The sequence below is a fragment of the Maledivibacter halophilus genome (assembly GCF_900167445.1).
GTDB lineage: Bacteria > Bacillota > Clostridia > Peptostreptococcales > Caminicellaceae > Maledivibacter > Maledivibacter halophilus.
Window position 1 is genome coordinate 403,698 of sequence record NZ_FUZT01000003.1, and the last position, 48,881, is coordinate 452,578.

Consider the following 48,881-nt stretch of genomic DNA (forward strand, 5'->3'; position numbering starts at 1 on the left):
TGTCAAATAGCTAAAACAATTATTGGGGACTGTATTGAAGCTTCATTGACTTATCAATGTAATCCTAGTAAAAGAGGCTTTGATGGCATGGAATTTTTAGGTTACCATAAAAGTAGGCGTTTTGATATATTGAAATATTTAATAGAAGATGATTTCAAATGAAGAAATAATTATGCAATTTGCTCAAATAAATTTTTCTTTGTATTTATATAAAAAATTAATCTTATATGGAAGTTTTTCTATTTTACTTTTTAAAAGCTTATAGTATTTGTCTTTAAATAAATCATATTCATCATAATAGTATCTAGTTGCTATTTCCCAAATGTCCTGGGGAAATTGAATAAAGGAAAATATTATCTTATATTCTATTTCCCAAAGCTTTCTAACACTATTATACTCCTCTAAAATTATTAGAGCCTTTTGAAAGTCCCAGTTTAGTTTATCTAAAGCACTTACAATTAGACATGCTATGTCATAACATCTTAATCCAAATCTACAATTATCAAATTTTATTATATTAAATTCTCTATTTTCATCTAAAATTATATTTTTATAATTATACTCCCCATGACAAAGAGCCCTTACGGCTGCTTCTTTTCGACAAAGGTCAAAATATCCATTTTTCTGTAGCATTTTTACTGACTCAATTCCCATATCATAAAGCAAATCTATATTATTTAACAGTAAATTATCTATATTACTTTTAACATCCCTCATTTTTATAAGGCTTTTTATATATAAAAAATCCTCACATCTATCCAGATAAACTTTTTGAAGTTTTCCTATATCTGATTCAAGTTCACCGGATGCAAAAGAAATAATTCCCCTTGTAAGCTCATGGAATTTGGCTAAACATGCTGCTGCCTGCTTTAGTTCATCGACATCATTGTAATTACATTTTTCCCCTTTTACCCATCTTGTCATAACATAATAATTTTTATGATACTGTATATATGGTCTTTTATTAAACACCATATATCTGTCTAGATTTTTAAAGCCCTTACGAACAAGATTTTCCTTGACATCATGAATAAAAAGAACTTGAGTTATGCTATAGTTAATTTTTTTTAAGTAGAAAATACCTTTATCAGTATGTACAACCTGGTTTTTATTTATTGGAATACTTCTGATTAATCTGCAATCAAACTTGTTAACAATTTCATTTATCTTATCCCTCATATTTACACATCCTTATATATAAACTAAAATCTTTACTTAAATCCATATAAAGTAAGTCTTTATTTATGCATGCCTCTATAAATGTACGCCAATAAAACTTAAGAAAGGAAGGAGCCTCTGAGGTTTTCTTTTGAGCGATTTTTATAAACCTGTTTATCCTTTTTACTATTCGATTTAAAACAGGTTTATTACATGAGCCAAAAGGATTCTCAGTGGCTCCGACCGCAAATTAAACTTTTAAAGGCGTACATTTATATAGATGTATGACTGAGAAACTATATATTTAAATCTCTATATATAATTTTATATTATACTTAAATGAGGAAATTGCATAATTCTGACTTGGCTGGATTGCATATGCGAATATTATCCTTAAGTTAATTATTTAGAATTAAATATATTTCGGTGGTATGTCTTTGGAGATTTTAAAATTATATGTAGTAGATAGTTTTTACAGAAGGTAATTATGCAATTTGCTCAAATAAGTATGTTTTTTTTTTATATATATGGGTAATAATGTTCTTAGGAGGTGTATTAAATGAAAAAAGTTGTTGTTTTTACTAGTAGCACTTGACCACATTGTCATACTGCGAAAGAGTATCTTTCAGAGAAGAACGTAGAATTTGAAGAAAGAAATGTTCAAACTGATCCACAAGCAAGAAAAGAACTTGTTAAAAGAAGAATCATGGGTGTTCCTGCTATATTTATTGACGATGAAGTAATTGTTGGTTTTGATAAAAATAAGATTGATGAATTACTTTTGTAAATCTTTAAAAGGACCATTAAACTGGTCCTTTTTTGTGTTAAATATAAAGATAAAAAATTTATTTTGCTTGTCATAATATAGCCCTATTATTCTTCATCTTCTTCATCATCGTATCTATCAATGACAAATTCAAAAAATCCTCCCTCGTCCTCTTCCTCAACTTTACTTTCTGTGCCTTGAGAATCAAGATCACTTTCATCTAGAGCAGACATAATTTGCATCATTCTAATCATACTATCAATTTTTTCAGCATTGGGAAAGTTTTTTCCACCTATATTTCCTAACATTGGACCTACTAATTGTATCATGTCCTTAATGCCCATGTTTCCTCCATTTTTTCTTTTTTCATTCATGGTCTTATTTACTTCATCAAATTTATCTAACATAGTTATGGTATTTTTAAAGTTTTGCATATTTTTCTTAGTTGGTTCATCCATAAATTGTTCAAGAGCACCCAGCATATGTAAAGCTTTTTGCCTTTGGTTCTTGAATTTTACAGGTTTTTGAGAACCATCAGATGAACTTCTAGCCATATCACTTCCAAACTCCTTTACAGTAGAAATTTTGTGCATTGCAGATAAAAAATTAGAGAGTTTATTCAACATAAGCGAATTATCAGAATTCATATAAGGACTAACTGAATCTACCATATTCATGGCATTATCTATATCCTGCGTTGACAATTGCATATTAAATAGCATGTCTGTTAATTCATTTACTCTTTTCTTTATATTATCCATTATGGGAAAATCTGTACCATTTTGGTTAATCATAAATATAAACATTATAGGCAGCAATAATTCCTTATCTAGTCCAAATATTTTACTACTACTTTCTTCTTTTATTTTTTTATCTTCATTTTCACTGAAATTAGTTAAATCTTCCATATTATCGCCCCCTACATTATGGGTAATCATATTTTTATATTATGCGTGAACGTTTCTTTTTGTTACGCATATTATGTTTAATATAAACATTGACACTGTTTCCCTGTAGTAAATTTTATTCAATTGGAGGTTTTAATATGAGAAAAGACATGAATGAAAGAAAATTTAAGAAAATGAAGGAATCCGTTGAAGAGTTAAAGGAAGCGTATAAGGGCAGAAGCGGAGATGAACTAATTAATGAGGTTAAAAAAATTAGAGCTAATATGAGCGATGAAGAGTTTAGAAGGCAAATAGCTTCTTTGAATAAAATAAGGGACTTTTTAAGTGAATCCCAACAGAGAAAGCTAGATAAGCTTATAGAAATGTTAGAAAATAAGTAAAAAATCTATATCAAAAGGAGGTTAATTCATGAATAATTTATTTGGCGGCCGTGGCCTATTTGAAGGTGGTAATTTAATTCTCTTCTTATTATTAATTATTCTCGTAGGTGACTGCTTATGCAATTATGATTGTGATCCAAAATGCTAATTTAGTCTGTTGTGCTAGTAAATCAAATTATTTATTCTAATATTCACATTTCTTTTTACTTTGGAATAATATATTATTGAACCAACCATAAAGGTAGATAGCCGCAGGAAAAAATAATTTTTAATTTCATTTATCTTTATAAGGGTTTAATAAGCCAGAAGGGAGGTTGAATATATGTCTTGTGGTGGTGGATATCATGGTGGTGGTAATTTAATTCTCTTCCTATTATTAATAATTCTTGTAGGTGATTGCCTCTGCTTCGATGGATGCAATATTTGTTAATACTGCTTTATCCTTTAACAATTGAAATAATATTAGCTGGGGTTTTGCCTCAGCTTTTATTTTTATATCTAGGAACATTTTCCTTATGTTCTGAATAATATGTTATTGAGCTAGGCAAGCTCAATAAGTAATTAAGGAGGTCAATTTTATGGCTAATGGCTATGGACGCGGCGGTATTTTTGGTGGTGGTAATCTAATTCTTTTCTTGCTATTAATCATTCTTGTAGGTGACTGTCTCTGCTTCGATGGATGCAATATTTGCTAATAGCAATTTAATTTATTTAAAATAAAGGCTGAAATTTTCCTAAGCCTTTATTTTTTTATATAATCACACTTTGTATATTTCCTGAATAATATGCTATATATAGACAATTCAAAATCATATTGTTGTCTATATAATAATAATTATCTATGCAGCAATATGAATACTTCTAAAATCCTTTAAAATATATAAAGCAAGCTGATATAACTTAGTTTTTTGGTAAGGAGGGAAATATATATGTCTGGTGGTTATGGTTCTTTTGATAATGGTAACTTAGTTCTTTTTCTACTGTTACTAATCCTTGTAGGTGACTGTCTCTGCTTTAATAAATACTAAATTTCAAATAACAAGATTTTTTCACTATATATAATTGACTTTAAAAAGTATTATAAATTAAGGAGGTAAAATTAATGGGTGACAGACGTGGTTTATTTGATGGAGGAAATTTAATTCTTTTCCTATTATTAATAATTCTTGTAGGTGATTGTCTCTGCCTTGATGGTTTTGGTAGATGTTAATTTAAAATTAATTAGCTGAAGATTTATCTTCAGCTAATTAATCTATATGCATAAAAAACTTTTTTGTGCTATGTGTATTATTTTTTGTCTATATATTATCACTTTTTTTGATTCTATGAATATACTGTTAATGAGCTAGGGAAGCTTAATATTCGAAAAAAAGGAGGGAAATATATGGGTTGTGGTGGTGGATACAATAGTGGTGGTAATTTAATTCTCTTCTTATTACTAATTATCCTAGTAGGCGATTGTCTATGCTTTAATTACTAATTTTGGTAATTTGAGGATTTTAAAAGCTGAGGTCTTGCCTCAGCTTTTTTGGCTTTATACAAAATATTATGTAAAGAACATTTTATAAATAGCCAGAATATTATATTATTAACCATAATGAAATAAATTTAACCTGTTGTACTAATAAATTCTATCTATAATAAGGTATTGTAATCTATTAGGAGGTGTTATGGATGTCAAGAAGATATCATTCCAACTATCCCTGCCACGACAATAGTTTTATCTTTATTTTAATTATTATATTAGTAATCCTCTTTGGATTCGGAAACTGCGGCTATGGATGTCGATAATATATAAAATTACATTGATCTTTAGTTTTAAACATCACATTTTAGCCACATCAAGAGTAATATAATAGTATAATAACTCTTTCATTTTTAATTGGGGGTGCAGGGAATGGCTTTTGTAATCAAGGAAAGTAGATTAATCTTGTTTTTACTGCTCCTTATATTAGTTGGAGATCTCATTTGGGTAGATGATAGATATATTTATCCCAATAAACCCTATCATTAAATCAATCTACTTCATACAATAAGCTGAGCTTACCCTCAGCTTATTTATCCTTTACATCAAATTTATACAGCTTGTCCTTTACAGAAGTTACAATCATTTTACAATTCTATTACATTACAATTTTTGGATTGATTCCATGCTATAATAATATTAAGTAAAAAACGGTGAAATATCTTGGTGGTGATGGCATGGAAGTGTTAATGGTTATAATAATGATAGTAATTTATTTTTTACTTGATGCTTCTGATTATGAAAAAGAATCAGCTTCTAGTGACTTTGTTAAACAAAAGATGAGATAAGCTAAAAAGTATCCCTCCTCTTAATATAATATAAATTTGTAAAAAGACCTTTATTTAATATGCTTATGGTTTATTATAGTAGAGGTCTTTTTCATTTTTGTATTTATATAGTATTTTAACAAAAAACTCTCCCTAAATTTTCTTAGGAAGAGCTTTTTGTGTTGGAAATTTATAATTTTATTCTTATTTGTTTATATTCATAAATTTTCTTATTTGTTTATATTCATAAATTATTATACTATACCAAAGGATGCTGCAATAATAGTCACTATCGTAGCACAAAGGGGGATTACAACAGTACACATTCCAAGATCTGCATAGGACTGTTTGTGAGTAAGTCCTGTAATACCTAATAATGTTATAACTGCTCCATTATGAGGGAGTGTATCTAATCCACCACAAGCCATTGCAGCTATTCTATGAAATGCCTCGGGGCTTATGCCAAGGGCAGCAGCTTTTTGCATATATATATCCCCTAATGCTCCTAAAGCTATACTCATACCGCCTGAAGCAGAACCAGTTATACCTGCAAGTATACTTGTTGATGCTGCAAGGGAAATAAGTGGTGTGCCGGGAATAGCTAATATAGCTGCTTTAACCAGCGCAAAAGCTCCTAAAGATTTGATAACGTTTCCATAACCAACCTCTGATGCAGTATTGATTATAGCTAATAATGAACCATAGGCTCCTTGATTTACTGTATCCTTCATATCATTAATATTTTTACGGAATAATATTAATGCTAATATTATAGATGCCACAAGGGAAATTATTATACTCCATATACCTTTAACCTTATCTAATGTGGTTCCAAATTGTTCTAGATACCCTCCATCCATATTTGCAAAATATAGTTTTCCTAGCAAATAATTTAAAACTAGCACTAAAATTATTGGAGCTAATGCAGCAATAAAGCTGGGAAGCTTATCCATATCAAATTCTTTAATATCTTCTTTGTGTTCACCATATCCTTCTCCAGCTGCCATGGCCTTTTTAGAACGCTTTGTAAGCCAGAACATTCCTCCCCCAAACATAACAGCTGCACCTATAAGTCCAAGGAATGGAGCTGCCCATGCAGTGGTTTCAAAGAATGGCATAGGAATAGCATTTTGAATTTGAGGAGTACCTGGTAATGCTGTCATTGTAAAGGTAAAAGAACCAAGGGCAATTGCTGCCGGTATAAATCTTTTTGGAATATTTCCTTCTCTAAACAAAGCTGCTGCCACTGGGTAAACAGCAAATGCAACAACGAATAATGAAACTCCTCCATAGGTTAATATACCACAAGATAATACAACTGCTAAAATCGCTTTATCTTTTCCAAGTTTATTAGCTATGAAATGGGCTATTGATTTGGCTGCCCCTGAAGCATCCATTACTTTACCGAATATTGCACCTAATAGGAAGAGTGGGAAATAGGATTTTGCATATCCTGCAAAGTTTACCATGAATATTTCAGTATAGCTTGCCAATATAGGTAAATCTCCTGAGAACAGTACCGCCACCATTGCCAATATTGGTGCTAAAATAAGAACTGTGATGCCTCTGTAGGCTAAGTACATAAGTAAAGCTAATGAAATAATAATACCAATAACACCTAACATAATTTAACTCCCTTCATTACTATATTTTTTATAATTGCTAAGGGTCAGATGCGAAAATGTCACCTGCCCTTATAGAACACAAAATTTATTACTGAGCTTAATATTTATTATTTTTATATAGTAAGCCCCATTAATTCTTCTTTAAATATTCTTTCATCCATTTTCTTCAAATCATTAGGAACTATTGGTTTAAAGTCCATCAAATCCAAAATATCCCTTTGAAGATCTACACCTGGTGCAATTTCTTTTAAAATCAGTCCTTCTTCTGAAAGCTGGAAAACTGCTCTTTCTGTTATATATAAAACAGGGGTTTTATTTTCTATTGCATAATCACCACTAAATGTAATCTGCTCAACTTCATTTACAAATTTTTTAACTTTACCTTCCTTTTCTATAATAAGTTTTCCATCTTCTGTCTTAACCCTTAAGCCACCTGCTGTAAAGGTTCCACAATATACTACTTTTTTAGCATTTTGAGTAATATTGATGAATCCACCACAGCCTGCTATTTTAGGTCCAAACTTGGAAACATTGATATTTCCTTTACTATCACATTGAGCCAGTCCCAAAAAGGCTAAATCAAGTCCACCACCGTCATAAAAGTCAAATTGATATGGTTGATCAAGTATAGCTTCTGGATTAGTTGAAGCTCCAAAATCCAAACCTCCACCTGGAACTCCACCAATTGGCCCAGCCTCAACTGTAAGAACCATTTGATCTCCTTTTCCTTCTTCATTGGCAACCATTGCAATCACCTCAGGAACTCCTATACCAAGATTAACTATTGCTTTAGGTATTAGCTCCATAGCAGCCCTTCTGGCTATAATTTTTCTTTCATTTAGTGACAACGGTTTCATTGAATCTACAGGAATGAATGTTTTGCCACAGTAAGAGGAATCATACTTGGTTCCGTAGGTTTGCATATGATTTTCTTCATTTTCAATAACAACAACTGTATCTACGTATATACCTGGTATTTTTATAAGCTTTGGATCTAAAGAACCACTTTTTACCACCTTTTTAACCTGTACTATTACTTTTCCTCCTGAATTCTTACATGCTGCTGCTATTGAAAGGGCTTCAAGGGAAACAGCTTCTTCTTCCATGGAAATATTTCCATTTTCATCGGCATAGGTTCCTCTTAAAAGAGCCACATCAACTGGAAAAGCTTTGTAAAATAAGTACTCTTGCCCTTCAAGTTCAATAAGCTTAACAATATCTTCCTTTGTTACTTCATTTATTTTTCCACCTTGTAGTCTTGGATCTATAAATGTTTTTAATCCTACATGGGTAATAGTTCCTGGCTTACCAGCAGCAACATCTCTAAACATATGAGAAATTACACCTTGGGGAAGATTATAGGCCTGAATTTTATTTTCCAAGGCTAGTTTTTGTAATTTAGGAGCAAGCCCCCAATGTCCTCCAATAACCTTTTTTACCAATTTTTCATGACCTAAATGATTTAAGCCTTTATCCTTACCATCACCTTGCCCAGCTGCATAAACTAAAGTAAGGTTTTTAGGACTACCTGTTTCAAGAAATCGTTTCTCTAAAGCTATCTCTACTTCTTCAGGTACTCCTATACCAACAAATCCTCCAGTAGCCACTGTTGCATTATCTGGAATCAATTTTACCGCTTCTTCTGCATCCAATAGTCTAACTCCCATTTTCTTTTGACCTCCTCTATCATATTGTTAATAATTTATCTATATTCTTATATGTATTATGTTTAATAGCAAGTGTCATGCCAATGTTTATATTTATAGTTATTTAATTAACAAGGAGGCTATATGACTCTATTCCAAGGTTTTAGATGAGAAGATTTCTTTATCCATGTATAATAGGCAAAAAAATAATCAAGAAAGATGTATATGAAATATACATCTTCTTGATATATCAATAAATGCTTATTAGCCTATACAAAGGTATATATCATAGAGCGTAAACTATGTTTACATGTATTACTTTTATACAATTATTATTGCTTTTATGTGATGAATATTATAATTTTTTAGTACAAATTGTATCTTTCTATCTTTTTATACAATCCTACCCTACTTATTCCTAAGAGTTTTGCAGCTTTATTTTTATTTCCCCTGGTTTTTTGCAAACATTCACTAATAATTTCCCTTTCAACTTCCTCCACAATTGCCTTTAAATCTCTATCCCCCCCAGAATAAGTTTTGCTTTTTTGCTTGATTAACCTATTGGGAAGATGCTTTGCCTTTATTGTTAAATCTGAATCTAATAAATTAATAGCTCTTTCTAATACATTTTCAAGCTCTCTTATATTTCCCGGCCAATGGTAATTCCTTAAATAATTAATAGCCTCCTGAGATATTTCTTCAACATATATTCCCAGCCTATTGGCAATCTTCTTCTTCAGTTCATTGGCAAGAGTATCTATATCTTCCTTTCTTTCCCTAAGGGGCGGCAACTTAATGACCATAACGTTTAACCTATAGAAAAGATCTTCTCTAAATTCCTTTTTTTCAACTAATTTCTCCAAATCCTTATTTGTTGATGATATTATTCTAACGTCAATATTCTTTAGTAGATTTCCTCCAAGTCTTTCCACTTCTTTCTCCTGTATAACCCTTAATAATTTTGCCTGCATGGTCATAGACATATCCCCTATTTCATCAAGCAAAATAGTGCCTCCATTAGCCAGCTCAAACTTACCTTTTTTACCGCTCTTTTTAGCTCCAGTAAAAGCTCCTTCTTCATATCCAAATAATTCAGATTCCAATAATTCACTGGGTATTGCTGCACAATTTATTTTAACAAAGGGTCCTAAATTTCTTGAGCTTGCATTATGAAGAGCGTGGGCAAAGAGTTCCTTCCCCGTACCACTTTCTCCCAAAATCAGAACATTTGAATTTGTTTTTGCAGCTTTTTTAGCCATGGTTTTAACTTCAATCATTTTGGGACTTTTACCAACTAAATCATCGAAGGAGTATTTTGCAATTCTTTTATCATCTAATTCATTTTTATAATATGCTATTTCCTTTTCTAGCTTATTTATTTTTTTACTCAATAGTCTTAAGTCGCTAACATTTTTGAACATAACTTTACCAATTGCCCCAATTACTCTACCTTCCTTTTTAAGGGGTATACGGGTGGCAATCATTCTTCTTCCCTGTATTTTCTGTATTTCTGCCACTTCCATTATCCCTGTTTTTATTACAGTATGCATTCTGGTATTCTCTATAACTTCAGTTACGTGCTTTCCTTCAGGATTTGGGTCTTCTACAAATTCTTTGTATGCTTTACTCATCATTGTTATTATCCCATTTTCATCTACAACTACAATCCATTCATTAAAGGTATCCAATATTGTATTTAAAATATCAATATATACTTCATCTTCATCGAGTTTTCTGCTTATTTTATTGTAATCCGTTACATCCTGAAATAAAGCTATAGCACCTTGTATTTCTTCCTTATAAAATATTGGCAATCTGTTGACTCTAAATTGCCTTCCATTACTGGAAAATCTATAGTTTATCTCTTCACTTTTATTTTCTATAACCCTGATGAGCTTAGTATTTGGAATAACCTCCCTTATCTTTCTTCCCATAACCTTTTCAGACTTTATGCCAAGTAACTCCTCTGCAATACCATTAAGCATATTAATATCTCCATACTTATCTATACCTATTAAAGCCTCATTAATATTTTCTATTATTTTCCTGAAATATTCCTTGACAAATTCCAAATCTACACCTCCTCATTATATTAAATATATTTTATCCCTTAATATAGGGATTTAATTAAACTGAATATGTTAGTTCCTATCAAGGGGGTTTAAAAGATAATATTAGCATATACAATTTTGTCAAATTAAACAAATTGAAATTATGCAATTTCATCACCTCTTTAGATTTTATCATAGTATAGTAAAATTTTTTAGATTTTTAAGATTTCCTAGAAATAGAAAAAGATAATCTTCAAATGAAGATTATCTTTTTCTTTGTGGATATGTAGTGAAACAAATTGAAAGGCTAATTTATAAATCAAAAAAATTGTAAAAACATCGATATTTTTATGATATATGAATTAAATTTTGAAATTGTTTCACTATAGCTAATAAGTTATTGTACATTAGGGAGTCAATTTTAGGATATAGGGATTTAGTAAATGATGGAGGTTAAAAAAAGAGTAATTTCCTCATTTTTATAAATGACATGGCAGATTTCTATTGATACTAATATCCCTATATCCATAATTACCATTTGCTTTTAAATTGAAGCCTGATATCCAAGGGAAAGCTTGAATATCAAGCTTCAATTACCAATCCCCCGAAATATTCCAAGGGATTGGTAAATTTTATATTACTTAGATTCTTTAGCAGCAGCAAGTTCTTCAACTAGTAAAGGAATTACTTTGTTTAGATCTCCTACTATTCCTACATCTGCAACTTCAAATATAGGTGCCCCTGCATCTTTATTTATCGCCACTATGAATCCTGATTCTTCCATACCTGCTAAATGCTGTATAGCTCCTGATATACCGCAAGCCACATAAAGGTCTGGTCTTACAGTTTTTCCTGTCTGCCCTACTTGGTGGTCTCTGTCAATCCAGCCCGCATCTACAACTGCACGGGAAGCTGATACCTGACCTTCAAGACTATCAGCCAACTGCTTAAGAATTTCAAATCTTTCAGGGTCTCCGATACCTCTACCCCCTGAAACTAATACATTGGCTTCTTCAATATTAATTTTTTGTTTTACTTCTTTTACTACTTCTAATATTTCAACATTTCTATCTTCTTTAGAGAATTTAACTTTAACTTCTTCTACAACGCCTTCTCTATTTTCATCTTTTTCAAACAACGGCATAACTCCCGGTCTAACGGTAGACATCTGTGGTCTGTGGTCACCACAAACGATAGTAGCCATAATATTACCACCGAAGGCTGGTCTTGTCATTAACAAATTTTTGCTTTCTTCATCTATATCTAATCCAGTACAATCTGCAGTAAGTCCTGTATGGATTCTAGCTGAAACTCTAGGAGCTAAATCCCTTCCTATAGTTGTAGCACCGATTAAAAATATTTCTGGTTTTTCAGAGTTGATTACTTGGGCTAAAGCCTTTGCATATGGCTCTGTCATATAAATATCTAATGCTGGATCATCAACATATAAAACCTTGTCTGCTCCATAATGGATTAAAGTATTTGTTTTATCCTTTATGTTATTACCTAAAATTACTGCTGTAACTGTTTCACCTAATTTTTCTGCAATTTCTCTACCTTTTCCAATAAGCTCTAAAGAAACTCTTTGAATTTCTCCTTCTCTTTGCTCAGCGAATACAAAAACACCCTTATATTCTGCAATATTCAAGATACTCCCTCCTCATACTGTTTTAGTTCTAGTAGCTAGGTTATAGTTAACCGTTTGGGTCATTTTTATTGGCAATTGATTTTTAATTTTAAATTGAGTAAATTATATAATAAATTTCTCTTTTAATTTATCTACAATAATTTTTGCTGCATCCCTTGGCTCTAATTCATATACTTGACCAGCAGATTTAGCTCCCTTTGTAAATGATTTCTTAACCTTAGTAGGTGAACCCTTTAATCCTATATTCCCCATGTCTATTTCTATATCATTTAAACTCCAATTTATTATTTCTTTTTCTCTATAGGCATCATATATTCCGGCAACTGACATATACCTTGGTTCATTCATTTCACTAAGGGTAGTAATTAAGCAAGGCATTTTTGCCTTTATCCTTTGATATCCATCTTCAAAAACTCTCTTTAATATAAGGCTGTCTCCGTCCACTTTAAGATCTTCAACATAGCTTATTTGTGGAAGTCCTAAGTGTTCAGCTATTTGTGGTCCCACCTGAGCAGTATCTCCATCTATTGCCTGCCTTCCTGCTATAATCAAATCATATTCCAGATTTTTTACGGCTGCTGCCAATGTACTTGATGTAGCCCAAGTATCGGCACCGGCAAAAGCTCTATCACTTAATAAAATTGCCTTATCTGCTCCCATTGCCAAAGCTTCTCTAAGGGCTTTTTCAGCTTGAGGGGGTCCCATTGTAAGAACAGTTACCTCAGCTCCCATTTCATCCTTTAGTCTTAAAGCTGCTTCTAAACCGCTTTTATCATCGGGATTTATAATACTTGGTACTCCCTCCCTTATAAGTGTTCCTGTTTTAGGGTCCAATTTAACCTCTGTAGTATCTGGCACTTGTTTTATACAAACAACTATTTTCATTTTCAAAGCCTCCTTATCTCAACATATTTCCTGCTATAACCATTTTTTGAACCTCTGAAGTTCCTTCATAAATTTCCGTTATTTTAGCATCTCTCATCATTCTTTCAACAGGATATTCTCTTGTATAGCCATATCCACCATGTAATTGCACTGCTTTAGTTGTAACCTCCATAGCTGTTTCAGCAGCAAAAAGCTTAGCCATAGCAGCATCAGTACTAAAGCGTTCTCCATTTTCCTTAGCCATTGCAGCTCTATAAACCAAAAGTCTTGCCGCATCTACTTTTGTTTGCATATCTGCAAGCTGGAATTGAGTATTTTGGAATTTAGCAATTGATCTTCCAAATTGTTTTCTTTCCTTAACATATTTTACCGTTTCGTCAATGGCTCCCTGTGCTATACCTAAGGCCTGTGCTCCTATTCCAATACGCCCACCATCTAGGGTTTTCATAGCAATTCCAAAGCCCTTGCCTTCTTTTCCAATCAGGTTTTCCTTTGGTACTCTAACGTTTTCAAATATAAGTTCACAAGTTGCAGAACCCTTTATACCCATTTTTGATTCTTTTTTTCCAACACTGAAGCCTTCATAATCCTTCTCAACTATGAAAGCTGATATTCCTTTAACACCTTTACTTTTGTCGGTCATAGCCATAATTATATAAATATCAGCATAGCCTGCATTTGTTATAAATATTTTTGAACCATTTAATATATAATGGTCTCCATCCAATACCGCCTTTGTCTGTTGTCCTGCTGCATCGGTTCCAGCATTAGGCTCTGTTAATCCAAAGGCCCCTAATTTTTCTCCCTTTACCAATGGAATAAGGTATTTTTGTTTTTGCTGTTCTGTTCCAAATTCATATATTGGTGATGCTCCTAATGATGTATGGGCTGAAACTATAACCCCTGTTGTTGCACAGGCTTTAGATAACTCTTCTACAGCCATTGCATAAGCTAGGTTATCTCCACCTTGACCCCCATATTCCTTTGGAAATGGTATCCCTAAAAAACCGTATCGTGCTAATTTTTTTACAGTTTCTACAGGAAACATCTCTTGTTCATCAACTTCTTCTGCAAGGGGTTTGACTTCATTTTCTGCAAATTCTCTGTACATTTGACGTAGCATTTCATGCTCTTTTGAAATTCGAAAATCCATACTATTTCCTCCTCTAACCATCATATTTAAAAATAAAGTGAAGTAATAAATTATATACTGGAATTATATACTTTGTTTGTTTATTAATTAACGTTTTCACTTTAATCATAACTCTATTTCAAATTTTTTTCAACTTAAAACAGAGTTATAATTCATTTTATTTAGGCGGCATTACTGTTGCAACACCTTTAAGAACCACATCTCCATTTTGATTAGTACAAATTGTATTAAGCTTTAATCTATTTTTTTCTTCAATTCTCTCTATAACTTCTACTTCTGCCTTTATAGTGTCTCCAAATCTTACTGGAGCAGTAAATTTTAGTTCTTGACCAAGATATATAGTTCCCGGTCCAGGTAGCTGTACCCCTAAAACTGCTGATACCAAGCCTGCTGTCAACATACCATGAGCTATTCTGCCCTTGAACATTGTATTCTTAGATACTTCCTGATTAATATGGGCAGGATTTATATCTCCTGTTATTCCTGCATAAAGGTAAACATCTGTCTCCGTTATGGTCTTTTGAAAAAAAGCTTTATCCCCAATTTGAATTTCTTTTATGGTTTTACCCTTCATCGAATTTGCCTCCCTTTTTTTATAATCCTGGAGTCAAGAAATTTAATTATTTCCAGACTCCAAAATCAGAATGTATATCTATAATAGCTTATTTAAGTCCACCGCCTATAATCGGTCGCCAGCTTTAAACTATTTTAAACTATAAAAATTATCTTTCTACTACTATGGCAGTTCCCTGACCTCCACCAATACATAAAGTTGCTAATCCCTTTTTGGAATCTCTTTTAATCATTTCATGAAGTAAAGTAACTAGTATTCTTGCTCCAGAAGCTCCAATAGGATGGCCTAATGCAATAGCTCCACCATTTACATTTACTTTTTCCATGTCAAACTTTAGATCCTTTGCCACTGCTAGAGATTGAGATGCAAAGGCTTCATTAGCTTCAATCAAATCCATATCTTCTATAGTTAACCCAGCTTTTTCTAATGCTTTTTTAGAAGATGGTACTGGTCCATATCCCATAATAGCAGGGTCCAGTGCAGCCGATCCATATGATTTTACAGTGGCTATGATATCCAATCCCAATTCCTCAGCCTTTTCTCTAGACATTACTATAAGCATAGCAGCTCCATCATTTATACCTGATGCATTACCTGCTGTTACTGTACCATCCTTTTTAAATGCCGGTCTTAATTTTGAAAGCTTTTCAATTGAACTTCCAAATTTAGGATGTTCATCTGTATCTACTATTATAGGATCTCCTTTTCTTTGTGGAACTTCTACTGGAACTATTTCATCCTTAAATCTTCCTTCTTTAATAGCTTTTTCAGCTTTTTGCTGACTGGCAAGTGCAAATTCATCTTGTTCTTTTCTGGAAATTTCCCATCTCTGTGCAATATTTTCTGCTGTAACCCCCATATGATAATTGTTAAAGGCTTCCCATAATCCATCCTTTATCATGGAGTCAACTAATTTACCATCGCCCATTCTCTGTCCCCATCTTGCTTTATCAAGAAGGTATGGAGCTTGTGACATGTTTTCTGTACCACCTGCCAGGATTATGTCTGCATCTCCCAGCATGATAAATTGTGCCGCCATACTTACTGTTCTAAGTCCTGAACCACACACTTTGTTTATTGTTATTGCAGGTACTGTCTCTGGTATGCCTGCTTTGATAACAACCTGTCTTGCAACATTTTGTCCGAGTCCAGCCTGTAATACATTACCTATAAGCACTTCATCAATCATTTCTGCCTTGATTCCAGCTTTTTTAATGGCTTCTTTTGCAGCTGCAACACCTAAATCTACTGCTGATACAGATTTAAAATTTCCTCCAAATGTTCCTATTGCTGTTCTAACTGCACTTACAATTACCGCTTCTCTCACTCTTATTCCTCCCTGTTAATTCTATAATTTTTCAGCTTTTTATTTTGAATAATCATAAAAACCTTTTCCAGTCTTTCTGCCTAAAAGTCCTCCCCTTACCATCTTTCTTAGTAATGGATGAGGTCTGTATTTTGAATCTCCAAATTCTTCGTATAACACTTCCATAATCGCTAAATTAACATCATTTCCTATTAAATCAGCTAAAGCTAAAGGTCCTATAGGATGATTTGCACCAAGCTTCATAGCTGCATCAATATCCTCTGCACTTGCAACTCCATCTGCTAAAATTCCAACTGCTTCATTAATCATAGGAATAAGTATTCTATTTACTACAAAACCTGGAGCTTCTTCTACTTCTACAGGAGTCTTCTTTAGTTTATTTGTAACCTCTATAATTGTATCCTTTGTCTCCTTTGAAGTAACTATTCCCTTTATAACCTCTACAAGCTTCATTACTGGAACAGGGTTAAAGAAATGCATTCCTATAACTTTGTCTGGTCTTTTAGTCGCACTTGCAATTTCTGTTATTGAAAGTGAAGAAGTATTTGTTGCAAGTATTGCCCCTTCCTTACAAACTTCATCTAACTCAGCAAATATTTTTTTCTTGATTTCCATGTTTTCCACTGCTGCTTCCACTACTAAATCTGCATCCTTTGCCAAATTAATATCTGTAGTAGCTGTAATTCTGCCTAGTATCTCATTTTTCTTTTCCTCTGTTATTCTTTCCTTTTTTACACTTCTATCCAAATTTTTTGTTATTATTCCTACGCCTCTTTCAACAAATTTTTCTTCTATATCTCTCATTACTACTTCATAACCTGACTGAGCAAAAACTTGAACAATTCCACTACCCATTGTTCCTGCGCCTAGAACAAATATTTTCATTCTTAGTCCTCCCTTTTTCTTTATTTTTATTATTTGTTTTTAAATTCTGCTTTTCTTTTTTCCAGAAAAGCTGACATACCTTCCTTTTGGTCTTCTGTTGCAAAGCATAATCCAAATAAATCTTTTTCTATCTCGTTTCCAGTATCCAAATCACAATTAATTCCTCTATTTATAGCTACTTTAGAGTATTTAACTGCAATTTGTCCATTGGATGCAATTTTCTTAGCCATTTCTAAAGCTTCACTTATTAATTCCTCTTGGGCAACAACCTTATTTACCAAACCTATTTCCTTAGCTTCCTGTGCCTTTATTATATCTGCTGTAAAAATTAATTCCTTTGCCTTTGCCGTTCCAACTAATCTTGCAAGCCTTTGGGTTCCAGCAAATCCTGGGGTAATTCCCAATCCAACCTCTGGCTGCCCAAATTTAGCTTTTTCTCCTGCGATTCTTATATCACAGCTCATAGAAAGCTCACAGCCACCACCTAATGCAAATCCGTTTACTGCTGCTATAACTGGTTTTTCCATAAGTTCAATTTTTCTAAATATACTTGATCCCAATTCTCCAAACTTTCTTCCTTCTACTGCTGTCTTATCTCTCATCTCAGATATATCTGCTCCTGCTATAAAAGCTTTTCCTTCACCTGTTATAATGAGAACATAAATCTCTTCATCCTTCTCAATATCATCTATTGCTCTATCTAGTTCCTTTAAAACATCAGTATTTAATGCATTTAAAACCTTAGGTCTATTGAAGCTTAGAATAGCTATATTATCTTGCTTTTTTAACAACAGATTATCGTAACTCATATTTTCAGCTCCCTTTGCTTAAATATTTTTCCAACCTATACACAAGATATTCGCAAGTCCTGTGCCAAGTTATAAAATTTAAATGTTTTTCCTAATTTTTTTTTAATTTTTAATCTTTTATAGGTAATATTATTTAAATAAAATATTACTGAAACATTTGATATACAAGAGTTTATCAAGCTTATCCATCCTTCGCTTAGTTTGTCAATTTTTTGACAAATCAATGGATAGTACTAATTTGTTTTCCTGAAATTTGAGGGGGTTTTCTCTTTTCCCCATGGAATAATAATAAATTCTGTATACTTATTTAACACCTCCCAGCTGATTGATGATTTAAATAATTATTTTAAATATCCATCACCCCCAGCTTTCCTAATGATATGCTCCATAATTTCTTTTTATTAAATAATTTTATGTAAATAAATAGCCCATATGAAATTATGCACATAAAATTTACATGTGTACTTTATTTACACTTTTGCCAAAATTAGTGTTGTAGACAGCTTGTTTGATGCAATATAGAATTTCTTTGATGTAATATAGAATTTAAATTTGATATACTACGGGGATTTATATATTATAAAAGGAAATGTTACATTACTAAGGCTCTTTGAAGATTTAAGATTTGTTATTTCAGGTAATGCCATTTAAATAACCTTCTTTCAAATTTGTTTACCTAAATATTTACTTCTACACTTATATTTTACATCAATAATATATAGATTCAAGTAAAACTATTAAATAAAAAACTTACCTAATTAACATTATTAATTTAAAAATACAATATGTAGATGATTCGTCTGACCCCTTCTACTACATTTTGTATTTTAAAAATTTTTATATGTATTATGGAATTTCCTCAATTTTATATACAACTATAAAAATATTCATAATAAAGTACTTGACGTAAATTGGATTTAGTGATAATGTTAAAATATAAATTAAATAAATATTTTCTTCAGGGCAGGGTGCAATTCCCGACCGGCGGTACAGCCCGCGAACCATGAAAATGGTTGATCTGGTGAAACTCCAGAGCCGACAGTATAGTCTGGATGGAAGAAGAAAGATTTTTTGTGTGTGTTTTGTAATTAAGCCCTGAAGTTTTACTTCAGGGCTTCAATATTTTTTGAATTCAAAAGCATAAATACTATTTAAAATTATAGGAGGTCATCATAATGTTTAAAGTAAAAAAAATGACTACAATGGCTATGCTCATAGCACTATCTGTTATATTAATCTATACTATTCGTTTTCCAATTATTCCATCGGCACCATTTTTAGAATATGAACCTGCCGATATACCCATAATTATAGGTGCTTTAATTTACGGAACAGTAAACGGTTTAATCTTAACCGTAGTTGCTTCCTTTATTCAAGCCCTTACTGTTAGTTCAGCTAGCGGTTGGATAGGTTTTGTAATGCATGTTCTTTCAACTGGAACCTTGGTTTTGGTAAGCAGCACCATCTACCATAGAATTAGAAGCTTCAAGGGATTGGTTATTGGGTTGATTCTTTCATGTTTTGCTATGACATTAGTTATGGTTCCAACAAATCTCTTTTTTACAGTCAAATTTTTAGGAGTACCATATGAGGCCGTTAAAAGTATGCTAATACCAGCAATAATCCCCTTTAATCTACTAAAATCTATTATTAACTCTGTTGCCATAGGATTTGTATACAAAGGAATAAGAGTTGTAATAAAGGAAAAATCCCATAATATGACAATAAAACATAATGTTTAATCTAATGAACATACTTAAGGCTATGAAAAAAGTTTTATTTTAATTCCTAAAACTATTTTCATAGCCTATTCCTATTAGAATAATTTATATTTTTTAATCGCCTAACTATAAATTAGAACTAGACCTATCTTAATTTAATCTGTTGTGCTAGTAAATCAAGATTTTTTATCTACTAGAAAATAAAAAACTGTGAAAGTTTCTTATCATTATAGTCCTTCACAGCTTTTATATTATTTATATAATTTCTATTCTTCTATTGTTTCATCATCTTCTACTACTTCATCATCTTCTACTACTTCATCAATTTCAGTATCTTCTTCATCTAGTTCAATAGTTTCAGTTTCTTCATCCCAATTAACTTTAAGTCCAAGGTTTTCAGCTATTAATCTAAGAGGTACATATGTCCTTGAATTTATTATTTCAGATTTAGTATCAATATCTATTTTTTCCCCATTTACATATACTTCATTGTTATCTATTGTAAGGACTATCTCAACATCATCCTTAAGAACTGTTACTTCTCTTGTTTCTTCATTCCATTCTACTTCTGCTCCAAAACCTTCTACAATTGCTCTAACAGGTACTAAAGTTCTCCCTCCTTTTATCACCGGTGGAGTATCAAACTTCATATTAGCCTTTTTAGATAATACACTATCAACATCTAAAACCTTTATATCTTCTCCATCTTCTAACATTTCTTCCTTGGCTTGTTCAATTTCTTCCAATTCATCCTCTGTATACTTATTTCTAATAACTTCTTTTCTTTTAATCGTTATAGACTTCATGTCCTGCTTTAACTCTTCCATTTGTCCTTTAATTTCCTGAAGCTGTTGATTTAGCTCCTTAGCTAATTCATTATCTTCACCATTTTTAGCTTCTTCATATTTTTTTTCTAATTCATCTTTTTGAATTTCCAACTCATCTTTTTGAGTTTCAATCGCATCCTTATCCTTCTCTAACTTATCCTTAAGTTCCTTCCAATCCTTACCTTTTTCAATTTCTTCATTAACTTTTTCACTACTTTCATCACTAATTTCTTCATTAGTTTCTAGCTCTTCATTTTCTTCAGTTTCTGTAACTGTTTTTTCTTGTTTTGTCTTTATCTTATTAAGATTTTCCTTTCCTTTTACTTTATCCCCTGCTAAGGCAAATGTAACACTGGATAATATGAGTGTACAAGAAAGCGTTATTGCTAAAAGCTTTTTTGACATGTTTAGTCCTCCTTTGTTTTTTATGTATTTAATTCATTATAGATTACGTATAAATTTAAAGTTTTTAGTACTTAAGAAATAGAAATTAGGACTAAAAGCCCATTTTTGATTTTTCTTTTATATTTCTCTTTTAAAGCAGGAAATTTATAGGACTTTGTATAACTTATAATTGAGGAAATTACATAATTCTAACTTGGCTAAGTTGCATAATATATATGGTATGCCTTTGGAGATTTTCAAACTATATGTAATAGATAGTTTTTACAGAAGGTAATTATGCAATTTGCTCAATTAGATATATTCAACAATTTTAAATACAATGTTGTTTATCTATAGTTTATACTAAAAAGTTGGTGAATATTATGACAAAATATAAAACAAAAACAGTTCCAATCGATGAAATTGAACCGGGTATGATTATAGCTCAAGATATTTTTACCGATATGGGACAAATGTTAATATCTACCGATACCAAACTGGATGAAAAACATCTTCGCAAACTAAAACTTTACCAAATTAAAGACGCTGTTATTAAAGAAGTTGTAGAAGAAGATTCAAGTCATAAAAATAATCTTAATATCGAAACCTCTAGGAAAGATAGAAAAAAATTTCAATTATTCACCTCATCCTATTTGGAACATAACAACTCTCTAAAAGATCAAATGATGGATATTAGTGAAGGCAAAGAAATTGATATTTCGGAATTATTTTCGATTAGCAGTGATTTATTAGATTGTGTAAAACATAGAAGCAATTTATTTAACTTTTTAAGTAGCCTTCAAAGCTTTGATGATTATACTTATTCTCACTGCATAAATGTTTCATTGATATCCTATACAATTGGACAATGGCTGGGATTTAGTAAGAAAGAACTTATGAATATATCCGTTGCTGGACTGCTTCATGATATTGGTAAAACTAAAATTGATAGAAATATTTTAAATAAGCCTGGCCCCCTTACAAATGCGGAATATGAAATAGTAAAAAAGCATAGCACATATGGATTTAAAATCATTGAAAAGCAAGATATCTCATATAATATCAAAATGGCTGTTCTCATGCACCATGAAAGATATGATGGTTCCGGTTATCCCTTAAGGGCTAAGAATAATGAAATAAATAACTATGCAAAAATTGTGGCTATTGCCGATGTCTATGATGCTCTTACTTCTAAGCGCCCCTATAGAGACAAATTTTCTCCTTTTTATGTAATCGATAAGTTTGAAAAGGAATATTTGGGTAAGATGGACACAAGATTTTTAATGAAATTTCTTCAAAACATTGCTTATTGCTATCTAGATAATTGGTGTTTACTTTCTACCGGTGAAGAAGCAAAGATTATATTTATCAATAAGCAGATGCCATCTAGGCCAATTGTTCAAATAGATAATACTATATTGGATTTGAGTCAGGAAATAGATATATATATTGAAAGTGTATTGTAGACAAGAAAACTGGTAAAAGATGATTAACAATCTTATATTTTATAAAATCTTGTTAATCATCTTTTTATGTTCATTAGCTTTAATTATTCTTCAAATGTTTTAACTACGTCCTTAAGCTTTTCTCTTATTGGTATGTTTTGGGGACATTCTTCTTCACATCTTCCGCATTCAACACATTTAGAAGCCTTAGCTTCGTCCTTAATAAATTTATTATAATTTTCCTTTTCCCCTTCGATATTATCAAACATGAATCCATCATTATAGTATTCAAAGGCTCCTGGTATGTTTACTCCAGCAGGACATGGCAGACAATATCTACAGAAGGTACAATTTACTTTTATTTTATCTTTATACATATTTCCCACCTTGGCAATCAAACTCTTTTCCTTCTCTGTTAAGGAATTACTTTTTCCTTCATCGGCATATTTTATGTTTTCCTTAACTTGATCCAATGTAGACATGCCGCTTAGGACTGTACTTATTTCCGGATAATCCCAAAGATATCTTAATGCCCACTGGACAGGAGTTCTTTTAATGTCATTGCTATTCCAAGCATTCATAATTTCATCAGGAACTTTAGATACAAGCTTTCCACCCCTTAATGGCTCCATTATTACAATGCCTAATCCTTTCTGTGCAGCATATTTTAAGCCTTCCTTACCGGCTTGATAATCTTCATCAACATAATTATATTGTATTTGGCAGAAGGTCCAATTATAAGCATCCACAATTTCTTTAAATAATTCAACATTGTCATGGAAGGAAAAGCCCACATATTTTACTCTGCCATCCTTGACAATTGTATCTAAAAATTCAAATAGTCCATTTTCGGTTAGGTTTTTCCAATAGCTTTCTTTTAGGGTATGAACTAAGTAAAAGTCTATATGATCTGTTTGCAGTTTTTCTAATTGCTCATCAAGATATTTATCCATATCTTCTCTTGTTTTAATAAGCCAGCTTGGAAGCTTTGTGGCTAGATATACCTTTTCTCTATATCCATCCTGTAGAGCTTTTCCAACTAATCCTTCACTCATCTGACCATGATATGGATATGCTGTATCAATATAATTTACTCCATTGTCTATGGCATATCTTAGCATTTCAATTGCCTTTTCTTCATCAATATTCTTGATATCTTCACCAATAATAGGAAGCCTCATGCATCCAAAGCCAAGGGCTGAAACCTTTTCCTCTGTTTGACCAAATTTTCTATATAACATTCTTACTCCCCTTTCTCTCTCTATATATAGATGTACGCTTGTAAAATTTAATTTATGGTCGTAGCCACTGAGAATTCTTTTGGCTCATGTAATAAACCTGTTTTAAATTGAATAACCAAAGGGATAAACAGGTTTATAAAAATCGCTCAAAAGAAAACCTCAGAGGCTACTTCCTTTCTTAAGTTTTATTGGCGTATATCTATAATAGTAAAACAAATTAAAGTTTTAAAACCTCTGGATAACTACCATATATAATAATCTTAAATACTATAATTCTATTTCAAAGATATAAAATCCTTCTATAGTTTATAAATGAAATAAAAGGGGTTTAAAATGCAAAGTCCTGAATTTTTATGTTCATAAGATGATCAATTCTTTCTAACAATTATTACTTCCATATCAACCTCGATATGGTATAAGCCAATTATTTAGCTCTTTTGTTTGTTTATAAATACTTTGATAAATATGAAAAAGTTTTTTATATCTATTAACATTTTTATATTTTGGTATAAACTCTTTGTCAACTTGTAAAAACGAATCTGAACAATCTTTTAACGTATCAAACCAACCGCAACCATAAGCAGCTAACATCGCAGCTCCAATTCCTGGCCCTTGCTGGCTAGAGAGCTTTATAATTTTAGCATTAAAAATATCAGCTTGTATCTGCATCCAATCATCATTTTTCGATCCACCACCAATTGAAATAATTGTATCAATTGTTTTACCATTTTTTCGAAAAATATCTATCGATTCATTTAAGGAAAAGGTTATCCCTTCTATTATTGCCCTAACAAAATCTTTTTTTTGATGAGTACTATTTATACCTATGAAGCTGCCCCTTATATTTGCATCCACATGGGGGGTTCTTTCTCCCATTAAATATGGTGTGAATAATAATCCATTAGAGCCTATAGGAACTGATTTAATTTCTTTAAGTAGCTTTTCAAAGGATTGATCCTCTGCAAAGACATTTTTGAACCAGCTTAAGCTATAGCCTGCTGAAAGTGTAACTCCCATTGTATAAAAGGCATCTTCTACTCCATGATTAAAGTAATGGACTTTTCCTTCGAAATCTTTGTCTGCATTTTCTTCATATGACAAGACTACTCCTGAAGTTCCAATACTAACCATTGTTCTTCCACTTTCTATAACGCCTGAACCAATGGCACCACATGCATTATCTGCTCCACCTGCAAATATACGGGTTGAATTTGATAAACCAGTAATTTCAGCTAAATCAGATGATATTTTTCCTACTTCTTTGTGAGATTCTATTATTGGAGGGCAAAAATCATAATCAAGCTTAAGAAGGTCACAAATTTCCTTACTCCATTTTTTCTTTTTAACATCAAATAATAAAGTGCCAGCTGCATCAGAATAATCCATATGTAATTTACCTGTAAGTTTGTAACGCAGGTAATCCTTTGGTAATAAGAATTTTTTTGCTTTACTAAATATATCTGGTTCATTCTTTCTTACCCAAAGAATTTTAGGTAAAGTAAAACCCTCTAATGCAATATTTTTAGTAATATCCAACAAGCGTTCCTTTCCAACAGTCTTATAAATCTCTTGGCACTCTTTTGTAGTACGTGTATCATTCCAAAGAATGGCATTTCTTAAAACTTCATTATTCTCATCCAATAACACCAATCCATGCATTTGTCCTGAAAAACTTATTCCCTCAATTTGAGATGAATCTCCTTTGAAATTCTTTATTAGATCAGTTAGTCCCTCAATCGTTTTATTAAACCATTCTAGAGGATTTTGCTCACTATATCCAGTTCTTTTTTGTATTAGAGAATAGGGTCTAGATACTTCCTGTACTACACTACCATACTCATTTACTAACAGTATTTTAACAGCACTGGTTCCTAAATCAATTCCTATTACGTATTTCATTGCAAAATCACTCCTTTAAATATTTTTGATAAACCTATTTATATTCTTTTTTCCCTGGGTAATACCAAACTCTAATTCATAACTTATTTCCTTATAAAATTTTAATGAATGATAATAAACTACATCAGGATAATTCTTAGTAGGTGATAGATATTCATCATATTTCTCTTGTCTATTTCATTCAATTTACCCATATAAGCAAAATGTCTCAAGTACTTGAGACATTTTGCTTTAATTAAATTAATATTCTGGTAATCTCTTTATATTTTTATCTGTAAAAATATCAGAAGAATCGTCACTATTAGAAGAAAACTCTGAAATTACTGCGCCTTTATCTCCAGCTTGAAACCAATGAAGGGTATTTGGTTTAATCGTGAATTGCTGGCCTGCTTCAAGTACTATTTCTTTAAATACCGTAAAATTTTTTCCGTATTCCTTAGGAAGAATAGCTATTGGGTTAGAGGTTCTTTCCCCTTCTACATATAAATATACTTCTCCCCATCTGCATCTAAATGTTTCCATCTTTCCTTCAGAATTATCTTCTCTTTTAGGGTGTTTATGCTCTGGGCAAGTCTGTTTTGGAAATAAAACCATCTCTTTTGCACAATATCTACTGGTATTTATATATGTAACCAGCTGCAATCCCATTTTTTCTATATCATTTAATCCAAAATCTGCAACCTCAATATTATTTATTTCATCATTTGTTAAAACTATATTAGCTTTTTGAAAATATTCATAGGTTTTCTTTCTAATATCATCAACTAGTTTCTTATTCAAATTAATTAAGCCTCCTATCAAAAATAAGGTTTCTTATAATCTATTAGCCGATCCAAACCTTTTAATTGTACTTCTTGCCTCTTCTTTTAATGCTTCTGTGGCAGAACCCAATATATCCATAGTCATTAAATTATCAGGGTTTTCTTTCATATATCTCTTCATTTCATCAATAAAGGCTTTTCTTAATGCTGTACTTACATTAATTTTACTTACTCCTAATGATATTGCTTTTTTAACATCATTTTCTGGAACTCCACTGCCACCATGCATTACTATTGGAATATTAACCAATTTTGATATATTATCTAATAATTCAAAATCAAGTTTTGGCTCCCCTACATATAATCCATGGGCTGTTCCAAAGGCTGGTGCAATGCAGTCAATGCCAGTTCTTTCAACAAAATCCTTTACTAATTCAGGATCTGTTACTTGAACATTATCAACTTTTTCTCCAAATTCAGTTGTTTGACCTATTGTCCCTAATTCTCCTTCTACAGTAACTCCAACAGCATGAGCCATATCAACTACTTTTTTTGTATTAGTTACATTATCTTCAAATGGAAGAGTAGATCCATCATACATTACTGATGTAAATCCACCTCTTATACATTCAGCTGCAGCTTCAAATGATGGTCCATGGTCTAGGTGAATAGCTACTTTTATATCTTTATTTCTTCCGAAGTTCTCTATTATATCCACAATATTTTTAGCATCAACATATTCAACTTCTTCATAAGCAGCTTGAATAATCAATGGTGATTTTAATTCAGCTGCCACTTCAATAAAGCCTTTGTAAAACTCTAGATGTGAACCATTTAATGCTGGTACTGCATATCCATTCTTGTAAGCATCTTCTAATATATCTTTCATAGGTACTAATTTCATTTTATTTTCCTCCTAGAATTGTTAAGTGAGCAAATTGCATAATTACCTTGAGTAAAAACTATATATATATCTTTATAATCTGCAAAGATATACCACATATATTATGCAATTTTGCCAAGTTAGAATTATGCAATTTCCTCAATTATTTTATAGTATATAAATTTAATATTTATTATTAGAAAGTACCTCTTCTCTAATATTCATATCTTTGTATGCGTTACCCATAATGCTTTTGTAAACTAACAAAAATATGGTATCTATAACCGAAAAGGCAGGAACTCTCGTATAACTAAATTCCTTAAAAAATAATTCTTCATTTGTTACTGTAAATAGTTTGTAATCAGACAAATTTACTAAAGGAGATTTTTTGCTGCTAGTTAAACAGATAGTGGTTGCTCCCCTCTCTTTAGCTATCTCAAATATCTTCAATATAGATTTTGATGTTCCTGAATTTGATATTCCAAAAGCTATATCATTTTCTGTTAGAGAATAAGCAGATGAAATTTGCATTTCAGATATAATATCTACATGGCTTCTTATTCCAATCAAGTTGAATTTATACGCTGCATCCATTGCCACAGGCAGTGAATTCCCTGCTGCATAAAAATAAATGTAGTTACTATTTATTATCTTATCAATGCACATAGTCATCATATTCACATCTAAACTCTCAGACGTCAGCTTTAGTTCTTCTACTTTATAGCTCATAATACTTTTTATAGAAGATTTTATATCCTTTAAATCTACAGTTGCCGGAATAATGTTATTAGGATTTACGAATTTTTTGGCTAAAGTCATTTTAAAATGCTGGTATCCATTAAAGCCCAATTTTTTGCAAAATCTAACTATAGTTGCATCACTAACATCACTTTTTTCTGACAATTCTGTAATGGTCATATTTATTGCCTCTTCTGGAAATTGCAAAACATAGTCTGCAACTTTCTTTTCAGCATCAAACAAAGACTCATAAGCTATTTGTATAGAGTTTAAAACATTATTAATCCCTTTATCCATTTACACTCTCCTTTACTTTTAAAATTTTTTTGCTAATTTAGCAAATTAGAGTTATGCAATTTTCTCAATTAATATCTCTATAAATTAAATTTAACAGTATCCATATCAATATCTGCTTCGTTATCATCATCTATGATTGCTTCATCTATATCAACTGGTTTTTTCAATACTAATAGTACAATGGCTGTGGCAAAGGACCCTATTAATAGACTTAACATAAAGTATCCTGCTTTTACTGCAGGCATAGTAGGCAATACAAATAATCCTCCTGCTGGTATACCTGCGTTTGCCCCAAATAGCATACAAAATCCTCCTCCTATTGCACCACCAACACCTGTAGCAATAACACATTTGATAACATCATTCATAACAATAGGTAAAGATCCTTCTGTTATTTGAGCAAGGCCCATTGGAAAAGCTGATTTCAATGTTTCAATTTCTTGTTTAGTATATATTCTTTTCTTAATCAATTTAGAAATAAAGTAAGCTATTGTCATACCTATGGGAGTAACCATAGAAGCCAAAATGAGAACAGTAATTGGCTCTTTAATTCCTTCATAAAACAAACCTAATGCAAAGGCAAATACTACTTTATTAATAGCACCACCATAATCAATTGATGCAAAAACCCCAATAATCATACCATAAATGAATTTTGATTGACTATCTAGACCTTTTAAATAATTGGTTAATATTTCTGTAAGACCTCTTACTGGTATACCAATAACATAAAACATTATTAATCCTGATACAGCAGAAGCACTTAATGGTATAATAAGTGTTGGTAATAATCCTTCGGCCCAGTAGGGAACTTTTATACTCCTAATTAAGAAAACCGTAATATATCCTGCTATATATCCTCCAAGAAACCCCCCAAGGAATCCTGCTCCAACAGCATTTGCAACTAAACCAACAATCATTCCTGGAGCAATCCCTGGCTTATCTGCAATGGAATAAGATATACCAGTAGATACAACCATTGGCAACAACGTTAATCCCATTATACCCATAGTAGAAAAAGCATCAAATATAGTAAAACTTTTGCTAAAATCCGTAATATTCTGACCAGACCCAAAATTACCAATTACAAGTAAAAATCCTGAGCCCACAACAATTGGAATTAAAAAAGATATAGCTGTCATTGCATGTTTTTTTAAATCACTAATTTTCATCAATAACTCCTCCTATTGTTAGTTAATGAAATTGCATAATTACCTCTTGTAAAAATTACCTAATATATCCAAATTTAAATTTTCTAGAAATCTGCCATATATATTATGCAATTGTCCCAAATTTAAATTGTTCAATTATCTCAATTATTTCGTAACTACACTTTCTATTTTTTTTATAAGTTTTTTAGGAGATTTAATTACAGTATCAGTTGAAACTTCAACTGTTTTCTTTCCTTTAAATCTTTCCATATCATTTATTTTTATATCAGCTGCAATAATCACAACATCAGCTTCTTTGATATCCTTTTCCTGAAGCTTATCTTTTACCCCAATAATTCCTTGAGTTTCGATATGTACTTCATGTCCTAAACTTTCGGCAGCACTTACCAACTTTTCTTTTGCGATATAAGTATGAGCAATGCCAGCGGCACAAGCAGCAACACCTACAATTTTCATTATTATAACCCTCCAATTTAGATAAATACTTTTTTTATATCTTCAACTGATTTAGCCTCTAATAATTTTTCTACTGCTTCCTCCTTTCCTAGCTTAGAAGCTACTTCAGCTAATAACATCAAATGTTTTTCAGCATTTTCATTGTCATTACCTACAGCAAATAGAAAAACAATTTTAACTCCCTTATCATCTAATGTTTCCCATTCAATTTCTTGCTTTAACTTTCCAATTGCCACACCTATTTCTTTAACTGAATCACTCCTTCCATGAGGAATTGCTATATAATTTCCTATACCTGTGCTTCCAAGAGATTCTCGATGATAGATATCTTTTTTAAAAGATTCTATATCATCAATATAGCCAGCAATCTTTAATTTTCCTGATAATTCATCAATAGCTTCATCCTTATTCTTTGATAACATGTCAATACAAATAAGCCTGTCGTCTAATATTTTACTTAAATCCATAAAAAGCACCTCAAATCTTATATTTTTAATATTGCTAGAATAAATACTGAAATAAATCTCACGAAAAATATTTTTTCGTATTTATGTGTTAACGCAAAAATATTTTTTACATAATCATTATAACATTTCATATTTATATGTCAATCTAATTTTTATCTTTTGCTTCTTAAGGGAAGAAAACCTCAGAGGCTACTTCCTTTCTTAAGTTTTATTGGCGTATATCTGTAATTTAGGTATAATAAAAATAATAGTAAAAGTATTTTATGAAAATACTGACTGGCGGTTCTGGATTACTAATTATTTCTTTAGGTTTTTCTTTGAAGTTAAAAAACTTAAGAACACAGTATTGGAGGTAACAAAATGAGTGATAAAAAGATATTAATAGTTGAAGATGAAAGCAGAATGAGAAGGCTAATTTCTGATTATTTGAAAAAGGAAGGCTATAGCATTATTGAAGCCGACAATGGTAAAAAGGCCATTGATATTTTCAGCTCTGAAAAAATCGATTTGATTATATTAGATATTATGATGCCAAAGTATGACGGCTGGACGGTTTGTAGAGAAATACGGAAAATATCCAATATACCTATAATAATGCTTACAGCTAGAAGCGAGGAATCCGATGAGTTATTTGGATTTGAGCTTGGAGCCGATGAATATATTACTAAGCCCTTTAGTCCTAAAATTTTAGTGGCAAGGGTAAAAGCTCTTTTAAAAAGATCTTATATGGAGGAAGAAAAGATATCCTATGACGGCTTGGAAATAGATGTTAATGGACATAGGGTTTTTATTGAAGGCAGAGAAATTGAAATGACTCCAAAGGAATATGAATTGCTAATTTTTATGACTCAAAACAAGGGAGCAGCCCTTAGTAGGGAGCAAATACTCAACAGCGTATGGGGCTATGACTACTTTGGAGACTTAAGAACTGTAGATACCCATATAAAGAGGCTTCGAATGAAGCTGGAAAATAAGAGCAATTATATTCAAACCGTAAGAGGTGTTGGATACAGATTTGAGGTGGATAAATGAAAAATTCTATAGGTAAAAAACTGTTTATTGGAATTGCTTTCTTTGCTTTAATAATAGTTTCTCTTTCATGGCTTTTAAACACTAAGTATTTGGAGGATTACTATTTAGACAAGAAAAAAGACAGCCTCTTTGAATATGCCCAGGATATTCAAAGAGATTATAAGGGTAATATCGATTCTATTGATGAAAGAATTGCAAATATTGAAAATTCCATAGGGGGAAGCATAACAATAATAGATGAAAATGGCAGTGAAATATATTCTTCAGTATTTACCCAAGGAAGAGGTGGAAGAGGTCGTTGGAGCGTAGGTGGTATTAGTCTTTTGACCAATGAAGGAATCAGAAGGGTCTTAAATGGAGAAACGACCTTGGAAAGCTATATCCATCCTAGATTTAATACAATGTCCTTCCTATTGGCTTCTCCTTTAACAAATGGTCATATATTAATTATGGAAGCCCCAGTTTCATCTATTAAAGAAAGTGTAGAAATAGCCAAGAGCTTTCATATCTATATTGGAATAATTTCTCTTTTAATCGGAACTATACTTGCCTTTATTTTTTCTAAAATATTTACAAAACCTATAGTTGAGCTTAATAACGTGGCTAAAAGCATGTCTAAGCTGGACTTTAGCAAAAAATATATTGTTAAAAATAATGATGAAATAGATCAGCTTGGAAAAACTATAAACTATTTATCCGACAAGCTTGATACTTCCATTACAGAGCTTAATATGGCTAATAAAAAGCTTAAGGCTGATATAGAAAAGGAAAGACAGCTTGAAAAGCTTAGGAAGGAATTTATTTCAAGTGTTTCCCATGAGCTTAAAACACCTATAGCCCTTATACAGGGTTATAGTGAAGGTTTAAAGGATTCTGTAATAGAGGATGAAGAAGACAAAAACTTTTATTGCGATGTAATAATCGATGAGGCAAATAAAATGGACAAATTAGTTAAAGATTTACTTAATCTATCCCAACTGGAATCTGGTTATTATCAACTTCAGAAGGAATCCTTTAACATCTATGATTTAGTTAAAAATATTATTGATAAATTTCACCCTATACTTAATGAAAAAAATATTAGTCTTAAAGTAAATTCCGATAATAAAAAATTAAAAATTTGTGGTGATCTTTCTAGGATAGAACAGGTTCTTGTGAACTTTATCAACAATGCAATAAATCATGTTGACGATAGAAAAACTATAAAGATAAATATCAAGGATCATGCTCAAAAGGTTAAAGTAGAGATAATAAATACCGGCGAAATCATATCTGGTGATGAAATAGATAAAATATGGGATAGCTTTTATAAGGTAGATAAGTCCAGAGCTAGGGAATATGGTGGAACGGGACTTGGACTATCTATAGTAAAGGAAATTTTAAAGCTTCATAATAGTTCCTTTGGTGTAGTTAATGTAGATGGTGGTGTTAAGTTCTGGTTTGAGATGGATAAGGTATGCTAGGATGTAAATAGGGGGATCATATGAAAAAAGATAAAAATATTAAAGACTTAAAGGACTGGCAATCAAAGCAGTATAGTCCAGGAAATTTTATAGGTACTGGCAAGGTTCCTAGACCATTATTGGGACTATCCAAATTTCCCAAGATATTAATTGGCATCGGAATATTTTCTTTGATTTTGGCTTTATTCTTTTTGCTTAAGAAGGCTTGGCTTTTTTCTTTATTTCATTTTATTTTCGGCATATTATTCTTTTATGGAGGTATTACAAGGATTATTGAGAAAAATAAGAAATAAAAATTTCAATTGTGGATAAATTTTGCTTTTAAGCTAATTCATCCACAAAAGCTATATGGTCTCAGCAAGTATGTGGATTATTTCATGCTTGCTTTTTTGTTTTACTATGGGAAATCTATATAGATTTGTGATTCTGAAATTTTATAAAAACTTCAAATTTACATATAGTGTTCACATAATTGTCACATTAGGATTTTATAATGAAGTCAAGATAAAAAAATAAATCAAATTTGAAAGGAGAAATTTTTATGAAAAAATTATTAAGTTTAGTATTAGTAGGAGGTCTTGTATTATCAGTAGGGATTGTTTCCTTTGCAGGTTCACTTTCAACACCAGCAGAGATTTATGGAAATCTTACTGGAAAAACTGTAGAAGAAGCCTATGAGCTTAGAGGAAATGACAAGACATTTGGACAATTGGCACAGGATGCAGGAGTTTATGATAAGTTTAAAGATTCTTTTCTAGAAAGTAAAAAGGAAGTACTTGCTGATAGAGTGGAAAAAGGAACAATTACTCAAGAAAAAGCTGATGAAATAGTAAAGCTAATGGAAACAAACTGTGATGGAACTGGCAGCCAGCGTCTAGGTCAAAAATATGGAATAGGTTTTGGAAATGGAAATGGTCAAGGTAAAGGCCTTGGCGGAGGTCTTGGAAAAGGTCTTGGTAGAGGTAATGGAGCTGGTAGAGGAAATGGTTTTGGAAGAAATCAATAGAAATATTACTTAGGCCCCTGAATTTCAGGGGCTCTCATATTTATGAAAGGGGTTTTTCATATGAAAAGAAGAACAAAAAAGAAAATATCCATTCGTACTATTATGCAAGTCTTCTTTTTTATTCTAATTGCAATAATAGCATATAATCATTATTTATTTGATATTGGAAAGGGAATTAAATTTCTTTCTTCAGCTTCTGTCCATGCAATATGTCCCTTTGGTGGAATTGAATCTATTTATCAATATTTAACTACTGGAACATTAGTTAAAAAAATCCATGAATCATCTATTATTTTAATGTATATAAGTTTTCTTTTAGCAGTCTTATTTGGCCCTGTTCTCTGCGGATGGGTTTGTCCCTTAGGAAGTATACAAGAGTGGTTTGGTAAAATAGGTAAAAAAATTTTTAAAAGTAGATTTAATAAGTTCATACCATATAAATATGACAGGCACCTAAGATTTTTACGATATTTTGTATTAATATTTGTGATATACATGACGGCTACATCAGGAGATTTAATCTTTAATGAAGTAGATCCCTACAGTGCTCTTTTTCATCTGTGGAGCAGTGATTTAGCCATAGGAGGATTAATAGTTCTTATTATAACCTTAACCGCTTCATTATTTGTTGAAAGACCATGGTGCAAATATGCTTGTCCCTATGGTGCCCTTTTAGGTATAACTAATTCATTTAGAATTTTTAAGATCAGAAGAAACTCAAAAAGCTGTATTTCATGCAATAAATGTGACAATGCTTGCCCTATGAATATTAAAGTCTCTAAAACAGAGGTGGTTAAAGATCATCAATGTATAAGCTGCATGAAATGTACTTCTGAAGAAGCTTGTCCAATAGGAGATACTGTTGAGTTTACAGTCCCAAAGATTAATCAAAAGGAGGTAAAGATACATGAAAATTAAATCCACCTTCCTTTGTGTGACAATTATTGTTATTATATTTGGTGGAATATTTATATCATCAGCCCTAAATATATGGAAAACTACAGCCTCTAAAATACCAGAAAAAATTACTGAGGGAGACTTTACTGGATCCTATGATCCCGCTGATATAAGAGGCTCCTACTCCTTTAATGATATTAGTAAAACATTTAATATTCCCCTTGAAAACTTAAAAGAGGCCTTTGGCTTACCTGATGATATTGACCCTTCAACCTTTAAAAATAAAGATTTAAAGGAATTATATGAGGATTTGGAGGAAGAAATAGAAATAGGTAATTCCTCGGTAAAGCTTTTCGTTTCTTTATATACTGGATTACCCTACGATATGGATGAAGAAGTTTATCTACCCCAAAAAGCTGTAGACATACTGAAGAATAGAAATTCTTTATCTAAGGAACAAATAGAATATCTAGATAATCATACTGTAAATAATTTGAATTAAAAATAAACTTTATTCTCCTTTTAACTATGGAGGATAAAGTTTATTTTCATAGGTTATAATTTTTCATAATGTGAGGAAGGTAATTATGCAATTTGATTATATCTCTGAAGTTATTAATTTGTCTACTTTCTTTATTATTTTATCGGCTAATTTTTTATCCATTTTTCTTAATTTGCTATAATACTCTTCTTTATCTTTATAATCCTCAATTTCTTCATTAAATAATATATATTCCAGCATTTGTCTAGCTTTATTTATGGAAATATTTCTTTTTGATCTATCTCCTTTATAATTTATAAAATAAGCTATTATCATACTCAAGCTATCTATAACCTTATTTTTATCAAAATTTTTATTCAAGCTTTCAGAAAGCACATCCAAATTCTCTTTATTATTACTTGCTTTATTTTCTACAGCATCATCAATAATTTTCTTGGTGTAGCCTATAATGCAATTACTCCCCTGACAGACCCCACAATTTCCTTCCCCTAAGCATATCCTATTAACACTTTCCTTTATTTCATTGGTATATTCATAAAGGGTTAAAGCTGCTTCTTTAAAGGCTGTACTTCTATTAGACTTTCTAAGCTTTAATACCGGATTTAATATAAAATAAACACTAATAATTAAAAGTACAGAAAAAATTAGTACATTGGTGCTTGTTATATATTTAGCTGGTAGAGATTGGTATAATTTAATAAAACCAAAGATGAAAAATATAAATGCTGAAGCTATCTTTATGGTGAATTCAGGAATTTTATCTCCTATTTTACTTCCAACAAAAATTCCAACACCACTTGTGAGAACCATCCCACTTACTGTTCCTAGTAAAATAAACAGAGGAAATGATGCATCAGAGGCCAGGGTTATAGCTGTAAGCTGTGTCTTGTCCCCTAGTTCTCCAATAAAAAATGCTAACGCCACTGTTAGAATTGGTCCAAAATTTTTCTTTATTTCTTCATTTTCATCATCTTCTTCGATTTTTAGAGTCCATAGGGCAAAGCCTATAAATAAAAAACCTGCTATTATTTGAATTGCATCAAGGGGTATGACGTTGGAAAGATAAGCTCCTAAAACAACAGCCAAACCATGGTTTAATAATGATCCTAAAAATACTCCTACAAGAACTTCCTTGACTTTAAACTGAGTTGCAAAGGCCATGGCCAATATTTGGGTTTTGTCTCCCATTTCGGCCATAAAAATTAAAAACATTGATTGTAAAAATTCCTTTATCATTGGTTGCTCCTTTCTTTTAATTTTATTATTGATAAAGCAAATTGCATAATTACATTCTGCAAAAATGTCTACTATAGCTATATCATATGTATTATGCAATTTCCTCAATAATCCCTATATAAATAGAAAAATATAAAAGCGAGACCCATGGCTTAATAGGACTATTAATATAGATTTCCCATAGCAAAACTTAATTTATACATGTCAAAATATCCGATATTTCTGGGGAATTTTGATAAGTATAAATTAATAGTTTTACTTGAATCTCTATACTAGTCTTATTAAGCCAAAAGTCTCGCTTCTTTAGTTATATTATTAATAGCTAAAGTAAATAGGACCAGGTATAGTTATACCAGCATGTTGATCCTATATATGGCAAATGCCACAGCTACTCCCTTTTAGCTTCCTTACTTTCATCAATATATCACATAATATTATCTTTTTCAATATATATTATTTTTTCTTCTTTTTCTTCCATGAATCTTTAAGGGATACTATTCTATTAAATACTAATAAGTCACTTGTAGTGTTTTTGGTATCAATAGAGAAATAACCATGTCTTAAAAACTGATATCTACTTCCCAGCTCAGCTTCTTTTAGCTGAGGTTCAACAAAGGCAGTTTCTAATATTTCTAGTGAATTTGGATTTAAGGTTTCCTTCCAATCCTCTACTTCATTTTCTTCTTCATCCAATAACAGGCGATCATATAGACGAACCTGAGCCTTAACTGCATAATCTGCTGAAACCCAGTGAATAGTACCTTTAGGCTTACGTTCTTTAAAGCCTGTACCACTTTTGGTTTTTGGATCATAGGTACATCTTAATTCTATAATTTCTCCAGTTTTTTCATCCCTTATTACTTCATTACATTTTATAAAATATGCATGTCTTAGCCTAACTTCTACACCCGGTGACAGACGTTTGTATTTTTTGGGGGGTTCTTCCATAAAATCTTCTTTTTCTATATATACAACCCTTGAAAATGGGATCTTTCTTTTTCCCATTTCTTCATTTTCCGGATTATTGTCGGCCTCAAGCCATTCAACTTCTCCCTCAGGATAATTTGTTATAACTACCTTTATGGGGCGAAGTACAGACATTACACGGAGAGCCTTGAGCTTCAAATCATCCCTTATGGCATGCTCAAGCATTGCCATATCTACTACACTATTACTTTTAGATACTCCAACACTATCTAAAAAGCTTTTTATTGCCTCAGGTGTATATCCACGTCTTCTCAGTCCAGATAAAGTAGGCATACGAGGATCATCCCAGCTTTCAACCTTGCCTTCTTCCACAAGCTCCCTAAGCTTTCTTTTGCTCATAATCGTACCAGTAAGGTTCAGTCTTGCAAATTCAATTTGCTTTGGTGGATTTTCAAATTCACATTCCCTAACAAACCAATCATATAGAGGTCTATGGTCTTCAAACTCCAATGAACATAGAGAATGGGTTATCCCTTCTATGGCATCCTCTAGGGGATGGGCATAATCATACATGGGATATATGCACCATTTATCACCTGTTCTATGATGGTTTGAATATTGTATCCTATAAATAACTGGATCCCTCATATTAAGATTAGGGGACTTCATATCTATTTTTGCTCTAAGTACCCTTGAGCCTTCTTCAAATTTTCCATTTTTCATTCCTTCAAATAATTCTAAATTCTCTTCTATGCTGCGATTACGATATGGACTTTCCTTACCGGGCTCTGTTAGTGTTCCTCTATACTCCCTTATTTCCTCTGCACTAAGATCACATACAAAGGCCTTTCCTTTTTTTATCAGGTGCACAGCACATTCATAGAATTTCTCAAAATAGTCTGAAGCATAATAAAGTCTATCTTCCCAGTCATAACCAAGCCATTTTATATCCTCTTGAATGGAATTTACATATTCAATATCTTCTTTACTTGGATTTGTATCGTCAAACCTCAAATTGCAAAGGCCATTATATTTTTCTGCTGTACCAAAATCTATATTGATGGCCTTAGCATGGCCTATATGTAAATATCCGTTTGGCTCTGGTGGGAAACGAGTATGTACCTTCTTATATACTCCTTTTTCTAAGTCATTGTCTATTATATTATGAATAAAATTTGATGCCATTGCAGCATTATTATTTTTGTCTGAATTAGCCGACATCACTTAACCTCCTTGCCCTCTAGGGTTATCTTATCTAATAATGTTACCATAAAATATGCTTAATTTCAAAATAAAAGTTTTAGTCGTTAAATTCCTGCTTTTGAAGACAAATCTTCCTTAGAAAATCAACCTAGGGATATTGGATTTTATTATTTTTTATTATATTATTCCTATTATGGGATTATTAATACCTGACGAACTTCCTATATGTTATAAAGGTAATTTTTGGTGTGTTATAATAATATTATCCTTTCTTAAGAGAGGAGGTGGGGGACATTGTCTCGCAAAACAAAAGATAAAGAAGAGTACATATTAAAGGTTTTAACAGTATTAGCTGCTTTAATTACAGCAGTAGCTGCACTAATCCAAGCAGTAAAATGAGCAGTAGAAAAGAAGGTGCCGGTACACCTTCTTTTCTTTTTTTGTGAGGAACATTGTCTCGTATGTTCTCTTACTTATAATATACCATATACTTCTAATTTATTCAATTGAGAAACTTTCATAATTAACATTATCAATTTTAAAATACAATATAAATGTACGCCCTTAAAAGTCTAATTTATCCAGATTATTCATAGAAAATTTAAACCACCATATATTATAAAGGCAATTTTTAACATGTTATAATAATATTATCCTTTCTTAAGAGAGGAGGTGGATAATATTGTTCCACGATACAAAGGATAAAGCTGAATACATAATAAAGGTTATAACAGCTTTAGCCGCCTTAATTGCAGCAATAGCCGCACTAATACAAGCTGTAAAATGAACAGAAGAAAAGAAGGTGTAACGGCACCTTCTTTTCTTTTTTTGGTGAATAACATTGTCCCACTTGTTTTGTTCTTACTTATAATATACCATATACTTCTAATTTATTCAATTATTTATTGAATATCATAAATGTATGCCCTTAAAAGTTTAATTTGCGGTCGTAGCCACTGAGAATCCTTTTGGCTCATGTAATAAACCTGTTTTAGATTGAATAACCAAAAGGATAAACAGGTTTATAAAAATCGCTCAAAAGGAAACCTCAGAGGCTACTTCCTCTATTAAGTTTTATTGGCGTATATCTATGGGTATTTATGGATTTATTTATGATAAAAATCAGGCTATTTGTAAATTATATAGAAATATATTAAAGTAACTTGTTGTGCTAGTTTTTATATCGGGATTATTACTATTTCCCTTAAATCACATCTGAAATTAAATATTTAATTTACTAACACAGCTATTTAAAGTAATATAGATTTATAGGTTAACGATCTAAAAATCTAATATTTGTAAAGGAGACTAAAATGGGACAGCAGCCAGTATATGATTTTAATATTAACATTAAGTTTGTAGGTTTAGTAATTTTAGGAATATTATTAGTAGACTTTCTAATCAACTTGGTACGAAGAGCTAAAACCTATAAAAGCAATAAAAAAGTAATCAATAATATTTGGGGAAAAGAGCCTAAGAAAAAATATATTGATTCTGATTTTGTTCTTTTGGCGGATTTCTTTAGGTACAAAATGAAAACTAATAATTTCATTCATGTAATAGATGATATTACCTGGAATGACATAGACATGAAAAATGTATTTATAAGAATAAATAATTGTTTGTCAACATTAGGTGAAAATTTATTATATTACGTTTTAAAAACTCCAATTTTTAATAAAGAGGATTTAAATAAAAGAGATGAGTATATCGAGTTTTTTGCAAAAAATAAGGAAAAAAGAGTAAAGCTGCAAAATATTATTATAAATATTGGTGAAGAAAGAAATGAAAGTATAATTAATTATCTTTCAAATGGGCAAAACAAAGGCAGTAAAAGAATTCTAGCTTATATTGTCCTATCAGCTGTTTTTGTAATATCCTTAATAGGATTAATGTTTAAGTCGGAAATCTTTTTATATATATTTTTAAGTTCTGCCATAATAAATGTAATAGTTTATTATAAAACCTCGGAGAAAAGAAAGGGTAAAATTGAAGTAGTAAAGTACATTTCTAAGATTGTCCTCGGGAGTAAAGAAATTCTTAAACTAAATTATGATGAAATTCATGAATATAATCTTAAGCTTAAGAAGGCTTTTAAAAATCTAAAAAATATACACTGGAAGTCATCGGTATTGTTAAAGCCCCTTGATCTAGATTTGTTATCGTTTTTAAAGGTATTCCTGCTATTTGAATTAATTGTATACGAGGATATTATTAACCATATCTATAAATATAAAGAAGAAATTATGGAGACTTATGAAACTATAGGATATATTGATGCATTAATCTCTATTGCCTCTTACAGAGAGGGGTTACAATATTATGTAAAACCAGAATTACTGGATACTAATCAGGGAGTAATAATTGATTGTGAAGATATTTATCATCCTCTGATAAAAAATCCTATAGGTAATTCTATTTCTACAGATGAATCAATTTTAATAACTGGTTCAAATGCAACGGGTAAATCCACATTTCTAAAGACCCTTGCTATTAACAGCATATTAGCCCAAACTATTTATACTTCAACAGCAAGAAAATATAGATCAAGTTTTTTTAGGACTTATACCTCAATGGCTTTAAGGGATGATTTATTTAACAATGAAAGCTATTTTATTGTTGAAATTAAATCTTTGAAAAGAATTTTAAAAGATTTGAATAATGATATTCCTATTTTATGCTTTATAGATGAAATCCTTAGAGGCACTAATACAATTGAGAGAATAGCAGCATCATCCCAGGTATTAAAGCATTTAAATAATCAAAATGCCCTATGCTTTGCAGCAACCCATGATATTGAACTTACTGATATTCTAAAAAATCATTATGTGAATTATCATTTTCAAGAAAAAATTGTAGATAATGAAATAATATTTGATTATAAGTTACATAAAGGAAAGACTAAATCAAGAAATGCTATAAAGCTATTGGAAATAATGGGTTATGAGAAAAAAATTATTGATAGTGCATTGCTTTCTATCGATAAATATATTAATGAAAATAAATGGATAATAATATAGATAAAGAACATGCAGGTAAAAGTTCTACCCGCATGTTCTACACAAATAGCATAACGCTATCACAGCAACCTTATGTCATTTTTCAATTTTATTTTACCATAAAATTCAATTGATGTCAAAAAATATTTTTAGAATAGAAGTAAATTTTTTAATATTTTTTTAATTCTGATTTCTATTCAAAAAGGGTAAGTCTAATCCCGGTGTCTCTGGATTATTTAGTATCCCTAAAATTACACCTATAGAACAAACTGCTTTTACCGTGGTCATGATTCGATCACTGTCTACCTCAATGCCATTTGTAATCAATATTAGTATAATTAACGATGTTAAAGTTATTATTGTTCCAGGGTTTTTTAGTCTTCTTAACATAATCAAGCCTCCTTCAACTATTTTATATTTTGAATATACCAAAAAAAGAAACCTACCAGTGAGGTTCCTCCGAGTATTACCAATGCCTTTATCCAATTTGCCAGGTTTTCTAATTGCTTAATCAAATTATCAAGTTTTTCTCCCATTTTTGCATTACTTATTTCTAGGTCCTTTATTCTGGCTTCATGACTATCCAATCTATTTACAACTTCCTGGTGTCTATCGCAGCTTCCCATCTAAACACCTTCCTTCTTAATCTAATAATCCTAGTCTATCTAAAAATACCATTAGTTGTTCTTCTGTTACCGGATTTTTGGCTCCTATTCCATCGTTAATTCCCATCTTGACTGCCTTTTCCCAAGAATCCTTAGCCCAGTGGGATATTTCTTCATCTATCTTGTCTTTGTAGGCTTTTTCCAAAACTTCCTTCATAGGAAATTTTGTGCCTGGACAGGTTTTTGTAGAAAATTCATTGTGTCCGTGTATAGGCAGCAGTCCATATCTACTGCTAATATTTTTAAGTAATTTGTAAAGAGTATATAGCTGATTTTTATTTGGCTCATATTTATCAAAATTTCCAACTAAACATATACCAATGGATTTTTCATTCTCACCTATGGTATGGGCTCCTACTTCCTTTTCGTCACGCCCCTTATGGAGGTACCCGTCAGTTGTAATAAGATAGTGATACCCTATGTCCCTCCATTTTTTCTGCTCTACATGGTACTTTTTAATTGATTCAAAGGTTCCTTCATCTGTGGCACTATGGTGAAGAATTATTTTATCGGGCTTATTCATTTTTCCACCTCCATTAAATAGAATAAAAGGGTGTTCCAAGCTCCAAGTATTAGAGGCTTTCTATTAAGCTTTATAAAAAACTTTTGTATTCTTTGAACATAAAAAATACCCCTTCTTGGGTGGTCATTCTATTTTATTCATTATTTATAATATTTATATCTACTTTTCTGGAAACATTTCCATATTTTGTTGATTAAATTTGTTTCACTACAGTTTTTTCTGCTTAAGTACAATATATTGATCTAATTCCTGACTTATATTAACTAATTCATCTTTATCTATATTGGATTCAATAGCTTTATTTAATTTCATACGAAGCTCATTTATTTTCTCTTCAAGCTCCTCTTCGCTTAATCCCTTAATCCCATCCTTATTTTTTCTTTTTATCATTTTAATCATCCCCCTGAAATTCTTATATATTTTACTTCTTTGATTTGGCTTTTGAAATCTAATTTCATGCAAATGCATGAAATTGTATTGTTTAATCAACGGACTTTAATTAGTAAAATTAAGGTAGAGGTGAACAACTATGGAAAAACACATAAAAAAATTCCAACAATTAGGCTTAAATATATCCTATTATCGAAGGCTCATAGGATTATCTCAAATAAAACTTGCAGAAAAAGCTAATATAAGCAGAACTCATTTAAGTCAAATTGAAGCTCCTAATATGAAAAAGTCTCTTTCAATTTCCACATTATTCGATATTGCAGACGCTTTAGATATTGATGTTGCTAAGTTATTTGAGTTTAGAGAGTAATATATTACAAACTCAATTAAGGTTAATATTATACTTTCTAAAGCTTTTATATAAATTAAATTTCCTGATTATCAAATTCCAGCAATTTATACACAGGAATATGTAGTGTCTCAGCTAATAGAAATAAGGTTTCTATTGAAAAGGATTTTTGACAATTTGGCGCTTCTATTTTACTCAAATAGCTTCTACTTATACTCATTCTATTGGCTAGTTGTTCCTGTGACAATCCAAGCCTCTTCCTATATTTTTTTATGTTTTTCCCTAATTTCACATACTGGTCAGCAAATCTACTCTCCATATTGTCACCTCTTAAATAAATTGTAATCTATTATTATAGAATTATTGTTCACTTATAGAGAGCGTATTATTCTGTAATGTTTATACATATAATCACAAGTTATCCATTTGTTCAAATTTATAAATGAGGTGTTAAAATGATACAAAAAAATACTTTGTCAAAGAAAGAAATCTCTGACAAAATATCTGATCTTAGGTTAATATTAAGTGAAGCCTATGAAAAAAATGGCCATACCGATGAAGTTGTAAAAATAAGCCAAGAGCTAGATAAATATATTGTTCTTGCTCAGGGGTTTTTTGTGGGGAAGTAGGGTGTGTCTTTATTCTCCTGTATATTATACATTGATAATATATTAGTTAGTCTTTACTCTAAGCTCTCTTTGGCTAATATTAGGATTAATGTTTATTACTTCTTCAATTATATTGTCAAGCAATTCATCTCCAAGGCTTAAAATAAAATAACCTCCTTATACTCTTACCATAGGAGGTCACTTAAATATAATATTAGAATTTTCTCCGATATACAATTTAGTAAAATGAAAGCTTTTTAGATTATTAAGGAGCTTTCATTAACTATATCTATTCCCAATATTATACATATTATGCATTTGTGCGTTAAAGCCTTGGTTAGTCTATGTCGTATAAATTTCCAACTATGACAATTCACTTCTATATGGTTCAGGTATCTGTTCTATATTCCTCATTTCATTATCTAACATAAATCTATACAATCTCAATTTTCTTTCATCCATACTACAATACCTCCATTTCTTCAAGCAGTGCTATAGCATCAGCCAATAATTCTTCAGTTGTAGGTTTTCTATCTAGTTCCTCAAAGAAAAATCCATCTTTTTGAGTAAAACACAACGAAAACGATTTGTACCTGTCCACTGGTTTTTGAGGCATTTGAACATCCACCTCTAACATTCCACCTAAATTTTGTTCTGAAACTGTCATTACCTTATTTGAATTTGGGTAAAATCTTATATACACTTCTATTCCTCCTCTTAATAAACTCTTACAAAATTATCGCTTTGTTTGAATTTGTTATATGTTTTTGCATCTTCATCCTTGAATGTTTCAAAATTATATTCTTTAACTTGTCTTGATAAAGACCAGAACAAATTACCTGTAGTACTAGTTTTGATACGCCGAGAACCTTCACTATTTACTCCTGAAGAAAACTCTAAATTCCAAAACCAACCTTCAGCATCCCATGTGAATATTTTCCCATCACTATTTAGTCTCATTAGGTGTGACCTTGAGTTCATCGCTGTTGTTTGCCTGCCAGAGAGACTAAATCCATTTATTGTGAAATAAACAAAACCATCATCAGAAACAGATAACTCACTTGGAGTTTGGCTTGACAAAGTTACAATTAAATAATGTATCCAAATGGTATCTTCAGAAACTAAATCAATTTTGTGTATTTCTCCTTCAAATGAGAAATAAAGAAAGTCATTTTTTATAACAAGGTTAGAAATATTGCTATTTGTCTCTGCAATTGTTTTAATAAATTCACCTGTATCAGAATTCAAAACATTTATCGCACGGCGATCACTACTTATACAGTAAATATTCCCCCCCCAAGCTCCAACCCCTTGTTTGAGAAAGGAACTCGCTTCAGTATTATTATGCCATATTTGTTTTCCATTTTCCTTATTTATTTTGTAAAGTCCAGAATTACCAGCGTTAGCTATAATGTTGCCGTCATTTGAAAATACGATTTGTTCTATCTTTGCTGTAGGGCTTGTGAAAACCCATAGTTGAGAACCTTCAAAACTTTTTCTTACGGCTTCATCATACCCTGATGAGTATAAGTACCCTTCCGAATCTAATAAAATCGAATAAACAATATTGTTATGCCCTGAAAATGACCATATTACATCCGAATGAGTTCTTCCTACTTGAGTGCTATAATGTTGTTTTATTATCTGAGGTGAGGTGGTACTACTCCCACCTGCTATTATTACTGTTTTTTCTTCTGCATTTACTATAAAATCATTAGTATATAATACATTGTTATTGGATAATGTTTCCTTTGATAAGTCATTCCTTAGTGAACTACCAGCAAAAAAAAACCTAGTGAATTCTGGAATATAATAGTTTTTATCATTACTAAGAATTGCCCCTAAAAATATCTTGTCACTCATTTACTCCACCACCTTTTCTAAGAAAACTATTCCATCTGATATTTTCCATTCCCACTTATCACCTGTTACATTGTCATTTAGAGTCGCTAACTCAGCCATTTGCGCACAAATCCCACCTATATTCTCAGCATTACCCTTGACAGTTTCCTTAGTCCTTTTCTCTCCTGCCAAATCATTCACTAGATCAGCAGCACCTTTTATTCCTTCTTCAATATTATTCAGCTTATCAGCAGTAATCCTTGTTCCCTCTTGTATAATTTCTCCTGGTTCTCTTTCAATATTAACTACTTCCTTGGTTCCATCCTCTTTGGTTATTTTGTACTTTGTAGGGTCTGTTACTATTTGATCCTTCCAGTTTATTGGATTATATGTCATTTATATCACCTCATTTATTGAAATGCTGAAGGTTTTGAAAAGTCCTTTTTCTTTTTTCTTGATTATATTGCTCTTCTCTTCCTTTACTATTTGATTGTCTCTATCGTACAATTTGAACCTTGTAATATTTCCTTCAACATTTTCATCTAATAAAATATTTATTTTTACTATTAAGCCCTCTATATCTTTGCTGTGAATAGGTATGTCTATATTTTTGTTATTTATCACGTACTGGCATTTTGTAATCTGGGATTCTATATAGGCTGCCAGTTTTGAGAGAAAATGCTCACTTATCATAATGCTTCACCTCCAGCTGCTATTTGATTGCAAACTGGAAAAATCACAGGTATTTCTACAGCTTTAAATTCAAGCTCAATCCTATCATTTTCCCTTATATACAATACATAATCTAAATGGGCTGGCTTGATTTCTTCAAGGGTGTTTTCAAAATCAACTAGATTTAAAATATGGTCTCTAATGTCTTCAAAAAGAATATTAAGCTTACCATTAAAGTAAGCCTTTGTTTCTCCATTTGTATAGGCATTTGCTATACTCTCAAGTAAAGCTTTGTCAAATTTCCCTATACCTCTATATTTTGATTTAATAACACTTCTTCTCTCTTCATAGCTTTTATTTATATCTTTGCTTATTCCTAGTTCCTTTTCATATATATCTAATCCCCATGTGGCAGTATCAATTGATAATTGTTTTATAAAGTCCTCTATATCCAAGGCTTTATTGTCTATTTCCTCAGCTTCTACATCTATAATATCCCTAAAAACCTTAGAGTTTCTTTCATATATAGGTAAGCATTTAATCATTTTTTCACTACGCAATTGTCACCACTCCCAACACTGGTACTTCATCATTATCTAAATTTATGGCTGTTGTCTGCCCATTGATTGTTAGATTTTCAAAATCAATTATTCCTTCACTGTCCAGTATAATACTAGCTATTCTATTATAGCTTATAGTACTTTCTTTGAAGGCTATTTCCCTTAGATAATTGATTATATTATTTTTTACACTCTGAAGCCTTTCTTCATCGGTTACGGAAGTATCCTTTATTGCTGTAAAGGATATGTTAAGGTCTACTCCATTGGCACTTACAACGGTGCAAAAAGCTCCGATTGGAGCCTTTCCTTCCCCTAATCCTTCTTTATTTGGGTCTATATATGTTTGTACTTTTTCAACCAGCTCTGTACTTGCTGGTTCCTTATTGGAATCAATTATTACAATTTTTACTGTATTATCGCCATTCCAAAGGGGAATAATTTTTACATCTCCTACTCCAGTAACTTCCTTGGCCCAATTTCTATAATGATATTTATTTCCAGAGGTTGCAGGAGTTCTAATACGTTCATAATATCTCTCCAAAAGTGCCTTATCATCCTCTGCTTCATATCCACCAGTAAAATCTTCATTGTTAATTACACTTGTAACCCCTGCAATGGTAATGGGAAAATATTGTATAGACCCTTCAGGAACATTCCCAACTGTTCCATAATCTTCACATTCTACAGGCATAACTATTTGTCCTGAGCTGTCTATTGTTTTAGATTCTTTTATAATAAAGCTCAAGGTATCACTGGCAACCATATCTCCTTTATTTATGGTAGCTCCTGCTTTTCCTTTAATAGTTACACATCCAGACGCCTTGGTGGCGGGTTTTCTTTCTATTCCTGTCTTCTCATATAATCGTTGTTCAAGCTCATCACCCTTTAAGTTTTCAATGCTTAACTTTTCCTTAGCTGTTTTTATTTCCTGATTTATGCTATCAAATTCTATGGCAGCAGGTTTTGTTACATCATATACAAAAGAGCCCTTTGTTTTATCGTATTTTCCTACTATATTGTTTAACATTCTGCTGTGAATTGTTTCTTTGTTGTTTGTCATTTACTTCACCTCTTTTTCAGTTCAACGTTTCAAATTAGAGATTGAGGAAATTGCATAACTCTAATTTGGCAAAATTGCATAATATATATAGTATAACTTCGAAGATTTTAAAACAATATATAGTAGTCATAGGCGTTAACTTAAGCCACATTATGGAAATTTATTTTTGGAATAAGATATTCCTGTAGTAATTCTAAGGTTGTTTTTCGCCTACGTTTATCATGTAAACTTCGCTTAGATACTTTTTCAAAAACATTTTTTAATAAGTTGATGGTCATTATAGAGCAGGTAATGTTTTGCGAAAATATATTGTTATAAGATTTCAAGAGTTTTACAAATAAAAGTAAACTAACACCACGCTTAAAATGTTTATAAGTAATGGGATATAGGATGTTATAAATTTTAAAAATTATAATTGATGTAATCAATCGTCCATATATTAAACATTCTAACTGATATTGTCCTGGATTTCCGATTTTATCTATATTTAAATAACTCTTCAAAGATTTAAATACAAGTTCTATCTGCCATCTTGCTCTATATATGTCA

50 protein-coding genes and 1 riboswitch (1 of these 51 only partly in view) are annotated in these 48,881 nt (G+C 31.3%); of the genes, 15 read left to right on the forward strand and 35 right to left on the reverse strand.

Going from position 1 to position 48,881, the window contains the following annotated elements; translation table 11 throughout:
* Window positions 1-162: the 3' end of a glycosyltransferase family A protein gene (locus tag B5X81_RS07845; protein WP_079490725.1), read on the forward strand. Its footprint begins 633 nt before the window's first position; only the last 162 of its 795 coding nucleotides appear in the window; its start codon lies beyond the left edge, outside the window; it ends in the stop codon at window positions 160-162.
* Window positions 163-183: 21 nt separating this feature from the next.
* Here B5X81_RS07845 and B5X81_RS07850 read toward each other — a convergent pair whose 3' ends face one another.
* Window positions 184-1,179, reverse strand: a complete 996-nt coding sequence (locus B5X81_RS07850; protein ID WP_079490727.1) for a CotS family spore coat protein — start codon at window positions 1,177-1,179, stop codon at window positions 184-186.
* A 538-nt stretch (window positions 1,180-1,717) separates the two neighbouring features.
* On the opposite strand from B5X81_RS07850, the gene B5X81_RS07855 reads away from it, so the two are divergent.
* On the forward strand, window positions 1,718-1,945 hold the full coding sequence (locus tag B5X81_RS07855; RefSeq protein WP_079490728.1) for a glutaredoxin family protein: 228 nt from the start codon (window positions 1,718-1,720) through the stop codon (window positions 1,943-1,945).
* Between the two features lie 86 nt (window positions 1,946-2,031).
* Here B5X81_RS07855 and B5X81_RS07860 read toward each other — a convergent pair whose 3' ends face one another.
* Window positions 2,032-2,832, reverse strand: coding sequence for a hypothetical protein (locus B5X81_RS07860; RefSeq protein WP_079490730.1), 801 nt, complete (start codon window positions 2,830-2,832; stop codon window positions 2,032-2,034).
* Between the two features lie 137 nt (window positions 2,833-2,969).
* Here B5X81_RS07860 and B5X81_RS07865 point away from each other — a divergent pair, with 137 nt between their 5' ends.
* Both B5X81_RS07865 and B5X81_RS28380 read left to right on the forward strand, forming a co-directional pair.
* On the forward strand, window positions 2,970-3,212 hold the full coding sequence (locus B5X81_RS07865) for a hypothetical protein (protein WP_079490731.1): 243 nt from the start codon (window positions 2,970-2,972) through the stop codon (window positions 3,210-3,212).
* Between the two features lie 2,178 nt (window positions 3,213-5,390).
* The gene (locus tag B5X81_RS28380) at window positions 5,391-5,525 is read left to right on the forward strand and encodes a hypothetical protein (RefSeq protein ID WP_280175252.1); all 135 of its coding nucleotides are present in this window, start codon (window positions 5,391-5,393) and stop codon (window positions 5,523-5,525) included.
* 233 nt (window positions 5,526-5,758) lie between these two features.
* Here B5X81_RS28380 and B5X81_RS07870 read toward each other — a convergent pair whose 3' ends face one another.
* From B5X81_RS07870 to B5X81_RS07915, 10 genes are all read right to left on the reverse strand, one after another.
* Window positions 5,759-7,129 (reverse strand): GntP family permease, encoded by a 1,371-nt coding sequence (locus tag B5X81_RS07870; protein WP_208985013.1) that lies wholly within the window; start codon window positions 7,127-7,129, stop codon window positions 5,759-5,761.
* Between the two features lie 113 nt (window positions 7,130-7,242).
* On the reverse strand, window positions 7,243-8,796 hold the full coding sequence (locus tag B5X81_RS07875) for an acyl CoA:acetate/3-ketoacid CoA transferase (protein ID WP_079490734.1): 1,554 nt from the start codon (window positions 8,794-8,796) through the stop codon (window positions 7,243-7,245).
* Between the two features lie 344 nt (window positions 8,797-9,140).
* Window positions 9,141-10,847 carry a sigma 54-interacting transcriptional regulator gene (locus B5X81_RS07880; RefSeq protein WP_139380273.1) on the reverse strand — a complete coding sequence of 569 codons (1,707 nt, stop codon included), beginning with the start codon at window positions 10,845-10,847 and terminating at the stop codon, window positions 9,141-9,143.
* A gap of 616 nt (window positions 10,848-11,463) precedes the next feature.
* Complete coding sequence (locus B5X81_RS07885; protein WP_079490736.1) at window positions 11,464-12,474, reverse strand: electron transfer flavoprotein subunit alpha/FixB family protein; 1,011 nt, start codon at window positions 12,472-12,474, stop codon at window positions 11,464-11,466.
* Window positions 12,475-12,576: 102 nt separating this feature from the next.
* Window positions 12,577-13,359: an electron transfer flavoprotein subunit beta/FixA family protein gene (locus tag B5X81_RS07890; protein ID WP_079490737.1), complete on the reverse strand. Its 783-nt coding sequence runs from the start codon at window positions 13,357-13,359 to the stop codon at window positions 12,577-12,579.
* 13 nt (window positions 13,360-13,372) lie between these two features.
* Window positions 13,373-14,512, reverse strand: a complete 1,140-nt coding sequence (locus B5X81_RS07895) for an acyl-CoA dehydrogenase (protein ID WP_079490739.1) — start codon at window positions 14,510-14,512, stop codon at window positions 13,373-13,375.
* A gap of 157 nt (window positions 14,513-14,669) precedes the next feature.
* Window positions 14,670-15,086, reverse strand: a complete 417-nt coding sequence (locus B5X81_RS07900) for a MaoC family dehydratase (RefSeq protein WP_079490740.1) — start codon at window positions 15,084-15,086, stop codon at window positions 14,670-14,672.
* Window positions 15,087-15,234: 148 nt separating this feature from the next.
* The gene (locus tag B5X81_RS07905) at window positions 15,235-16,413 is read right to left on the reverse strand and encodes an acetyl-CoA C-acetyltransferase (RefSeq protein ID WP_079490742.1); all 1,179 of its coding nucleotides are present in this window, start codon (window positions 16,411-16,413) and stop codon (window positions 15,235-15,237) included.
* Window positions 16,414-16,452: 39 nt separating this feature from the next.
* Complete coding sequence (locus B5X81_RS07910) at window positions 16,453-17,298, reverse strand: 3-hydroxybutyryl-CoA dehydrogenase (protein ID WP_079490743.1); 846 nt, start codon at window positions 17,296-17,298, stop codon at window positions 16,453-16,455.
* A gap of 29 nt (window positions 17,299-17,327) precedes the next feature.
* On the reverse strand, window positions 17,328-18,107 hold the full coding sequence (locus B5X81_RS07915) for a short-chain-enoyl-CoA hydratase (protein WP_079490745.1): 780 nt from the start codon (window positions 18,105-18,107) through the stop codon (window positions 17,328-17,330).
* 950 nt (window positions 18,108-19,057) lie between these two features.
* Window positions 19,058-19,175: riboswitch (FMN riboswitch) on the forward strand.
* Between the two features lie 107 nt (window positions 19,176-19,282).
* Here B5X81_RS07915 and B5X81_RS07920 point away from each other — a divergent pair.
* Window positions 19,283-19,849 (forward strand): ECF transporter S component, encoded by a 567-nt coding sequence (locus B5X81_RS07920; RefSeq protein WP_079490747.1) that lies wholly within the window; start codon window positions 19,283-19,285, stop codon window positions 19,847-19,849.
* A 245-nt stretch (window positions 19,850-20,094) separates the two neighbouring features.
* Here B5X81_RS07920 and B5X81_RS07925 read toward each other — a convergent pair whose 3' ends face one another.
* The gene (locus tag B5X81_RS07925) at window positions 20,095-21,060 is read right to left on the reverse strand and encodes a copper amine oxidase N-terminal domain-containing protein (protein WP_079490749.1); all 966 of its coding nucleotides are present in this window, start codon (window positions 21,058-21,060) and stop codon (window positions 20,095-20,097) included.
* 362 nt (window positions 21,061-21,422) lie between these two features.
* Between B5X81_RS07925 and B5X81_RS07930 the strand changes: the two genes are divergently transcribed.
* Window positions 21,423-22,505: an HD-GYP domain-containing protein gene (locus B5X81_RS07930; protein ID WP_079490751.1), complete on the forward strand. Its 1,083-nt coding sequence runs from the start codon at window positions 21,423-21,425 to the stop codon at window positions 22,503-22,505.
* 83 nt (window positions 22,506-22,588) lie between these two features.
* Here the strand turns inward: B5X81_RS07930 and B5X81_RS07935 are convergent, their stop codons facing one another.
* From B5X81_RS07935 to B5X81_RS07970, 8 genes are all read right to left on the reverse strand, one after another.
* Window positions 22,589-23,725 carry an aldo/keto reductase gene (locus B5X81_RS07935; protein ID WP_079490753.1) on the reverse strand — a complete coding sequence of 379 codons (1,137 nt, stop codon included), beginning with the start codon at window positions 23,723-23,725 and terminating at the stop codon, window positions 22,589-22,591.
* 399 nt (window positions 23,726-24,124) lie between these two features.
* A complete protein-coding gene (xylB, locus tag B5X81_RS07940; RefSeq protein WP_079490754.1) occupies window positions 24,125-25,624 on the reverse strand; it encodes a xylulokinase in 1,500 nt (499 codons plus the stop codon).
* Between the two features lie 240 nt (window positions 25,625-25,864).
* Window positions 25,865-26,404 (reverse strand): D-lyxose/D-mannose family sugar isomerase, encoded by a 540-nt coding sequence (locus tag B5X81_RS07945; protein ID WP_079490756.1) that lies wholly within the window; start codon window positions 26,402-26,404, stop codon window positions 25,865-25,867.
* Between the two features lie 33 nt (window positions 26,405-26,437).
* Window positions 26,438-27,289, reverse strand: a complete 852-nt coding sequence (locus B5X81_RS07950; RefSeq protein ID WP_079490757.1) for a class II fructose-bisphosphate aldolase — start codon at window positions 27,287-27,289, stop codon at window positions 26,438-26,440.
* Between the two features lie 162 nt (window positions 27,290-27,451).
* A complete protein-coding gene (locus B5X81_RS07955) occupies window positions 27,452-28,303 on the reverse strand; it encodes a MurR/RpiR family transcriptional regulator (RefSeq protein ID WP_079490759.1) in 852 nt (283 codons plus the stop codon).
* A 77-nt stretch (window positions 28,304-28,380) separates the two neighbouring features.
* Window positions 28,381-29,475: a PTS fructose transporter subunit IIC gene (locus tag B5X81_RS07960; RefSeq protein ID WP_079490760.1), complete on the reverse strand. Its 1,095-nt coding sequence runs from the start codon at window positions 29,473-29,475 to the stop codon at window positions 28,381-28,383.
* A gap of 144 nt (window positions 29,476-29,619) precedes the next feature.
* Window positions 29,620-29,931 carry a PTS fructose transporter subunit IIB gene (locus B5X81_RS07965; protein ID WP_079490762.1) on the reverse strand — a complete coding sequence of 104 codons (312 nt, stop codon included), beginning with the start codon at window positions 29,929-29,931 and terminating at the stop codon, window positions 29,620-29,622.
* Between the two features lie 17 nt (window positions 29,932-29,948).
* Window positions 29,949-30,398: a PTS sugar transporter subunit IIA gene (locus B5X81_RS07970; RefSeq protein WP_079490763.1), complete on the reverse strand. Its 450-nt coding sequence runs from the start codon at window positions 30,396-30,398 to the stop codon at window positions 29,949-29,951.
* A 360-nt stretch (window positions 30,399-30,758) separates the two neighbouring features.
* Between B5X81_RS07970 and B5X81_RS07975 the strand changes: the two genes are divergently transcribed.
* The 6 genes from B5X81_RS07975 (at window position 30,759) to B5X81_RS08000 (ending at window position 35,298) form a co-directional block, all read left to right on the forward strand.
* On the forward strand, window positions 30,759-31,430 hold the full coding sequence (locus B5X81_RS07975; RefSeq protein ID WP_079490765.1) for a response regulator transcription factor: 672 nt from the start codon (window positions 30,759-30,761) through the stop codon (window positions 31,428-31,430).
* Window positions 31,427-32,893 (forward strand): sensor histidine kinase, encoded by a 1,467-nt coding sequence (locus tag B5X81_RS07980; RefSeq protein ID WP_079490766.1) that lies wholly within the window; start codon window positions 31,427-31,429, stop codon window positions 32,891-32,893. Before B5X81_RS07975 ends, B5X81_RS07980 begins: the two co-directional genes overlap by 4 nt.
* Before the next feature lie 20 nt (window positions 32,894-32,913).
* The gene (locus tag B5X81_RS07985) at window positions 32,914-33,186 is read left to right on the forward strand and encodes a hypothetical protein (protein ID WP_079490768.1); all 273 of its coding nucleotides are present in this window, start codon (window positions 32,914-32,916) and stop codon (window positions 33,184-33,186) included.
* Between the two features lie 248 nt (window positions 33,187-33,434).
* Window positions 33,435-33,899: a DUF2680 domain-containing protein gene (locus B5X81_RS07990; protein ID WP_079490769.1), complete on the forward strand. Its 465-nt coding sequence runs from the start codon at window positions 33,435-33,437 to the stop codon at window positions 33,897-33,899.
* Between the two features lie 60 nt (window positions 33,900-33,959).
* Window positions 33,960-34,817, forward strand: coding sequence for a 4Fe-4S binding protein (locus B5X81_RS07995; protein ID WP_079490773.1), 858 nt, complete (start codon window positions 33,960-33,962; stop codon window positions 34,815-34,817).
* The gene (locus tag B5X81_RS08000) at window positions 34,807-35,298 is read left to right on the forward strand and encodes a hypothetical protein (protein ID WP_079490774.1); all 492 of its coding nucleotides are present in this window, start codon (window positions 34,807-34,809) and stop codon (window positions 35,296-35,298) included. Before B5X81_RS07995 ends, B5X81_RS08000 begins: the two co-directional genes overlap by 11 nt.
* Window positions 35,299-35,394: 96 nt before the next feature.
* On the opposite strand, the gene B5X81_RS08005 is transcribed toward B5X81_RS08000, so the two are convergent.
* Window positions 35,395-36,534 (reverse strand): TMEM165/GDT1 family protein, encoded by a 1,140-nt coding sequence (locus B5X81_RS08005; RefSeq protein WP_139380275.1) that lies wholly within the window; start codon window positions 36,532-36,534, stop codon window positions 35,395-35,397.
* Between the two features lie 453 nt (window positions 36,535-36,987).
* Entirely contained in the window at window positions 36,988-38,682 is a 1,695-nt protein-coding gene (locus tag B5X81_RS08010; RefSeq protein ID WP_079490777.1) for a glutamine--tRNA ligase/YqeY domain fusion protein, read from the reverse strand.
* A gap of 1,295 nt (window positions 38,683-39,977) precedes the next feature.
* On the opposite strand from B5X81_RS08010, the gene B5X81_RS08015 reads away from it, so the two are divergent.
* Window positions 39,978-41,684, forward strand: a complete 1,707-nt coding sequence (locus B5X81_RS08015) for a MutS-related protein (RefSeq protein ID WP_079490779.1) — start codon at window positions 39,978-39,980, stop codon at window positions 41,682-41,684.
* Window positions 41,685-41,843: 159 nt separating this feature from the next.
* Here B5X81_RS08015 and B5X81_RS08020 read toward each other — a convergent pair whose 3' ends face one another.
* From B5X81_RS08020 to B5X81_RS08035, 4 genes are all read right to left on the reverse strand, one after another.
* Window positions 41,844-42,053, reverse strand: a complete 210-nt coding sequence (locus B5X81_RS08020; RefSeq protein WP_079490780.1) for a hypothetical protein — start codon at window positions 42,051-42,053, stop codon at window positions 41,844-41,846.
* Window positions 42,054-42,070: 17 nt separating this feature from the next.
* Window positions 42,071-42,289: a hypothetical protein gene (locus tag B5X81_RS08025; protein WP_079490782.1), complete on the reverse strand. Its 219-nt coding sequence runs from the start codon at window positions 42,287-42,289 to the stop codon at window positions 42,071-42,073.
* Window positions 42,290-42,305: 16 nt separating this feature from the next.
* Window positions 42,306-42,851 carry a peptidoglycan recognition protein family protein gene (locus B5X81_RS08030; RefSeq protein WP_079490783.1) on the reverse strand — a complete coding sequence of 182 codons (546 nt, stop codon included), beginning with the start codon at window positions 42,849-42,851 and terminating at the stop codon, window positions 42,306-42,308.
* A gap of 207 nt (window positions 42,852-43,058) precedes the next feature.
* On the reverse strand, window positions 43,059-43,241 hold the full coding sequence (locus B5X81_RS08035; protein ID WP_139380276.1) for a Spo0E family sporulation regulatory protein-aspartic acid phosphatase: 183 nt from the start codon (window positions 43,239-43,241) through the stop codon (window positions 43,059-43,061).
* A 139-nt stretch (window positions 43,242-43,380) separates the two neighbouring features.
* Here B5X81_RS08035 and B5X81_RS08040 point away from each other — a divergent pair, with 139 nt between their 5' ends.
* Window positions 43,381-43,611 (forward strand): helix-turn-helix domain-containing protein, encoded by a 231-nt coding sequence (locus tag B5X81_RS08040; RefSeq protein ID WP_079490786.1) that lies wholly within the window; start codon window positions 43,381-43,383, stop codon window positions 43,609-43,611.
* 55 nt (window positions 43,612-43,666) lie between these two features.
* On the opposite strand, the gene B5X81_RS08045 is transcribed toward B5X81_RS08040, so the two are convergent.
* A complete protein-coding gene (locus B5X81_RS08045; RefSeq protein ID WP_079490788.1) occupies window positions 43,667-43,909 on the reverse strand; it encodes a helix-turn-helix domain-containing protein in 243 nt (80 codons plus the stop codon).
* Window positions 43,910-44,045: 136 nt separating this feature from the next.
* On the opposite strand from B5X81_RS08045, the gene B5X81_RS08050 reads away from it, so the two are divergent.
* Window positions 44,046-44,219 (forward strand): aspartyl-phosphate phosphatase Spo0E family protein, encoded by a 174-nt coding sequence (locus B5X81_RS08050; RefSeq protein WP_079490789.1) that lies wholly within the window; start codon window positions 44,046-44,048, stop codon window positions 44,217-44,219.
* A gap of 442 nt (window positions 44,220-44,661) precedes the next feature.
* Here the strand turns inward: B5X81_RS08050 and B5X81_RS08055 are convergent, their stop codons facing one another.
* The 7 genes from B5X81_RS08055 to B5X81_RS26985 form a co-directional block, all read right to left on the reverse strand.
* Complete coding sequence (locus B5X81_RS08055; RefSeq protein ID WP_079490791.1) at window positions 44,662-44,901, reverse strand: hypothetical protein; 240 nt, start codon at window positions 44,899-44,901, stop codon at window positions 44,662-44,664.
* Between the two features lie 14 nt (window positions 44,902-44,915).
* Window positions 44,916-46,061: an outer membrane protein assembly factor BamB family protein gene (locus tag B5X81_RS08060; protein WP_079490792.1), complete on the reverse strand. Its 1,146-nt coding sequence runs from the start codon at window positions 46,059-46,061 to the stop codon at window positions 44,916-44,918.
* Window positions 46,062-46,436, reverse strand: coding sequence for a hypothetical protein (locus tag B5X81_RS08065; RefSeq protein WP_079490794.1), 375 nt, complete (start codon window positions 46,434-46,436; stop codon window positions 46,062-46,064).
* Complete coding sequence (locus B5X81_RS08070; RefSeq protein ID WP_079490795.1) at window positions 46,437-46,733, reverse strand: hypothetical protein; 297 nt, start codon at window positions 46,731-46,733, stop codon at window positions 46,437-46,439.
* Window positions 46,730-47,272, reverse strand: a complete 543-nt coding sequence (locus tag B5X81_RS08075; protein ID WP_079490797.1) for a putative phage tail protein — start codon at window positions 47,270-47,272, stop codon at window positions 46,730-46,732. Before B5X81_RS08075 ends, B5X81_RS08070 begins: the two co-directional genes overlap by 4 nt.
* Complete coding sequence (locus B5X81_RS08080; RefSeq protein ID WP_079490798.1) at window positions 47,265-48,332, reverse strand: baseplate J/gp47 family protein; 1,068 nt, start codon at window positions 48,330-48,332, stop codon at window positions 47,265-47,267. Before B5X81_RS08080 ends, B5X81_RS08075 begins: the two co-directional genes overlap by 8 nt.
* A 140-nt stretch (window positions 48,333-48,472) precedes the next feature.
* Window positions 48,473-48,881 (reverse strand): transposase (locus tag B5X81_RS26985; protein ID WP_139380278.1); only part of this gene is annotated, 409 nt, incomplete at its 5' end.

Bases quoted from the DNA above. Each gene is read 5' to 3' on its own strand.
- B5X81_RS07850 (WP_079490727.1), bottom strand. From the start codon at position 1,179: ATGAGGGATAAGATAAATGAAATTGTTAACAAGTTTGATTGCAGATTA.
- B5X81_RS07860 (WP_079490730.1), bottom strand. From the start codon at position 2,832: ATGGAAGATTTAACTAATTTCAGTGAAAATGAAGATAAAAAAATAAAA.
- B5X81_RS07865 (WP_079490731.1), top strand. From the start codon at position 2,970: ATGAGAAAAGACATGAATGAAAGAAAATTTAAGAAAATGAAGGAATCC.
- B5X81_RS07870 (WP_208985013.1), bottom strand. From the start codon at position 7,129: ATGTTAGGTGTTATTGGTATTATTATTTCATTAGCTTTACTTATGTAC.
- B5X81_RS07875 (WP_079490734.1), bottom strand. From the start codon at position 8,796: ATGGGAGTTAGACTATTGGATGCAGAAGAAGCGGTAAAATTGATTCCA.
- B5X81_RS07890 (WP_079490737.1), bottom strand. From the start codon at position 13,359: ATGAAAATAGTTGTTTGTATAAAACAAGTGCCAGATACTACAGAGGTT.
- B5X81_RS07895 (WP_079490739.1), bottom strand. From the start codon at position 14,512: ATGGATTTTCGAATTTCAAAAGAGCATGAAATGCTACGTCAAATGTAC.
- B5X81_RS07900 (WP_079490740.1), bottom strand. From the start codon at position 15,086: ATGAAGGGTAAAACCATAAAAGAAATTCAAATTGGGGATAAAGCTTTT.
- B5X81_RS07910 (WP_079490743.1), bottom strand. From the start codon at position 17,298: ATGAAAATATTTGTTCTAGGCGCAGGAACAATGGGTAGTGGAATTGTT.
- B5X81_RS07915 (WP_079490745.1), bottom strand. From the start codon at position 18,107: ATGAGTTACGATAATCTGTTGTTAAAAAAGCAAGATAATATAGCTATT.
- B5X81_RS07920 (WP_079490747.1), top strand. From the start codon at position 19,283: ATGTTTAAAGTAAAAAAAATGACTACAATGGCTATGCTCATAGCACTA.
- B5X81_RS07925 (WP_079490749.1), bottom strand. From the start codon at position 21,060: ATGTCAAAAAAGCTTTTAGCAATAACGCTTTCTTGTACACTCATATTA.
- B5X81_RS07930 (WP_079490751.1), top strand. From the start codon at position 21,423: ATGACAAAATATAAAACAAAAACAGTTCCAATCGATGAAATTGAACCG.
- B5X81_RS07935 (WP_079490753.1), bottom strand. From the start codon at position 23,725: ATGTTATATAGAAAATTTGGTCAAACAGAGGAAAAGGTTTCAGCCCTT.
- xylB (WP_079490754.1), bottom strand. From the start codon at position 25,624: ATGAAATACGTAATAGGAATTGATTTAGGAACCAGTGCTGTTAAAATA.
- B5X81_RS07950 (WP_079490757.1), bottom strand. From the start codon at position 27,289: ATGAAATTAGTACCTATGAAAGATATATTAGAAGATGCTTACAAGAAT.
- B5X81_RS07955 (WP_079490759.1), bottom strand. From the start codon at position 28,303: ATGGATAAAGGGATTAATAATGTTTTAAACTCTATACAAATAGCTTAT.
- B5X81_RS07960 (WP_079490760.1), bottom strand. From the start codon at position 29,475: ATGAAAATTAGTGATTTAAAAAAACATGCAATGACAGCTATATCTTTT.
- B5X81_RS07965 (WP_079490762.1), bottom strand. From the start codon at position 29,931: ATGAAAATTGTAGGTGTTGCTGCTTGTGCCGCTGGCATTGCTCATACT.
- B5X81_RS07970 (WP_079490763.1), bottom strand. From the start codon at position 30,398: ATGGATTTAAGTAAAATATTAGACGACAGGCTTATTTGTATTGACATG.
- B5X81_RS07975 (WP_079490765.1), top strand. From the start codon at position 30,759: ATGAGTGATAAAAAGATATTAATAGTTGAAGATGAAAGCAGAATGAGA.
- B5X81_RS07980 (WP_079490766.1), top strand. From the start codon at position 31,427: ATGAAAAATTCTATAGGTAAAAAACTGTTTATTGGAATTGCTTTCTTT.
- B5X81_RS07985 (WP_079490768.1), top strand. From the start codon at position 32,914: ATGAAAAAAGATAAAAATATTAAAGACTTAAAGGACTGGCAATCAAAG.
- B5X81_RS07990 (WP_079490769.1), top strand. From the start codon at position 33,435: ATGAAAAAATTATTAAGTTTAGTATTAGTAGGAGGTCTTGTATTATCA.
- B5X81_RS07995 (WP_079490773.1), top strand. From the start codon at position 33,960: ATGAAAAGAAGAACAAAAAAGAAAATATCCATTCGTACTATTATGCAA.
- B5X81_RS08000 (WP_079490774.1), top strand. From the start codon at position 34,807: ATGAAAATTAAATCCACCTTCCTTTGTGTGACAATTATTGTTATTATA.
- B5X81_RS08005 (WP_139380275.1), bottom strand. From the start codon at position 36,534: ATGATAAAGGAATTTTTACAATCAATGTTTTTAATTTTTATGGCCGAA.
- B5X81_RS08010 (WP_079490777.1), bottom strand. From the start codon at position 38,682: ATGTCGGCTAATTCAGACAAAAATAATAATGCTGCAATGGCATCAAAT.
- B5X81_RS08015 (WP_079490779.1), top strand. From the start codon at position 39,978: ATGGGACAGCAGCCAGTATATGATTTTAATATTAACATTAAGTTTGTA.
- B5X81_RS08020 (WP_079490780.1), bottom strand. From the start codon at position 42,053: ATGTTAAGAAGACTAAAAAACCCTGGAACAATAATAACTTTAACATCG.
- B5X81_RS08025 (WP_079490782.1), bottom strand. From the start codon at position 42,289: ATGGGAAGCTGCGATAGACACCAGGAAGTTGTAAATAGATTGGATAGT.
- B5X81_RS08030 (WP_079490783.1), bottom strand. From the start codon at position 42,851: ATGAATAAGCCCGATAAAATAATTCTTCACCATAGTGCCACAGATGAA.
- B5X81_RS08035 (WP_139380276.1), bottom strand. From the start codon at position 43,241: ATGATAAAAAGAAAAAATAAGGATGGGATTAAGGGATTAAGCGAAGAG.
- B5X81_RS08040 (WP_079490786.1), top strand. From the start codon at position 43,381: ATGGAAAAACACATAAAAAAATTCCAACAATTAGGCTTAAATATATCC.
- B5X81_RS08045 (WP_079490788.1), bottom strand. From the start codon at position 43,909: ATGGAGAGTAGATTTGCTGACCAGTATGTGAAATTAGGGAAAAACATA.
- B5X81_RS08050 (WP_079490789.1), top strand. From the start codon at position 44,046: ATGATACAAAAAAATACTTTGTCAAAGAAAGAAATCTCTGACAAAATA.
- B5X81_RS08060 (WP_079490792.1), bottom strand. From the start codon at position 46,061: ATGAGTGACAAGATATTTTTAGGGGCAATTCTTAGTAATGATAAAAAC.
- B5X81_RS08065 (WP_079490794.1), bottom strand. From the start codon at position 46,436: ATGACATATAATCCAATAAACTGGAAGGATCAAATAGTAACAGACCCT.
- B5X81_RS08070 (WP_079490795.1), bottom strand. From the start codon at position 46,733: ATGATAAGTGAGCATTTTCTCTCAAAACTGGCAGCCTATATAGAATCC.
- B5X81_RS08080 (WP_079490798.1), bottom strand. From the start codon at position 48,332: ATGACAAACAACAAAGAAACAATTCACAGCAGAATGTTAAACAATATA.